The following is a 56,121-nucleotide window of genomic DNA, read 5'->3' as shown; positions in this document are numbered from 1 at the left end:
TTGTGCGGGGCCGGCGGGTTGACGTCGGAGACCTCGGCCAGCTCCTGCGCGTTCTTCTGCCGGTTCTCCACGAAGGCGCGGTCGACCAGGATGCCGTCCACGACGCCGAGTTGGGAGGGCGCGGGCGTGCCGAGGGTGAAGCCGACGGCGCGGCAGCCCTCCTCGACGTCGGCCTCGCGCACCAGCTCCTCGGTGCGCTTGTCGGCCGCGTTGTAGACGCAGGCGACCCGATTGCCTTCGTAGATGCGGCCCTTGTCGCGCGCGTACGCCTCCATGGAGCCGTGCCAGTCGAGGTGGTCCGGGGCGAGGTTGAGGACCGCCGCGGAGTGGGCGCGCAGCGAGGGCGCCCAGTGCAGCTGGTAGCTGGACAGCTCCACGGCGAGGACGTCGTACTCCTCCTCGCCGAGGACCGCGTCCAGCAGGGAGACGCCGATGTTGCCTACGGCGGCCGTGCGCAGCCCGGCGGCCCTCAGGATCGACGCGAGCATCTGGACGGTGGTGGTCTTGCCGTTGGTGCCCGTGACCGCGAGCCAGGGCGCCGCGCCGGGGCCGCGCAGCCGCCAGGCCAGCTCCACGTCGCCCCAGACGGGCACACCGGCCTTCCCGGCCGCCTGGAACAGCGGCTTGTCGGGCTTCCAGCCGGGCGCGGTGACGATCAGCTCGGTGCCCTCCGGCAGGGTTGCGCCGTCGCCCAGGCGTACGGCGATGCCGAGCGCCTTCAGCTCCGCGGCCTGTTCACGCGCGCGTGCGTCGTCGCCGTCGTTGACGACCGTGACGATCGCCCCGCGCGCGTGCAGCGCCTTCGCCGCCGGGACGCCGGAGACGCCGAGCCCGGCGACGGTGACGTGCTTGCCCTGGAAGTCGGAGAGCTCCGAGGTGGGGGTCACTTGTCCGCTGCCCATCCTGCGTAGAAGAGGCCCAGTCCGACGATGACACAGATGCCCTGGATGATCCAGAAGCGGACCACCACCAGGACTTCGGACCAGCCCTTGAGTTCGAAGTGGTGCTGGAGCGGCGCCATCCGGAAGACGCGCTTGCCGGTGAGCCGGAAGGAGCCGACCTGGATGACGACCGACATGGTGATGAGGACGAACAGGCCGCCCATGATGGCCAGCAGCAGCTCCGTGCGGGAGAGGATGGCCAGACCGGTGAGGACGCCGCCGAGGGCGAGCGAACCGGTGTCGCCCATGAAGATCTTCGCCGGCGAGGTGTTCCACCACAGGAAGCCCAGGCAGGCGCCCATCAGCGCGGAGGCGATCACCGCGAGGTCGAGCGGGTCGCGCACCTCGTAGCAGGCGGCCGGGTTGGTCAGGGTCTGCGCGTTGGCGCAGGACTCCTGGAACTGCCAGACGCCGATGAACGTGTAGGCGCCGAAGACGAGCACGGAGGCGCCGGTGGCCAGGCCGTCCAGGCCGTCGGTGAGGTTCACGCCGTTCGACATCGCGAGGATCATGAACAGCGCCCAGATCACGAACAGCACCGGGCCGATCGACCAGCCGAAGTCGGTGATGAAGGACAGCTTGGTGGAGGCCGGGGTGTTGCCGCGCGCGTCGGAGAACATCAGCGACAGCACCGCGAAGGCGATGCCGACGATCAGCTGGCCGGCCATCTTCGCCTTGGCCCGCAGGCCCAGCGAACGCCGCTTGACGATCTTGATGTAGTCGTCGAGGAAGCCGACCAGGCCCATGCCGAACATCAGGCCGAGGACCAGCAGCCCGGAGTAGGTGGGCGGGTAACCGGTGATGAGCTTGCTCAGGAAGTACGCCGCGATGGTCGCCAGGATGAAGGCGATACCGCCCATGGTCGGCGTACCGCGCTTGCTGGCGTGCTCGCGCGGTCCGTCGTCACGGATGTACTGGCCGTAGCCCTTGCGGGCCAGGAGCTTGATCAGCAGCGGGGTGCCGATCAGCGTCAGGAAGAGGCCAATGACTCCTGAGAACAGGATCTGCTTCATCATCGGGCGGCAACCTCGCCCTCGGCACCGGTCTCGGCGAGCGCCTGGGCAACGCTCTCCAGACCCACCGAACGGGACGCCTTCACGAGCACGACGTCCCCCGGGCGCAACTCGCTGCGCAACAGGTCGATCGCCGCCTGTGCGTCGGACACGTGCACCGACTCCTCACCCCACGAACCCTCGTTATATGCGCCCAGTTGCAGCCAGGAGGCCTCAATCCCCCCGACGGCGACGAGCTTGCTGACGTTGAGCCGGACGGCGAGCCGTCCGACGGCGTCGTGCTCGGCGAGCGCCTCGTCCCCCAGCTCGGCCATCTTGCCGAGCACCGCCCACGTGCGGCGCCCCTTGCCCATGGCCGCGAGCGCCCGGAGGGCGGCCCGCATGGACTCGGGGTTGGCGTTGTAGGCGTCGTTGACGATGGTCACGCCGTCCGGGCGCTCGGTGACCTCCATGCGCCAGCGGGAGAGGGAGCCCGCCTCGGAGAGCGCGGTGGCGATCTCTTCCCCGGACATGCCCAGCTCATGGGCGACGGCGGCCGCGGCGAGCGCGTTCGACACGTGGTGCTCACCGTACAGGCGCATGGTCACATCGCTTGCACCGGAGGGTGTGTGAAGCCTGAAGGACGGCTGTCCGCTGTCCGTGAGTCGCACGTTCTCGGCGCGTACGTCCGCTTCGGCCGACTCTCCGAAAAGGACCACCTTCGCCTTGGTACGGGAGGCCATCGCCCGCACCAGCGGGTCGTCGGCGTTGAGGACCGCGACCCCGCCCTCGTCGGCCGCGGGCAGCGCCTCCACCAACTCGCCCTTGGCCTGGGCGATCTGCTCCCGGCCGCCGAACTCGCCGATGTGGGCGCTGCCGACGTTCAGGACCAGGCCGACCCTCGGCGGGGTCAGCTCGGTGAGGTAGCGGATGTGGCCGATCCCGCGGGCGCCCATCTCCAGCACCAGGAAGCGGGTCTCCTCGGTGGCGGACAGGGCGGTCAGCGGCAGCCCGATCTCGTTGTTGAGCGAGCCGGGCGTGAACACCGTCGGCGCCTTGCGCCGCAGGACCTGGGCGATCAGGTCCTTGGTGCTGGTCTTGCCCGCCGAGCCGGTCAGGGCGACGAGGGTCGCGCCGAGCCGGCGTACGACGTGCCGGGCGAGGGCGCCGAGCGCGGTCTGCACGTCCTCGACCACGATCGCGGGCACGCCGACCGGGCGGGACGCCAGTACGGCGGCCGCACCGGCCTCGATCACCTGCGCGGCGAAGTCGTGGCCGTCCACGCGTTCGCCGACGAAGGCGACGAACAGGCTGCCGGGCGTCACTTCACGGGAGTCCCGGACGACCGGTCCCGTGACCTGGACGGACGGGTCCGGTATGTCGTGCGTCTGCCCGCCGACGACTGCTGCGATCTCGGCGAGGGAGAGGGCGATCACAAGTTCATCCCCTGGATCTTCGGGATTTTCATCCCTGGGTCTTCTGGATGGCTTCGCGGAGCACCTGGCGGTCGTCGAAGGGACGGACCACGCCGGCGATGTCCTGGCCCTGCTCGTGGCCCTTGCCCGCGACCAGCACGGTGTCGCCGGCCCGGGCGCGCCCCACGGCGGCGGCGATCGCGGCGGCCCGGTCCTCGAACAGGAGCACCTCGCCGCGCTCGTGCGCGGGCACCGAGGCGGCGCCCTGGAGCATGGTCGCGAGGATCGCGAGCGGGTCCTCGGAGCGGGGGTTGTCGGAGGTCAGTACGGCCGTGTCGGCGAGCCGGGCCACGGCGGCGCCCATCGGGGCCCGCTTGGTCCGGTCGCGGTCGCCGCCGCAGCCGAGGACGACGTGCAGCCGGCCCTTGGTGACCTTGCGCAGCGCCTTGAGCACGGACTCGACGGCGTCGGTCTTGTGGGCGTAGTCCACGACCGCGAGGTAGGGCTGCCCGGCGTCGACGCGTTCCAGCCGGCCGGGGACGCCCGGGACGGCGGCGACGCCGTCGGCGGCGGTCTGCGGGTCGAGGCCGGCGGCGGCGAGGGCGACGATGGCGGCGAGGGTGTTCGCCACGTTGAAGGGGCCCGGCAGCGGCGACTTGGCCTGGATCCGCTCGCCGTTCGGGCCGAGCACGGTGAACGTCGAGTCCATGGGGCCGACCTGGACGTGCTCGGCGCGCCAGTCGGCGTCGGGGTGGCCCTCGGCGGAGTAGGTGACGACCGGCACGGTGGCTTCCCGGACCAGCCGGCGGCCGTACTCGTCGTCGGCGTTGACCACACCGAGTCTGCTGCGCTCCGGCGTGAACAGCTGCGCCTTGGCCCGGAAGTAGTCCTCCATGTCGGAGTGGAACTCCATGTGCTCCGGGCTGAGGTTGGTGAACACGGCGACGTCGAAGACGCAGCCGTCGACCCGGCCGAGGACCAGGGCGTGGCTGGAGACCTCCATGGCGACCGCCTCGACGCCGCGCTCGCGCATGACGGCGAACAGGGCCTGCAGGTCGGTGGCCTCGGGGGTGGTGCGCTCGGACTTGATGCGCTCCTCGCCGATGCGCATCTCGACCGTGCCGACGAGACCGGTGGACTTCGCGGTCCTGAGCCCGCCCTCGACGAGGTAGGCGGTGGTGGTCTTGCCGGAGGTGCCGGTGATGCCGATCTGCAGCAGGTCGCGGCCCGGGTGGCCGTAGATCGTCGCCGCCAGCTCGCCCATCCGCCCGCGCGGGTCGTCGACGACCAGGACCGGCAGTCCGGTCGCGGCGGCGCGCTCGACGCCCGCCGGGTCGGTGAGCACGGCGGCCGCGCCGAGGCCGGCGGCCTGGGTGGCGAAGTCGGCGCCGTGCAGGCGGGCGCCCGGGAGGGCGGCGTACAGGTCGCCGGGGCGGACGGCGCGCGAGTCGTGGGTGATCCCCGTGATCCCGGCGTCGGTCTCCGGAGCGGCGGCACCCAGCTGATCGGCCAGTTCCGCGAGGGGTGTGGCGGAGACCTCGACCGGTCGGGGCGGTCCCGGGTATGTCACGGAAGCGCCTTTCTGGGTGGTTTGGGACTGATCAGCGTGTGGCACGGCGGTGAGCGTACCGGGAGTACCCCGTCCGGAGCGAAGCGAGGGGCTGCGGGCGCCTTGGTTCCCGGGGTCCGGGGTGATCGTCGTCACGGGTTCGTTCCTGGTGTTCCGGTGCTGATCAGGGCTTGTAGTCGACGGGCAGGTTCGCGGCCGGCGCGCCGGTCGGCGGCACCTGGAGGGTCTTCAGGGCGAACTCCATCACCTGCTTGTAGATGGGGCCGCAGATCTGGCCGCCGAAGTAGCTGCCCGAGGTGGCGTTCTGGATGGCGCAGTAGACGGTGATCCGGGGGTTGTCGGCGGGTGCGAAACCGGCGAACGACGACGTGTAGCCGTGGTACCGGCCGGTGGCCGGATCCACGCGGTTGGCCGTGCCGGTCTTGCCGGCGACGTTGTAGCCGGGGATGCGCGCCTTGGCGCCGGTGCCCTGTTCGTCGCCCACCACGGACTCCAGCATCCGCGCCAGGGTCCTGGCGGTCTTCTCGCTGACCACGCGGGTCTGCTTGGGCCGGGGCGCGGGGGTGAAGCGCCCGTCGGGGCCCTTGGTGCCGCGCACCAGGGTCGGCTGGATCCGCACCCCGCCGTTGGCGATGGTCGAGTACACGGAGGCGGCCTGCATCGCGTTGAGGGAGAAGCCCTGGCCGAAAGGAATCGTGTACTGCTGCGAGGTGGACCACTTCTGGTACGGCGCGAGGATGCCGGGCGTCTCGCCGGGGAAGCCGAGCCCGGTGTAGCTGCCGATGCCGAACCTGCGCAGGTACGAGTAGAGGACCTTGTTGGCCTCGGGCTGCGTCCTGCCCAGCTGGCCGGTGGCCAGAATGGTGCCGATGTTGCTGGACTTGGCGAGGACGCCGTTCAGCGTGAGGTACCAGGTGCCGTGGTCGACGTCGTCGGAGAAGAGCCGGTCGCCGCGGTGCAGCCGGTTGGGTACGACGACGTGGGTGAGCGGGGTCGCCGCGTTCTCCTCCAGCACGGCCGCCATCGACATCACCTTGGCGGTGGAGCCGGGCTCGTAGGCGTCCTGCAGGGCGGCGTTGCCCAGGGCGGCGCCGTCCGCCTTCGACAGGTCGTTGGGGTCGAAGCCGGGCGCGTTGGCCATGGCCAGGATCTGGCCGGTGCGGGTGTCCTGGACGATGACGTAGCCGCGGTCGGCCCTGGACTTCTTCACCTGCTCGGTGATGGCGTTCTGCGCGGCCCACTGGATGTCGCGGTCGATGGTCAGCTCGACGTCGGAACCGGGCACGGCGGGCGTCTCGTTGGAGCCCGCGGTCGGCACCTCGCGGCCGCCCGACTGGGCGTAGCGGATCTTGCCGTCCTTCCCCGAGAGCTGCTTGTTCAGCTCCTGCTCGATGCCGCCGCCGCCCTTGCCGTCGGCGTTGACCCAGCCCAGTATCCCGGCGGCGAGGTCGCCGTTGGGGTACACGCGCTGGCTGCTGGGGTCGGCGAAGACGCCGGCGAGCACGTTGACGGTGTTCCTGTCGGTCTCGGCCTTGTCGGCGAGCGCGGTCTTCAGGTCCTTGATCTGCTTCCAGACCTGCGGGGTCTGCCGGGTGGCGAGCCGGGCGTAGCGGGAGTCGGGGTTCTTCGGCCGCAGCTTCCTCACGAGGTCGGCCTGGCTCTTCCCGAGGATCGGCGAGAGCAGCGCGGCGGCCTGCTCCGGGCCGTCGCCGATCTTCAGCTGCTTCCTGCTGAACATCGTCGGGTCGGCCGTGATGTCGTAGGCGTCCTGGCTGATGGCGAGGGCCACGCCGTTGCGGTCGGTGATCCCGCCGCGCTCGGCGGCCAGCGTGTGCACGACATACCGGTTCTGCTCGGCCCGCGCGGCGTACGCGCTCGCGTCGACGCCCTGCACCTGCAGCAGCCGTACGACGAAGGCGATCAGGACCAGGGTGAGCGTGAGGCTGACCATGCGCAGCCGGGGCCGGGGGCTGCCGAGCCGGAGCGGGGGCGCGGTCATCGGCCGGGCCCCGCTCGGGCGCCGGGCCGGACGGGCGCCGGGCACGGGCTGCCGCCGCGCGGCGGCGCTCCTCGGCCGCGGCGGCCTGGCGGGCCCGGGCACACGTCGGCGCGGCGGTTCCCTGTCGGACACTTCCGTCACCTGCCGGGGGTCGGGGTGGGGGTGGGGGTGGGGGTGGGCTGGGAGCTGGCGGGGGGCGGGGGGGCGGCCGCCGCGGAGACCGAGGGGGCGGGCTGGGACAGGCCCTGGGGCGGTGTGGCGGCGCCGGCCGTGGCCGCGGCGGGGGCGCCGGGTGTCGCCGGGGCCGGGACGCCGGACAGGGCCGGGCCGGGGGCGCCGGGCGTGGCCGCGGACGGGCCGGGGGCCGGGGTCAGGACCTCGGGCGGGACCGGGTCGGTGAAGGCGGCGGACTCGGGGGCGGGGCTCGGGACGCCCTTGACCCTGCCGTCGGGGCCGAGGAAGACCGGGTCGCCGCCGGGGACCATGCCGAGCTGGCGGGCGCGGCGCTGGAGGGCGTCGGGGGACGAGTAGGCGTCGATGTCGCGCTGCAGCGCCTGTTCCTCGTCGGTGAGGTTCTTCGTCTGCTTCTGCAGGTCGGCGAGCTTGAACGACCCTTCGCTGAGCGCGGAGTTGAGCATCAGCAGCCCGATCAGGCCGCCGCCGAGGAGCAGGACGACGAGCAGCACGAACGGGGTGCGGGCGGCCCGGGCCCGGCCGGCCGGGAGGAGCCGCGCGAGCCGGGCGGCGCGCCCCCTCAGCTGGGGTTTCCTACGCACGGCTCCCCCGGCGGATCCGGAAGCCCGCACGGCCTCCCCGTCGTGCCCGGCAGTCCTGCCGACGCCCCCGGCCCGGCCGGGACCCCGCGCAGGCGCCCCGGGCGGGCGGGAGGTCCGCGCGGCTCCCCCCGTCGGTCCGGGAATCCAACCGGCCCGTCTCGGTCACTCGGCGTCCTCCCTGATGCGTTCCGCGCCGCGCAGCCTGGCCGGGGCGGCCCGGCGGTTCTCGGCGACCTCTTCCTCGGTGGGAAGTTCGGCACCCCGGGTGAGCAGCTTGAGCCGCGGCTGGTAGCGCTCCGGCACGACCGGGAGGCCGGGGGGTGCGGTGGAGGCCGCGCCGGCCGCGAAGACGTGCTTGACCAGACGGTCCTCCAGCGAGTGGTACGACAGGACGGCGATGCGGCCGCCGACGTCCAGGGCCTTCACCGCGGCCGGGATCGCCCGCTCCAGGACGGACAGTTCGCCGTTGACCTCGATGCGCAGCGCCTGGAAGGTGCGCTTGGCCGGGTTTCCGCCGGTGCGCTTGGCGGCCTGCGGCAGCGCGTCCCGGATCAGCTCCACCAGCCGCGCGCTGTTGCTGAACGGCTCCTTCTCGCGCTCGCGCACGATCGCGGACACGATCCGCTTGGCCTGCTTCTCCTCGCCGTACGCGCGCAGGATCCGCACGAGTTCGCCCGCCGGGTAGGTGTTGAGGACCTCGGCGGCGCTGATGCCGGTCGTCTGGTCCATCCGCATGTCCAGGGGCGCGTCCTGGGCGTAGGCGAAGCCGCGCTCGGCCTCGTCCAGCTGCATGGAGGAGACCCCGAGGTCGAACAGGACGCCCTGCACGCGCGCGATGCGGAGCCGGCGCAGCACCTCGGGCAGTTCGTCGTAGACGGCGTGCACGAGGGTGGCGCGCTCGCCGTAGGGCGCCAGCCGCTCGCCGGACAGCCGCAGCGCCTCCTTGTCCCGGTCGAGGCCGATCAGCCGGGCCTCGGGGAACCGGGCCAGCAGCCCTTCGCTGTGTCCGCCGAGGCCGAGGGTGCAGTCGACGACCACCGCTCCCGGGCGCTCCAGGGCGGGCGCCAGCAGGTCCAGGCACCGCTGGAGCATCACCGGGACGTGCCGGTCCTGTCCCTCCTGTCGCCCACCACCGCTGTCACGCGGAAGCGCTTCGCGCTCGTTCATCGTCTGGGGGCCTCTCGTCGTCCGGCGCGGGCCGCACGCACCGCCGGGTCCCCGCCAGCTCGTCGAGGAAAGGCCTGCCGGCGCCGGAAGCGTCAGCCGGACCGGGAGCGGGAGGAGGCCGAGCCGTACGTACGCGCCGCGCACGTGGGGAGACGGTCCGGGGGCGAGCCGGGGTCTCCGGGGGTTTCACCAGCAGGGAGAGCCGCGCCTCCCGCTTCGCGCCACTTTAGTCCACCGTGTCTCGCGGTCAATCAACCGGCCTGCGCGTCGCCTGGCGCATCGGGGCGGGAGCCGGGATTCGGCGGTGTTCACCCGCTCGGAGCAGGTTTGCCCTGCCTGTGGATTGGCTCACAACACGCCGCGATGACGTTTTTTGTCCCGCTCTCACCGGGCGACGGTACGGGCGGTGACCAGTAACGTCAGGGGTATGACGACTTCCGCAGCAGCTCCCACTGGATCCGAAGGCGCCATAACCGAGGGCGGCACCGTGACGGACCGCCTGGTCGCGGCGAACCAGGCGTACGCCGCCGAGTTCACCGACCCGGGCATGGACGCCCGCCCCGTACTCAAGGTCGCGGTCGTGGCCTGCATGGACGCCCGCCTCGACCTGCACAAGGCGCTCGGCCTGCAGCTCGGCGACTGTCACACCATCCGCAACGCGGGCGGTGTGGTCACCGACGACGTGATCCGCTCCCTGACCATCAGCCAGCGCGCGCTCGGCACCCGCAGCGTGGTCCTCATCCACCACACCGGCTGCGGCATGGAGTCCATCACCGAGGACTTCCGGCACGACCTGGAGATGGAGGTCGGCCAGCGGCCGGCCTGGGCGGTGGAGGCCTTCCGGGACGTCGACCAGGACGTCCGCCAGTCCATGCAGCGGGTGCGCACCTCGCCGTTCCTGCTGCACACCGACGACGTGCGCGGTTTCGTGTTCGACGTGCGCACGGGTCTGCTGCGCGAGGTCGACCCGGCCTGACCGGCGCACCGGCCGGCCGCCCCGGAGACATCCCGCCGACCCTGCGTCTGAAACCGGGATCGAGAAGGACGTGACACCGACATCCTGGGGGCAGTTGTCCACAGGCGAGTGACACGAATCGGTAACGGCAGCAAGAATGCGGGGTGTGGCGTCGCGCGGAACTTTTCCCGCGCGGTGCCCGTGTTTCGGGGTGGGCCGGTTTCGCAGACAGCGTCGGCCCGGAAAGTACGGGGCCGAGGAGGGCCGGGTGTCGACCTATGACGATCCAGCGAGCCATGGGGGCGCCCCCGCCCGAGCGTATTCGAGGGTGGGGGATGACCTGACCGCCACGGTCGAGCGGGTGCGCGCGTCCGTCGAGGGCGTGATCGAGGGCAAGCCCGAGGTCGTACGGCTCGCGCTGACCGTGCTGCTCGCCGAGGGGCACCTGCTGATCGAGGACGTCCCCGGCGTGGGCAAGACGATGCTGGCCAAGGCCCTGGCGCGGTCCATCGACTGCTCGGTGCGGCGCATCCAGTTCACGCCCGACCTGCTGCCGTCGGACATCACCGGGGTGTCCATCTGGGACCAGCAGCGCCGGGACTTCGAGTTCAAGCCGGGCGCCGTCTTCGCGCAGATCGTGATCGGCGACGAGATCAACCGCGCCTCGCCCAAGACCCAGTCGGCGCTGCTGGAGTCCATGGAGGAGCGCCAGGTCACCATCGACGGGCAGACCTACGAACTGCCCAGCCCCTTCATGGTGGTGGCCACGCAGAACCCGGTCGAGATGGAGGGCACCTACCCGCTGCCCGAGGCCCAGCGCGACCGCTTCATGGCCCGCGTCTCCGTCGGCTACCCCAGCGTGGAGGCCGAGTTGCAGATGCTCGACATCCACGGCGGAGTCAGCCCGCTCCAGGACCTGCAGCCGGTGGCGCACGCCCACGAGATCGTGAAGCTGATCGACGCGGTGCGCGGGGTGCACGTCGCCGAGCCCGTCCGGCGGTACGCGGTGGAGCTGGTCGCCGCGACCCGCACGCACCCCGACCTCAGACTCGGCGCCTCCCCGCGCGCGACGCTGCACCTGCTGCGCGCGGCGAAGGCCTCCGCGGCCCTGGACGGCCGGGAGTACGCACTGCCGGACGACGTCCAGGCGCTCGCCGTCGCCGTCCTCGCGCACCGCCTGCTGCCCACCGCCCAGGCCCAGCTGAACCGCCGTACGGCCGAGCAGGTCGTACAGGAGATCCTCCAGCAGACGCCGGTGCCCGCCGCGCCGGGCCGGCCGAGCGGCTTCGGCGGTCTCGGGCGGGGCGCTCCGGCGTATCCCCAGCAGCCCCCGCGGAGTCTGTGATGGGCCCCGGGGGGACCGGGCGGACGGAGGCCGGCCGCGAGGACGCGGGCGGTGTGCGCACGGCCCTCGCGGGCCTGACCACCCGCGGCCGCTCCTTCCTGGCGGCCGGGATCGCCGCCGCGATCTGCGCGTACGTCCTCGGCCAGCGGGATCTGCTGCGGGTCGGCCTGCTGCTGGCCGCGCTGCCCCTGATCTGCGCGACCGTGGTCTACCGCACGCGCTACCGGGTGGCCGGCACCCGCCGGCTCTCCCCCGCGCGCGTGCCCGCCGGCAGCGAGGCCCGGGTGCACCTGCGGATGGACAACGTCTCCCGGCTGCCCACCGGCCTGCTGATGCTCCAGGACCGGGTGCCGTACGTCCTCGGGCCGCGCCCCCGGTTCGTGCTGGACCGGGTGGAGCCGGGCGGCCGCCGCGAGGTGTCCTACCGGGTCCGCTCCGACCTGCGCGGCCGCTATCCGCTGGGCCCGCTGCAACTGCGGCTGACGGACCCGTTCGGGATGTGCGAACTGACCCGTTCCTTCTCCACGTTCGACACCCTCACGGTCATCCCGCGCGTGGAGCCGCTGCTCCCGGTCCGCTTCAGCGGAGAGGCCGAGGGGTACGGCGACGGCCGGCAGCGCTCGCTGGCCCTGGCCGGCGAGGACGACGTGATCCCGCGCGGCTACCGCTACGGCGACGATCTGCGCCGGGTGCACTGGCGGTCCACCGCGCGCTACGGCGAGCTGATGGTGCGGCGCGAGGAGCAGCCCCGGCGCTCGAGGTGCACGGTCCTGCTGGACACCCGGGGCGGCGCCTACGAGGGCGCGGGCCCCGACTCGGCCTTCGAGTGGGCCGTCTCCGGCGCCGCCTCGGTGCTGGTGCACATGCTCGAACGCGGCTTCTCGGTGCGGCTGTTGACGGACAGCGGCAGCATGGTGCCCGGCGCGGGCGCCGACGGGTTCGCGGGCGCCGGCCAGGACACCGCGGAGGCGGCCGGGCTGATGATGGACACCCTCGCGGTGATCGACCACTCCGACGGCACGGGCCTGTCCCGGGCGTACGACATGCTGCGCGGCGGCAACGAGGGCCTGCTGATCGCCTTCCTGGGCGACCTGGACGAGGAGCAGGCGGCGACGGTCGCCAGGATGAGCCGGCGCAGCGGCGGCGCCGTCGCCTTCCTGCTGGACCCGGACACCTGGACCCGGGAGGCGAGCGACGTGCCGCGGCCGGGCGATCCGCACGCCGAGCGGCTGCGCATGCTGCGCGAGGCCGGCTGGACCGCGCTGAGCGTGCCGCGCGGCGGCGCGCTCGGCACGCTGTGGCAGCAGGCAGACCGGGAGCGTTCGGGCCTGGCCGCGATGAGCGGGGAGGCGGCGCGATGAACGGGCGGGCACGACTGGCGCTGTGCGCGGCGGCGGCCACGCTGATGGCGTCCTGCGCGCTGCTGCCCCTGGTGGCCGTGCCGACCTGGCTGCTGCAGCTGGTCCCGCTGCTGGCGGTGCAGAGCGGGGTGGGCGCGGCGGCCCGCCGGGTGCCGCTGGGCCGGACCATGACGGTGCTGGCCCAGGCGCTGGTCACGCTGGTGCTGCTGACCCTGGTCTTCGCCCGGGAGCACGCGGTCGTCGGACTGCTGCCGGGCCCGGACGCCTTCCGGCACTTCGGCGACCTGCTCCAGCAGGGATCGAACGACGTCAGCGAGTACGCGATACCGGCGCCGCTGACCGACGGCATCAAGCTGATGCTGATCGGCGGGGTGCTGCTGATCGGTCTGCTGGTGGACACGCTCGCGGTGACCTTCCGCAGCGCCGCCCCGGCCGGGCTGCCGCTGCTCGCGCTGTACTCGGTGGCCGCCGGGCTGTCCGGTGGCGGGGCGGACTGGCTGTGGTTCCTGGTGGCGGCGGCCGGTTATCTGATGCTGCTGCTCGCGGAGGGCCGGGACCGGCTGGCGCAGTGGGGCCGGGTCTTCGGCGGCGCGCCCCGCTCCGCGGGTACCGCGGAGAGCGGCGCGGTGGCCCCGGTGCGCACCGGACGCCGGATCGGCGCGCTCGCGCTCGGCGCGGCCCTGGTGGTGCCGCTCGCCCTGCCCGCGATGCAGGGAGGCCTGCTGGACGCCGCCGGCACGGGCGTGGGAGCGGGCGACGGCAACGGCGGCACGATCTCCGCGGTCAACCCCCTGGTGTCCCTGCGCGACAGTCTGAACACGAACACCGACCGCCAGGTGCTGTCCCTGAGGACCAGTGCGACCGACATCTCGGACCTGTATCTGCGCATAGTGTCCCTGGACGACTTCGACGGCACCACGTGGAAGCCGGCCCAGCGGCACATCGTCGGCGTGCCGGACCGGTTCCCCACCCCCCTCGGTCTCGGCGGGGACGTCAAGCGGGCCACGGTGACGACGACGGTCTCGGCGGCGGACTGGTACGCCCAGGACTGGCTGCCGATGCCGTACCCGCCGAGCGGGGTGAGGATCGGCGGCCGCTGGCGCTACGAGCCGGTCGGCATGACGCTCGTCGGCGACCACGGCCAGACCACCCGCGGCGAGACCTACCAGGTGACCAGCCTGGACGTGCAGCCGACCGCGGCACAGCTGGCCACGGCGCCCGAGCCGCCCTCCGCCCTGGAGCGCGAGTACACGAAGGTGCCGTCCTCGGTGCCGAAGGTGGTGGCCAGGACCGCCCGGCAGATCACGGCGGGCGCCCGGAGCCACTACGAGCAGGCGGTCAAGCTCCAGGACTACTTCGCGGTCTCGGGCGGCTTCCAGTACGACACCCAGGTGGAGGTCGGCCGCGGTCCGAACGCCATCGCGACCTTCCTGAAGAAGAAGGAGGGCTTCTGCGTCCACTTCTCCTTCGCCATGGCGGCGATGGCCCGCACCCTCGGCATCCCGGCCCGGGTCGCGGTGGGCTTCGCGCCCGGCACCCCGCAGGCCGACGGCACGGTCACGGTGAGCCAGAAGGACGCGCACGCCTGGCCGGAGCTGTACTTCGAGGGCGTGGGCTGGACCCGCTTCGAGCCGACCCCGACCCGCGGCACCATGCCGTCGTACACCCAGTCGGACACGCCCGGGACCTCGCTGCCCAACCCGGACCTGCCGTCGCACGAGGCGTCCGCGGCGCCCTCGGCGACGGCCTCGCAGGGCCAGAGCTGCGCGCCCGACCTGGCCAGGGAGCAGGGCTGTGACACCGCGTCCGCGGCGGCGGCCCCGCACAGCGGCGGCGGTGGCGCGGGCCCGTGGTGGTCTCTGCTGATCGGTCTGGCCGCGCTGGTGGTCCTGGCGGTTCCGCTGGCGCCGATGCTGTGGCGGCTGCGGGTGCGTGCGGTGCGGCTCGGCGGACACGCCCGGACGGAACAGGGCGCGGTCGCGCACACCCTGGCGGCCTGGCAGGAGTTGACGGACAGCGCCTGGGACCACGGCATCGCGCCCGACGAGTCGCTGACCCCGCGTCGGGCGGCGGCCCGGATCGCCGGGCTGGGCCGGCTGGATCCGGCGGCCGGTGCCGCGGTGCACCGGCTCGCGGACGCGGTGGAGCAGGCCCTGTACGCGCCCCGGCCGCGTCCGGCGGCGGGCGCCGCCGAGGACGTGCGCCGAGTGGTCGCGGGCCTGCGCGGCAGCGTGAGCGCGGGCGCGCGGCTGCGGGCGCTGCTCCTGCCGCGCTCGTCGGTGCGGGTGCTGTGGGCGGTGTCGGCCCGCTGGTCGGCGCTCAGGGCCCGGCTCGCGGGGGCCCGGCCCGCACCGCGCCGGCCGTCGCAGCAGCAGGGCTGAGTCGACGGGTGAGGGGCGGCCACCAGCGGTGGCCGCCCCTCACCCGTTGTCTGTGTCCGTCGACGTCGTCGTCCGGTCGTTTGCTCGAAGCCGCCGGACGGCCGCTGCTACTGTCCCTGTCCGTCCCGGCGGCGCTGCCAGCGCTCTTCGATTCGGTCCATCATGGAGCGCTTCGGCCGCACCTGGCGGCGGACGGCGCCCGCCGGCTGCTCACCCGGCTTGGGCGCCTTGCGCCAGCCGGTGACCGCGAGTACGGCGCAGCCCAGCATGACGAGGAAACCCACCACGCTGACCCAGATCAGCTGCGCGACCATTCCGGCCATGAGGAGCGCGATACCCACGAGGAAGCCCGCGACCGCCTGGTAGACCCGCCGCCGGGTGTACGTCCGCAGCCCGTTTCCCTCAAGCGCCGACGCGAACTTGGGATCTTCGGCGTACAGCGCTCGCTCCATTTGCTCGAGCATGCGCTGCTCGTGCTCCGAGAGCGGCACGGAGTCCTCCTCATCGTGCAGTCGCCGGGGCGACCCGGGGGGTCCCTTCAGGATAGGCAGGGAATCGCCCCCGTGAAACCCGCCCCTCTACGCCAATTGGCCAACCGGAGTCCGTCATGGCTGTCCCGGCTCGCTGAGGCTTCCATTCCCCGGCGGCCGACCCGTCATGCCGGGCGGCTTACCTCGATCATACGGCGCAAACCCCACGATCGGGGGGCTTGTGGCGTACTCCATCCGCCGACGAGCCCCTGATCAGCGGCGGGTCACGGCGGTGCGCTCAGCCCTCGGCGGCACCCGGCGTCTCGCCGAGCACGTGCAGCTGGGTGGCGACGGAGTGGAAGGCGGGCAGCTCGGCCGCCGCGGACTCCAGCTTGAGGAGCGCGTCGAGGGCGCCGGGCTCGGTGTCCACGAGAACTCCGGGCACCAGGTCGGCGAAGACCCGCACGCCGTGCACGGCGCCGACCCTGAGGCCCGCGCCCTCGACGAGCGCGGTGAGCTGCTCGGCGGTGAACCGGCGCGGCATCGGGTCCCCGGAGCCCCAGCGGCCCTCGGGGTCCTGCAGCGCCTGCCGGGCCTCCGTGAAGTGACCGGCGAGGGCGCGGGCCAGCACGGCGCCGCCGAGGCCGGCGGCGAGCAGGCTGAGGACGCCCTCGGAGCGCAGTGCGGCGACGGCGTTGCGGACGCCCTCGGCCGGGTCGTCCACGTACTCCAGGACGCCGTGGCACAGCACGGCGTCGTAGCCCCCGCGCTCGACCACGTCGAACAGGCCGTGCGCGTCGCCCTGGACGCCCTTGACCCGGTCGGCGACGCCGGCCTCGGCGGCCCGGCGCTCCAGCGCGAACAGCGCGTTGGGGCTGGGGTCGACGACGGTGACGCGGTGGCCGAGCCGGGCGAGGGGCACGGCGAAGTTGCCGCTGCCGCCTCCGGTGTCGAGGACGTCCAGCGCCTCGCGTCCCGTGGCCTTGACCCGGCGGTCGAGGGCGTCCTGGAGGACCTCCCAGACGACGGCGGTGCGCAGGGAGGCGCGGGAGCGGGGGGTGTCGGAGCGCGGCGACGCCGGGTGCGGGTGCTGGTGGGAGGCGGGCGGGCGCATCGGGTCCGACACGGCGGTTGACTCCTCGGCAGGGCTGGCTGGAAGGCTTCAGGCGACTCCACCCTATGCCTCCGCCGCTTCGCCGGTCACCGCAGGCGGGCCGGACTCGGCGCGTCTCGCACGCCGGGTCCCGGGACGTCCCGAAGGCCGGGACCCACGGCGTCCCGAGGGCCGGGCTCCACGGCGTCTCACACGCCGGCTGCGGTGGTCAGCCCGCGTCCGGAAGGCCGCCGCGCGCCCTCGGGCCGTCCGGTTCTCCGGGGTCCTGGCGGGGCTGGGGCAGGACCGGCTGGACGACGAGCATCCGCTCGACGATGCGCAGGAACATCGCCACGTCCCGTATCAGGTCGTCGGCGTCCCGGCGGCTGGCCGCGCCCTGGATGCCGGCCTCGGCGCGAGCGCGGCGGGCGGCGCCGGAGGCGAACAGCGCGCTCCACTCGGTCAGTTCGGGGGCGATCTCGGGCAGCACCTCCCAGGCGCTGCGGATCCGGGCGCGGCGCCGAGGCGAGGTCTCGGGGCGGCCGCGGGCGGCGAGCACGGCGGCGGCGGTGCGCAGGGCGGCGAGGTGGGCCGTCGCATAGCGCTCGTTCGGCGTTTCCAGGACGGCGGCCTCGTCCAGTCCGGCGCGGGCCTGGGCGAGCAGGTCGAGAGCGGCGGGCGGGGCCGTGGCCCGGCGGAGCACGGGGTGCACGTCGCTCGCCGGGCCGGTCAGTGAGGGGGCAGGGCCGGTGGCGCGGCGCCGGCGGGCGGCGGCTGCGGACGGGTTGGCCATGACGAACCTCCTGTCGTCTGGGTGACGGCACGGGTGCCGTATGTGCCCATCGTGAGGTATGGCACTGACAATCCGTTCTGACCTGGGGTTTTGCATCGATCGCAGGTTCGGGGCTATTTTTGCACTGACCAGTCAGTTCAAAATGGCTTCACCGGCACGAAGGGACAGGGGGACCTGTGGACGGCGCGGACGGCGTGGACGTCAGGGCAGCGGGCCTGGGGCTCAAGGGGCCGCGGGGGTGGGCCTTCCGGGGCGTCGCCGTCGACGCGGAACCCGGCTCGCTCATCGCGATCGAGGGGCCGTCCGGCTCCGGCCGGACCTGTCTGCTGCTCACGCTCACCGGACGGATGAAGCCCACCGAGGGAGTGGCCACCGTCGGGGGCTTCAAACTTCCCCGGCACATGGCCCGGCTGCGCCGCGTCAGCGCGGTGGCCAACGTGGCGGGGGTGACCGATCTGGAGCCCGCGCTGACCGTCGGCGAGCACCTGCGGGAGCGGGCCCTGCTGCAGAGCCGCTTCGGCGACTCCGTCCGCGAGCTGCTGCGCCCCCGCGCCCAGCGCGTGCACGAGGCCCGGCTGCGCGTCGACGCTGCCCTCGCCGCCGCCGGGCTGGACCTCGAAACGCTGCCCAAGGGCTCCCGGACGGCCGTGCGCGACCTCGAGCGGCCCCAGGAGCTGCGCCTGTCCATCGCCCTGGCGCTGCTCGGCCGGCCCGGACTGCTCGGCGTCGACGACATCGACACCAAGCTCTCCGACGCCGAGCGCGCCGAACTGTGGACGCTGCTGCGCTCGCTCACGCGCGCGGGCACCACGGTGGCGGCCGTCTGCCGCACCGCACCCGACGACTGCGTGGTCGTACGGACCGGGGCGAAGGACACCGCGGCGGTGCGCGGCAGGGGCGGCACCGGCGGCTCGGGGGACGCCGGAACGGCGGCCGGGGCGAGAGACGCGGACAGCGGCGAGCAGAGCCCCGCGAACGGCAGCACCCAGGTCCGCGACAGTGATCCGAAGGAGGACGTCGATGCGCACGCCTAGGCTGGCCGCACTCGAGTTGAGGCGGTTCGGGCGCGGACGGCTGCCGCGCGCGGCGCTGGTCGCGCTGCTCGTGCTGCCGCTGCTCTACGGCGCCCTGTACCTGTGGTCGTTCTGGGACCCGTACGGCCGCCTGGACCGCATCCCGGTGGCCCTGGTGAACGACGACAAGGGCGCCACGGCCGGCGGGAAGCGGATCACCGCCGGTGACGACATCGTGGCCGGGCTGCGCGACAGCCGCACCTTCGCATGGCACGAGGTCAGCGACGAGGAGGCCCGCGAGGGCGTCGAGGACGGCACGTACTACCTGTCGCTGACCATGCCCGCCGACCTCAGCCGCCGCATCGCCTCCAGTTCCGGCGACTCCCCGGAGACCGGCGCGCTCCAGGTGCGCACCAACGACGCGAACAACTACATCGTCGGCCAGATCTCCCGGACCGTCTTCAACGAGGTCCGCTCGGCCGCCTCCGCCAAGGTCTCCCGCGCCTTCCTGGACAGGATCTTCGTCTCGTTCTCCGACATCCACGACCGGACGGTCACCGCCGCGAAGGGCGCCGACCGGCTGAACACCGGCATCGGGAAGGCGGAGAAGGGATCGAAGGACCTCGCCGACGGGCTGAGGGACGCCAAGAGCGGCAGCGACAGGCTGGCCAAGGGCCTGAAGAAGCTGAACACCGGCGCCGGCGACCTCCAGGACGGGTCGCGGCAGGTCGCCGACGGCACCCAGGCGCTCGCCGACAAGGTCGACGGCATCTACGGCAAGGCCGGCCCCTACCTGAAGGACAACGAGAAGACGATCGGGGACACCGCCCGGCTCGTCGCCGACTCGGCCAAGACCGTCAAGGACAACCTGGACGTCATGGTGAAGCTCGCCCCGGCCGCCGCGAAGACCGCCCACGCGTCCTCGGACGTGCTGGACGAGGTCTACCGGACGCGCTGCGAGAAGGCCGCGATCCCCGACCCGGCCTGCCCCGACCTGAAGCGGGCCAGGACGGCCGCCGCCGACGTGGCGGCCGTGGCCGACGACCTCAACACGCTGATCGCCGACCAGGACGGCGACCTGAAGACGATGCGGGACAACCTCGCCACCCTCCAGCAGCAGGCCAAGGCGCTCCAAGCGCGCGCACCGCACCTGTACGAGGACGTCAGCGACGCGGTCGCGAAGATCGACCAGCTGAACACCGGAGCGCACAAGGTCGCCGCCGGCGCCAAGAAGCTCCACACCGGGCTCGGCACCGCCCAGACCGGCGCGGCCACGCTGGACAAGGGCATCGGCACGGCGGCGTCGGGCGCCCGGACCCTGAACGGCGGCCTCTACAAGCTGTCCGACGGCTCCGGCAAGCTCGCCGGCGGGCTCCACGACGGCGCAGGGAAGATCCCGGACTACGACAAGAAGGACCGCGACCGGCGCACCGGCGTGATGTCCGACCCGGTCCAGCTGGCCTCCCACGACCTGCACAAGGCACCGAACTACGGCACCGGTTTCGCCCCGTACTTCATCCCACTGTCGCTGTGGGTGGGCGCGATGGTCGCCTACATGCTGATCCCGCCGCTCAACCGGCGTGCTCTGGCGGCCGGTTCGCCGGCCTGGCGGATCGCGCTCGCGGGCTGGCTTCCGGTGGCCGCGGTCGGCGTGCTCCAGGTGTCCGCGCTGATGGCGGTGCTGCACTGGGCGATCGGCCTGCAGATGCTGCGCGCGGCCGGCACGATCGGCTTCCTGCTCCTGGTCGCGGCGTGCTTCGCGGCCATCGTGCAGTGGCTGAACGCCCGCTTCGGGGCGGCGGGCCGGATCCTGGTGCTGGCGCTGCTGATGCTCCAGCTGACCTCCGCGGGCGGCACCTATCCCGTGCAGACCAGTCCGCGCTTCTTCAACGCGATCCACCCGTTCCTGCCGATGAGTTACGTCGTGGCCGCACTGCGCCGGCTGATCACGGGCGGCGGGCTCGGCCCGGTCTGGCAGGCGTGCGCCGTGCTGGCCGCGTTCACCGCGGGCGCGCTCGCGCTGACCGCCGTCGCGGCCCGGCGCCGCCAGGTGTGGACGCCGGACCGGCTGCACCCGGAGCTGAGTCTGTGACATCGGTGCTCCCCGCGCGGTCACCGCACGCGCGCGTACCTGTGAGAATCGGGGCCATGGAACGCAGCAGCACCAGGTCCGGCGGCAGCACCCGCCGCGAGGCCACCCGGCAGAAGCTCTACGAGGCGGCCGTCACGCTCATCGCCGAGCAGGGCTTCTCCGCGACCACCGTGGACGAGATCGCCGAGCGGGCCGGGGTCGCGAAGGGCACGGTCTACTACAACTTCGCGAGCAAGTCGGTCCTCTTCGAGGAACTGCTGCGGCACGGCGTCGGCCTGCTCACGGCCTCTTTGCGGGAGGCGGCGGAGCGGACCGCGCGGGCGGGCGGCAGCCGGGTGGACGCGCTGGACGCGATGGTCCGCGCGGGCCTGGTCTTCATCGACCGCTATCCGGCCTTCACGCAGCTGTACGTGGCCGAGCTGTGGCGCACCAACCGGGCCTGGCAGTCCACCCTGATGGTGGTCCGGCAGGAGGCCGTCGCGGTGGTCGAGGGGGTGCTGCGCGAGGGCGTGGCGGCCGGCGAGTTCAGCGAGGAGATCGACATCCAGCTGACGGCGGCCGCGCTGGTCGGCATGGTGCTGGTGGCCGCACTGGACTGGAAGTCCTTCCAGCCGGAGCGCTCCCTGGACGACGTCCACGCGGCCCTGTCCAGGCTGCTGCAGGGACGCGTGAGCGGGAAGGGCTGAGCCGAGCCCCCGCACTCGGAGACTGCGGGGGCTCGGGGACTGCGGAGGACATGAGGAAGGCGCCGGTCCGCGTGCGGACCGGCGCCTTCCCGACTCCCCCGTACTCCCCCGTTCTCCCCCTACGGTCTTCCCCCCGGTCTCCCGTGGGCGGTCGTCCCCCGGGTCCCCCGGTCTCGCTTCCGCCGACGGATCGGCGGAAGGAGCGGCCGGGTGGCGGGCGCCGTTCCGCCGCCCCGTGTCGGCGGTGCCGGGCCACGCCCCCTTGCCGTGTCTCCACTGTCCCGTTCACACAGGTCGCGGCCCATCCGCGCAGCTACTCATCTCGCGGCCTAGGTACGGATACTCAGCCGTACGCGCGCGTGCCCACGTACGCTGCGCACGGCCCGGTGCGGGGCGCGTCCGCGGCCGGCTCCCGCGGGCCGGATTGTCGGCGGCGGTCGGTAAAGTCGCAGGCATGGCACGGATTGCGGTGATCGGCGCCGGGATGGGCGCGATGGCGGCGGCCGCCCGGCTGGCCGTCGCGGGCCACCGGGTGGCGGTGTACGAGCGCACGGACACGTACGGCGGTGCGGTGCGCCGCTTCGAGCGGGACGGGTTCGGCTTCGACACCGGCCCGGGACTGCTGACGCTGCCCGCCGTGTACCGCGATCTGTTCGTCAAGACCGGCAAGGAGCCGCTGGAGGACTGCGTCGAGCTGGTCCAGGTCGATCCGTCCGCCCGGCACGTGTTCGCGGACGGCACCGAGGTGTCGCTGCCGAACGCCTCGCGCGCGGGTGTGGTCGCGGCCCTGGACGAGGCGCTGGGCGCGGGCGCGGGCGAGCGCTGGGGCGACTTCCTGGTGCGGGCCCGGGAGGCCTGGGACCGCACCCGCAGACCGCTGCTGGAGGAGCCGCTGTGGCCCGACTGGCAGGTGCTGGCGGAGAAGGAGCCGTATCCGGCCGTCCCGCACAGGCGGCTGCTGCGCACCCGGCGGGCGGGCACGCTGTCCGAGATCGGCGCCTGGGAGCTGCGCGACGAGCGCCTGGCCGCGCTGCTGGACAGCACCGCGCTCGGCTACGGCCTGGATCCGCGGACCACCCCGGCGAGCGCGGCCGTGCTGCCCTACATGGAGCACGCCTTCGGCACCTGGTATGTGCGCGGCGGCGTCCGGGAGTTGGCGCGCGCGGTGTACGAGCGGTGCGTGCGGCGGCGGGTGGAGTTCGTCTTCGGCGCGGAGGTCGCCCGGATCCTGGAGAAGGACGGCCGGGCGGCAGGCGTGGAGTTGACGGACGGCACGGTGGCCGAGGCGGACTTCGTGGTGGCCGGTGTGGCCCCGGACGCCCTCGGCCGGTTCCTGCAGGGCACGGCCCTGCGCGGCGCGGGCGAGGTCCCGCCGCAGCCCGGGAGGACGAGCCGGCTCACGGTGCTGCTGGCGCTGCGCGGCGGCCGGCCGGACGGCACGGCCCACCGGACCGTGGTGCACGCGCAGGATCGGCAGGCCGAGCGGGAGCTGGTGTTCGGCGGCTCGGTCGGGGCGGTGGCGGCCCCCACGGTCACCGTGCTGCGCCCGGACGACCCGGCGCTGGTGCCGGACGCCGCCCATGAGGCGGTGGTCCTGTCCTCGGTGGTCCCCGCCGGCCCGTGGCAGCAGGACCGGGAGGCGCTCGACCGCCACGCGCAGCACATGATCGAGACGGCCGGGCGGGCCGTGCCCGGGCTGCGGGACCGCATCCTGTGGACGGAGGTGCTCGCCCCCGCCGCCGTCGAGGAGGCCACGGGCGCGGCGGGCGGCGCGATACCGGCTCCGGCACTCGCGGCGGGCGCCGGACGCCTGCTGCATCCGGGCAACGCCACCACTCTGGCCGGTCTCCTCACCGTCGGCGGCTGGTCGCACCCCGGCGGCGGCCTGCCGCACGCGGGCATGTCGGGCGCACTGGTGGCGGGGCTGATCGTGGAGGGCCCGGAGTTCCGCGGCTCGCAGTGAGCACGGGCCCGGCCCCGGACGGGCGCTGCCCGCCTCAGAAGCGGTACTGCTCGTCGTAGCCGGCGCCGGGCTGCGGCTGCTCGGCGTGGCCCTGGCCCTGGTAGGGGTACGGCTGCTCCTGCGGGAGTGCGCCGCCGTACGTCTCGTCGGTGCGCTGCTGCGGCACCCATACCCCGCCGGCCGGCGTCTCGCCGTAGCCGCCGCCGTACGGCTCCTGGGCGTAGCCCTGCTGGGTGTACTGCTGCGCGTAGCCGGTGTCGTACGCGGCGCCGCCGTAGGACTGGCTGCCGATGTACGGGTCGGAGTAGTTGGCGTACGCCTGCTGTCCCCCGGCGTCGTAGCCGTAGCCCTGCTGGGCGTAGCCCGAGTAGTCGTAGGCGTAACTCTGCTGCTCGGTGCCCTGGGACGGGGTGGCGGCCGCGTAGGCGGTGTCGCCGTAGACGCCATAGGAGCCGGTGTCGTCGGGCAGGGGCTGCGGTTCGTACACGGCGGTGGTCTCGGCGGCGGTGGGCTCGGCGCCGCGGGACGCCGGGGTGAAGACGTCGTCGCGGTCGTAGTCCTCGTCGTAGGCGCCGTCCTGGTGGTAGCGGCCGTCGGCGTCCCGGTCGTCCGCCGGGCCCTCGGGCTCGGCGCCGTCGAGGTCCGGGGCGTGCCGGTCGGCCTTGCCGCGGCGGCGCTTGCTGCCGCCCTCGCCGTCCGTGTCGGGGCGCTTGACCGCCCAGCCGGCGGCGAAGCCGCGGCGGAACGACAGCGTGACATAGGTCTGGCCGACCGCGAAGGCGATCGCGCCGAGCCCGATGACGACGACGGACGGCATCAGCACACCCAGCACGACGCCGAGGAAGCCGGCGAAGGCGAGCAGCCGCCAGCGCAGCCGCGCCTTGTACTGCAGCAGCACCTCGCCCAGCAACCACAGTGCGACGATGCCGAACGCGATGTAGAGGACCGTCCAGCCCATGTACGCCCCTCTCCCAGTGACCGCTACGCAGTGTGTCGTATCGCGGTGCGGCCGGTCTAGGCCTGCGGGGGGTGGTGCAGGCCCAGGTTCTCGTAGATTTCCAGGGTCGCCGTGGAGTTGTTGAGCGTGATGAAGTGCAGTCCGGGCACTCCCTCGGCGAGCAGCCGTGCGCAGAACTCCGTGGCGAAGTCGATACCGATGGAGCGTACCGCCGCCGGATCGTCCTTGGCTGTGAGGATCCGCTCTTTCAGGGCGTCCGGGAAGCGGGCGTTGCTGAGCCTCGGCAACCGTTCCAGCATCTTCACGCTGGTGACGGGCAGGACCTCGGGGATCACCGGGGTGTCACAGCCCGCGGCCGCCACGCGGTCGCGCAGCCGGAGATACGACTCCGGCTGGAAGAACATCTGTGTGATGGCGTAGTCGGCGCCCGCTCGGCACTTGTCCACGAAGTGGGCGACGTCGGTGTCCCAGTCCGTGGAGCGGGGGTGCATCTCCGGGAAGGCGGCGACTCCGACGCAGAAGTCGCCCGACTCCTTGATGAGCCGGACGAGTTCGGCCGCGTACGTCAGGCCCTGCGGGTGCGGGACCCATTCGCCCATGGGGTCGCCGGGCGGGTCGCCGCGCACGGCGAGCATGTTGCGGATCCCGGCGTCCGCATACTGGCCGATGATGTTCCGCAGTTCGGCGATGGAGTGGTCGACCGCGGTGAGGTGGGCCACCGGGGTGAGCGTGGTGTCGGCGACGATCTGCTCGGTCTCCTTGACGGTGCCGGCGCGGGTGGAGCCGCCGGCGCCGTAGGTCACGGAGACGAAGTCGGGCGCGACCGCCTCGACCCGCCGGAGCGCGCTCCACAGGTTCCGCTCGCCCTTGGGGGTCTTCGGCGCCGAGAACTCGAACGAGTACGTCGTCTTGCCGCTGGCGAGGATGTCGCGCACGGTGCGTGCGCGATCAGTCCTGGTGGAGGGGGTTCCGAGGGCCATACGGGCAGGTTAGCCAGGGGTGGGCGGTCCCCCAACCGGAGGACGGTAATTTGCCCGAATTGCCGGGTTGCTGTCCACTCCTTGGACAAAACCCCGGACAACGGCGCCGCGGGACCCGCCGGAGCCGCTTCCGGAACCGCCGGAGCCGCCTCTAGAACTGCCGGAGCCGCTTCGCGAAGTCCGCCGCTGCCGCTCCCGGGTCGTCGGCCTCGGTGATCGCGCGGACCACGACCACCCGGCGGGCGCCCGCGTCCAGCACCTCGTCCAGGTTGGTGAGGTCGATCCCGCCGATCGCGAACCAGGGGCGGTCGGTGGCCAGGCCGGCCGTGTACCGGACCAGGCCGAGGCCGGGCGCGGGCCGGCCGGGCTTGGTGGGGGTGGGCCAGCAGGGGCCGGTGCAGAAGTAGTCCACGCCCTCCTGCGCGGCGGCCGCCGCCGCCTCGGACTCGGCGTGCGTGGAGCGGCCGATCAGCACCTCGTCGCCGAGGATGGCGCGCGCGGCCGGGACCGGCAGGTCGCCCTGGCCGAGGTGCAGGACGTCGGCGCGGGCCGCGTGGGCGACGTCCGCGCGGTCGTTCACCGCGAGCAGCTTGCCGTGCCGGGCGCAGGCGTCCGCGAAGACCTCCAGGTGCGCCAGCTCCTCGGCGGCCTCCATGCCCTTGTCGCGCAGCTGCACGATGTCGACGCCGCCGGCCAGGACCGCGTCCAGGAACTCGGGGAGGTCGCCCTGGCGGGTGCGCGCGTCCGTGCACAGGTACAGACGGGCGTCGGCGAGCGCGGCACGCGCGGTGTCGGACATACGTGGGTCCCCCTGATCGGTGTCCCTGGCTGCTGGCACGGGTGGCGTACGGGTGCGGCGGCCCGCACGCCACCCCTTGTGGTGCGGGTCGGCTCAGACGGCGAGCGCCTGGGCGCGGCGCTTCACCTCCGTGCCGCGATTCTCGCGCAGGGCCTGCGCGGGGGTGCCGGGCAGGGTGTCGTCGGGGGTGAAGAGCCACTCGATCATCTCTTCGACCGTGAAGCCGTCGTCCCGCAGGAGCGTCAGGGTGCCGGACAGGCCCTTGACGACCTTGTCCCCGTCGATGAAGGCGGCGGGGACGTGCAGCGCCCGGTTCTCACCTCGGCGGACGGCGATGAGCTGGCCCTCCTTGACCAGCTGCCGCACGCGCGTCACCTCCACGCCGAGCCTTTCGGCGATGTCGGGGAGGGTGAGCCAGGCGGGGACGAGAGCATCGATCTTTGCGTCAATCTCGGTCACGGCACCAGGGTAGGCGCTCGGCCGGTCCGGTCGCGATGCGTCGTGCCGGGCTGTGTCGCCGGGCGGGGCGTGGCGGTGACCGGTCGCTCCCGCGCGGCGGCACGCCGGAACGAGCCCGCGCCCCTTCCGGGGCGGCAGTCACCCGGCCTTCGCGTCCTTCAGGGGCTTTCCGGGATCGGCCAGGGCCGCCGCGTCCATCCGGGTGCCCGCCTCGATCAGTCTCCGTCCCTGGGCGAGATCACGCGGTCGGCCCACGGCCAGCAGCGCCACCAGGCGGTCCTCGCACAGCCAGCACACCGACCAGGCCGGGCCCGCCGGGTCGCCGCGCCAGATCAGCCGGTCGGCGGCCGGGTGGTGGCCGGCGTACTGCACGAAGCGGCCGAACTGCTCGGACCAGAAGTACGGCACCGGGTCGTAGACCGCCGGGGTCTCGCCGAGGATGTTCGCGGCGACCGTGCGCGGGCCCTGCAGGGCGTTGTCCCAGTGGTGGACGAGCAGCCGTTCGCCGTAGCGGGCGGAGGGGAAGGAGGCGCAGTCGCCGACGGCGTACACGTCGGGCACGGACGTGCGCAGCCGGGCGTCGGCGAGGACGTCCCCGTGCGGGCCCAGTTCGACCCCGGAGCCGGCCAGCCAGGCCGTGGCGGGGCGGGCGCCGATGCCGACGACGACGGCGCCCGCGGGCAGCCGGGTGCCGTCGGCCAGGAGCACCGCGCCGGGCTCGACGCGCTCCACGCGCGCGTGCGTGCGCAGTTCGGCGCCCGCGTCGGCGTACCAGGCGGCCATGGGGGCGGCGACCTCGGCAGGCAGGGCGCCGGCGAGCGGCCGGTCGGCGGCCTCCACGACGGTCACCGCGCACCCGGCCTGACGGGCGGCCGTGGCGAACTCGGCGCCGATCCAGCCGGCCCCGACCACCACGATCTCGTGCTGCCGGGCCAGTACCGGCCGCAGCCGTTCGGCGTCGTCCAGGGTGCGCAGCAGATGCACGCCGGGCACGCCCTCGGTGCCCGGCAGGGTGACCGGCTCGGCGCCGGTGGCGAGGACGAGGACGTCGTACGGCACCGGGCCCTGCTCGGTGTCCAGCTCCCGCTCGGCGGGGCGCAGGCCCAGCACTTCGCAGCCGAGCCGCAGCTCGACCTCGAGGGAGTCGAAGTCCACGTCGAAGGCGGAGTCCTCGGCCTTGCCGAGCAGCACGGCCTTCGACAGCGGCGGCCGGTCGTACGGCTGGTGCGGTTCGGCGCCGATCACGGTGACGGCGCCCGTGAAGCCCTGCTCCCGCAGCGCGACCGCGGTCTGCACGCCGGCCATGCCCGCGCCGGCGACGACCACGTGCCGCCCCTGTGACGTGCCCTCTTGTGCTGTCTGTTCGCCCACCCGATCACCATAGACACGTGACGGAGCGTCAGTCAGCGGCCATGCCCGGTGACCTGCTCCACACCGCCCGCAGCAGTGCCCGATCGCCCGGCGGCTCACCCTCCCGGGTGCCGACCGGACGGCCGTGGACGGCCGGGGGCGCTCTTACGGGCGGTGCGGGCGGCGGGCTAGGGTGGCCCCCGTACACGCACTCGCGGGAGCCCGGACGCACCGGGCTGAGAGGGAGGCTGGCGGCCTCCGACCGTACGAACCTGATCCGGGTCATGCCGGCGAAGGGAGGGGCTGGACGCCCATGTCGTCACGTACGTCCGACGTCCTCGTCATCGGGGGCGGGATCATCGGCCTGGTCACGGCCTGGCGCGCGGCGCAGCGCGGGCTGGCCACGGCCGTGGTGGACCCCGAGCCCGGCGGCGGGGCCGCCCGGGTCGCGGCCGGAATGCTGGCCGCCGTCACGGAACTGCACTACGGCGAGGAGACGCTGCTCGCCCTGAACCTGGAGTCGGCCCGCCGCTACCCGCGCTTCGCGGCCGAGCTGACCGAGCTGACCGGCCACGACCTCGGCTACCGCCGCTGCGGCACCCTCGCGGTCGCGCTGGACGCCGACGACCGCGCCCACCTGCGGGAGCTGCACGCGTTGCAGCAGCGCTCGGGCCTGGACTCGCAGTGGCTGTCCGGGCGGGAGTGCCGGCGCCTGGAGCCGATGCTGGCGCCCGGGGTGCGCGGCGGGCTGCGGGTCGACGGCGACCACCAGATCGACCCGCGGCGCCTCGCGGCGGCCCTGGTGACCGCCTGCGAGCGGACGGGCGTCGCCTTCCACCGCGCGTGGGCCGAGCGGCTCGACGTCACGGGCGGCCGGGCGGCCGGGGTGACCACCGCCGACGGCACCGTGCTGCGCGCCGGGCAGGTGGTGCTCGCCGCCGGGAGCATGAGCGGACGGCTCGCGGGGGTGCCCGAGGCGCTGCTGCCTCCGGTGCGCCCGGTGAAGGGGCAGGTGCTGCGGCTCACCGTGCCGCGCCGGTACGCGCCCTTCCTCAGCCGTACCGTCCGCGCCGTGGTCCGCGGCAGCCAGGTGTACCTGGTGCCCCGGGAGAACGGCGAGCTGGTCGTCGGCGCGACCAGCGAGGAGCTGGGCTGGGACACGGCCGTCACCGCGGGCGGGGTCTACGAGCTGCTGCGCGACGCCCACGAGCTGGTGCCGGGCATCACCGAGCTGCCGCTCACCGAGACCCGGGCCGGGCTGCGCCCCGGTTCCCCCGACAACGCGCCGCTGCTCGGCCCGTCCGGGCTGGACGGGCTGCTGCTGGCCACCGGGCACTACCGCAACGGGGTGCTGCTGACGCCGGTCACCGGGGATGTGATGGCACGGCTGCTGGCCGACGGCGAACTGCCGGAGGAAGCCCGCCCGTTCACGCCGCGGCGCTTCGGCGCCCCCGCCCTCGTGGAGCAGCCCGCATGAGCATCTCGATCTCTGTCAACGGAGACCGCCGGGAGATCGCTCCGGGCACCGCTCTCGAGGCCGTCGTACGGTCGCTGACCCCGTCGGTGTCCGGGGTGGCCGCCGCCGTCAACGAGACCGTCGTCCCGCGCGCGCGGTGGGCCGCCACGGCGCTCGCCGACGGCGACCGGGTCGAAGTCCTCACCGCGGTCCAGGGAGGCTGAGCCATGGCCGACGATCCCTTGGTCCTCGGGGGTACGACGCTGTCGTCGCGGCTGATCATGGGCACGGGCGGGGCGCCCAGCCTGGACGTGCTGGAGCGGGCGCTGGCCGCCTCCGGCACGGAGCTGACGACGGTCGCGATGCGGCGGGTGGACCCCTCCGTGCACGGCTCGGTGCTGTCGGTGCTCGAGAAGCTGGGCATCGGGGTGCTGCCGAACACGGCGGGCTGTTTCACCGCGGGCGAGGCGGTGCTGACCGCGCGGCTGGCGCGCGAGGCGCTGGGCACGGACCTGATCAAGCTGGAGGTCATCGCCGACGAGCGGACGCTGCTGCCGGATCCGGTGGAGCTGCTGGAGGCGGCGGAGACGCTGGTCGACGACGGGTTCACGGTGCTGCCGTACACGAATGACGATCCCGTGCTGGCGCGCAGGCTCGAGGACGTGGGGTGCGCCGCCGTGATGCCGCTGGGGTCGCCGATCGGGTCCGGGCTGGGCATCCGCAACCCGCACAACTTCCAGCTGATCGTCGAGCACGCGCGTGTGCCGGTGATCCTGGACGCGGGGGCCGGCACGGCGTCCGATGTGGCGTTCGCCATGGAGCTGGGGTGCGCCGGGGTGATGCTCGCCTCCGCGGTGACCCGGGCGCAGGAGCCGGAGACGATGGCCGCCGCGATGCGGCATGCCGTGGAAGGGGGCCGGCTGGCCCGGCTGGCCGGGCGGATTCCGCGCAGGCACTTCGCCGAGGCCTCCTCGCCCGTCGAGGGACGCGCCCGCCTGGATCCCGAGCGCCCGGCCTTCTGATCCCGGGGCCGTCACAGCTGTGCTGCATTCCGTCACCGGCGTCGGCGCACCGTACGGCGCTGTCGGTCGCTCCTCGTAGACTCCCCTCTCGTGGATACGACCCTTCAGGACCCCCTCGTCGGGCAGGTGCTCGACGGCCGTTATCGCGTCGACGCGCGGATCGCGGTCGGCGGGATGGCCACGGTCTACCGGGCCCTGGACACCCGTCTGGACCGTGTGCTCGCGCTGAAGGTGATGCATCCGGCGCTCGCCGCGGACGGATCGTTCGTGGAGCGGTTCATCCGGGAGGCGAAGTCGGTGGCCCGGCTGGCCCACCCGAACGTGGTGCAGGTCTTCGACCAGGGCACCGACGGGTCGTACGTGTACCTGGCGATGGAGTACGTCGCCGGCTGCACCCTGCGGGACGTGCTGCGCGAGCGGGGGGCGCTGCAGCCGCGCGCGGCGCTCGACATCCTCGAGTCCGTCCTCGCCGCGCTCGGGGCGGCGCACCGGGCCGGGTTCGTGCACCGGGACATGAAGCCGGAGAACGTGCTGATCGGCGACGACGGCCGGGTCAAGGTCGCCGACTTCGGACTCGTGCGGTCCGTGGACACGCAGACCGGCACGACCGGCGCCGTCCTCGGCACCGTGTCGTATCTCGCCCCCGAGCAGATCGAGCAGGGCGGCGCCGACGCCCGCGTCGACGTGTACGCGTGCGGTGTCGTGCTGTACGAGATGCTGACCGGCGCCAAGCCGCACGCGGGGGACTCACCCGCGCAGGTGCTCTACAAGCACCTCCACGAGGACGTGCCGCCGCCGTCGGCGCTGGTGCCGGGGCTGCCGTACGGCCTGGACGAGCTGGTCGCGTCGGCGACCGCGCGCAACCCGGAGATCCGGCCGCAGGACGCCGTGGCACTGCTCGCCCTGGTGCGCGAGGCGCGCCGGGGCCTGAGCGACGAGCAGCTGGACGCGATGCCGCCGCAGGCGGTGACCGCGGAGCACGACAACGCGGGCGACCGTACGAGCGTGATACCGCGCTCGCTGACGGTGCCCAGGCCCCTGCCGGTCGGCGACGAGGAGCCGTCCGGGGACGGCGTGCAGCGCACCAGCCTGCTGCAGGCGCCCCCGGTGCCGCCGCGCAGGTCCGGGCGGCTGGTGCTGACGGTCGTCGCCGCCCTGCTGGTGGTGCTCGGCGTCGGCGCCGGGGTCTGGTACATCAACTCGGGCCAGTTCACGAAGGTCCCGCCGCTGCTGGCCAAGACCGAGGCGCAGGCCCGCGCCCGGCTGGAGTCGTCCGGCCTCGAGGTCGGGCAGGTCAAGCGGGAGTACAACGACACCGTGGCCCGGGGCACGGTCATCGGCACCGACCCGGCGCCCGGCGCCCGCATCCGTGACCACGACGCGGTGACGCTGAGGATCTCGCTGGGCCCGGAGACGGTGAACGTACCGGACGTCGAGGGGCGCACGCTGGCCGAGGCGCGGGCGCGGCTGAAGGCTGACGGCCTGGCGCCGGGCATGGTCACCCGGGAGTTCAGCGAGGACGTGCCCCGGGGCTCGGTGATCGCCACGACCCCGCAGGCCGGGACCAGGCGGCACGCCGGCTCGGCGATCGCGCTGACCGTCAGCAAGGGCAGCCCGGTCGACGTGCCGGACGTCACCGGCGACGACCTGGCCGACGCCCGGCAGCAGCTGACGGACGCCGGGCTGAAGGTGCGGATCGCGCCCGGGCAGGTCAACTCGCAGTACGACCAGGGCAAGGTGGCCCGGCAGAGCCCGGGCGACGGCAGCCAGGCCGCCCAGGGCGACACGGTGACGCTGACGCTGTCCAAGGGCCCGGTGATGGTCGAGGTGCCGGACGTGACCGGCGACAGCGTCGACGACGCCCACAAGGCGCTGGAGGGCGCCGGCTTCAAGGTGGAGGAGGACCGCGGGCTGCTCGGCCTGTTCGGCGACACCGTGAAGAAGCAGTCGGTGCGGGGCGGCGACAAGGCCCCCAAGGGCTCCACCATCACGATCACCATCCGCTGACCAGGGCGCCCGCGGACCGCTCGGCGGCAGGGCCAACTGCCCGCCACCGACGGCCCGTTGCCCCCTGCTTCCCCCCTGCCAGGCCGCTGCTATGGCGGCTCCGCAGACGCGTGTCCGGTGGCGGGGCAGACGGGGGGAGAGGTCTCTTGGGGGTGGAACCGGTCGCGGAGCTGACCGCAACCGACGTCTGGCAGGTGAGCATCCTCGGGCCCACGGGCGCCCCCGTGCCTGTGCCCCTTCCGTCTCCGGGACATCCGGCATACGGCCCGCACCGCGGCGTCCGCGCCACTCGGGCATGGTAGGCGTCCTCCCCCGGCTGCGGGGATCCGGACACCCGGGCGCGGCCGCGCCGGGCCCCGCTAGTTCTCCCACACGGCCCGGACGACCGGGTATGCCTCACCGGTCGCCTTGGCCAGGACCGCTCCGGTCTCCCCGCTGAGCTTCACTCCGAACCCGCACGGGGGCGCTGGTGCAGTCGTACCCTGATCGGGGCCGTCCCCACACGTCCTGGCATGCTGGGTGGGTCATGACCTCACCATCCTCCCCCTCCCTCCCGGCTCCCGCCGTCCGCAACCCCGTCGGCGCCCATGTGCCCGTCGCCGGCGGTCTGCACTCGGTGGGACTCCCCTACGCCCGCGCGCTGAAGGCGGAGGCCGTACAGGTCTTCGTGGCCAACCCGCGCGGCTGGGCCACCCCCGCGGGCAGCCCCCGCCAGGACGAGGCGTTCCGGGCGGCCTGCGCCGAGCAGTCGGTCCCGGCGTACGTCCACGCCCCGTACCTGATCAACTTCGGCTCGCACACCGAGGCGACCGTGGAGCGGTCGGTGGAGTCGCTGCGGCACTCGCTGCGGCGCGGGCGCGAGATCGGCGCGCTCGGCGTGGTCGTGCACACCGGGAGCGCGACCGGCGGGCGGAGCAGGGAGGTGGCCCTGAAGCAGGTGCGGGCGCGTCTGCTGCCGCTGCTGGACGAGCTGACCCACGACGACGACCCCTGCCTGCTGCTGGAGTCGACGGCCGGGCAGGGCGCCTCGCTGTGCTCGCGCACCTGGGACTTCGGCCCGTACTTCGAGGCGCTGGACGCGCACCCCAGGCTCGGGGTGTGCCTGGACACCTGCCACGTCTTCGCCGCCGGCCACGACCTGACCGAGCCGGGCGGCATGCACCGGACCCTCGACCTGCTGGTGGACACGGTCGGCGAGGGCCGGCTGAAGCTGATCCACGCCAACGACTCCAAGGACGTGGCAGGCGCGCACAAGGACCGGCACGAGAACATCGGCGACGGCCGCATCGGCGAGGACCCGTTCCGGGCGCTGATGACCCACCGGGCGACGCAGGGCGTCCCCCTGATCATCGAGACGCCCGGCGGCAAGGAGGGGCACGCGGCGGACGTGGAGCGGCTGAAGAAGCTCAGGGACGGCTGACGGCCCGGTCCGTCCGGCTCACAGCTCCGGGCCCTCCCCCGGTTCCTCCTGGTACGAGTACCGCTGTTCCTTCCACGGGTCGCCGATGTTGTGGTAGCCGCGTTCCTCCCAGAAGCCGCGGCGGTCGGCGGTCATGTACTCCACCCCGCGGACCCACTTGGGGCCCTTCCAGGCGTACAGGTGCGGCACGATCAGGCGGACCGGGAAGCCGTGCTCGGCGGTGAGGAGCTCGCCGTCCTTGTGGGTGGCGAAGAGGGTGCGGTCGGAGGCGAAGTCCGACAGGCGGAGGTTGGAGCTGAAGCCGTACTCCGCCCAGACCATCACATGGGTGACGTCCGGCGCCGGCGGGGCCAGGTCAAGGATCACCGCGGCCGGGATGCCGCCCCACTCCGCTCCGACCATGCTGAACTTCGTCACGCAGTGCAGATCGGCCACCACGGTGGTGTACGGCAGGGCCGTGAACTCCTCGTGGTTCCAGACGTGCTTGTCACCGTCGGCGGTGGCGCCGAAGACCCGGAACTCCCAGCGCTCGGGGCGGAACTTCGGCACGGGCCCGTAGTGCGTGACCGGCCAGCCGCGCTGGAGCCGCTGACCCGGCGGAAGCCCGGACCCTGCCGTCGCTTCCGACGCTCGCTCCACCGGATGACCCATGTATCCATCCTGACAGACCCCGGGCAGTGCCCTTGACCACCCGCCTGAAACCGGACAAGAGCCAGCAACTCATAACGTACTTACTAAGTGCGCACTTACTGGACGATCTTCATCGCCGGTGCCATCATGCGGCGCTATCGGCCGGGTCCGGCTCATCTGGAAGGAGTCCATTGCGATGCAGGGCGACCCCGAGATCATCGAACTGCTCAACGAGCAGCTGACCGCCGAGCTGACCGCGATCAACCAGTACTTCCTGCACGCCAAGCTCCAGGACCACAAGGGATGGTCGAAGCTCGCCAGGTACACCCGGGCCGAGTCCTTCGACGAGATGCGGCACGCGGAGATCCTCACCGACCGCATCCTGCTGCTCGACGGCCTGCCGAACTACCAGCGGCTCTTCCATGTCCGGGTCGGGCAGACGGTGACCGAGATGTTCCAGGCCGACCGGCAGATCGAGGCCGAGGCCATCGACCGGCTGCGCCGCGGCATCCGGCTGATGCGCGAGAAGGACGACATCACCTCGGCGAACGTCTTCGAGGCGATCCTGGCCGACGAGGAGCACCACATCGACTACCTGGACACCCAGCTGGAACTCGTGGACAAGCTGGGCGAGGCGCTCTACCTCTCGACCGTGATCGAGCAGAGCCAGCCCGACCCCTCGGGCCCCGGCACCAGCGGCTTCTCCACAGACTGAGGGGCCGCGCAACACAGTGAGCGGCCGCACCATGCAGGAGTGCGGCCGGGCACGCGGCTGCTAGGCGGCGTCGTCCAGCCGCTCCAGCGCCGGGGCGCGCCGCTCGATCAGCTCCCGGCGGGGGCAGGCGCCCCGGCCGAGGAGGGCCTGGATGCGCCGGACGCAGCCGCCGCAGTCCGTGCCCGCCTTGCAGGCGGAGGCTATCTGGCGGGGAGTGCAGGCACCGTTCTCCGCGTGCTGCCGGACCTGGGCCTCGGTGATGCCGAAGCAGCTGCAGACGTACACGCGGCGCACCTCCCGACGGGATCGTTGTATGACCGCCATCCCGTATCTCGGTGAGGCAAACCTAACCTTACCTATCCGGCGCGGACGCGCAAAAGAGGAAGGGGCGCGGATCCTGTGTGATCCGCGCCCCTTCGCCCGCTCACTGGTCCCGGTACATCTCCGCGACGAGGAACGCCAGGTCCAGCGACTGGCTGCGGTTCAGCCGCGGGTCGCAGGCGGTCTCGTAGCGCTGGTGCAGATCGTCGACGAAGATCTCGTCGCCGCCGCCGACGCACTCGGTGACGTCGTCGCCGGTCAGCTCCACATGGATGCCGCCGGGGTGGGTGCCGAGCGCCTTGTGGACCTCGAAGAAGCCCTTGACCTCGTCGAGCACGTCGTCGAAGCGGCGGGTCTTGTGCCCGGAGGCCGCCTCGAAGGTGTTGCCGTGCATCGGGTCGGTCACCCAGGCCACCGTCGCGCCGGACGCCGTGACCTTCTCCACCAGCTCGGGGAGCCGGTCGCGGATCTTGTCGGCGCCCATCCGCACGATGAAGGTCAGCCGGCCCGGCTCCCGCTCGGGGTCGAGGCGGTCGATGTACTGCAGCGCCTCCTCGGCCGTCGTCGTCGGGCCGAGCTTGATGCCGAGCGGGTTGCGGATCTGCGAGGCGAACTCGATGTGCGCGCCGTCCAGCTGGCGGGTGCGCTCACCGATCCACACCATGTGCGCGGAGACGTCGTACAGCTTGCCGGTGCGCGAGTCGACCCGGGTCAGGGCGGACTCGTAGTCCAGCAGCAGCGCCTCGTGCGAGGAGAAGAACTCGACGGTCTTGAACTCCTCCGGCTCGGCGCCGCAGGCCCGCATGAAGTTCAGCGCGTTGTCGATCTCGCGGGCGAGCTGCTCGTAGCGCTGGCCGGACGGCGAGGTCTTCACGAAGTCCTGGTTCCAGGCGTGCACCTGGCGCAGGTCGGCGTAACCGCCGGTGGTGAAGGCGCGCACCAGGTTCAGCGTGGACGCCGAGGCGTTGTACATGCGCTTCAGCCGCTCCGGGTCCGGGATGCGGGACTCGGGCGTGAACTCGAAGCCGTTGACGGAGTCGCCCCGGTACACCGGGAGCGTCACGCCGTCGCGGGTCTCGGTCGGCTTGGAGCGGGGCTTGGAGTACTGCCCGGCGATCCGGCCGACCTTCACCACGGGCACGGAGGCCGCGTAGGTGAGGACGGCGCCCATCTGGAGCAGTGTCTTCAGCTTGTTGCGGATGTGGTCGGCGGACACCGCGTCGAAGGCCTCGGCGCAGTCGCCGCCCTGGAGGAGGAACGCCTCTCCCTTGGCGACGGCCGCCATCCGGGCGCGCAGCTGGTCGCACTCGCCCGCGAAGACGAGCGGCGGATACGACTCGAGGTCCGCGATCACTGCGCGCAGAGCCTCGGGGTCGGGGTACTCGGGCTGCTGCGCCGCGGGCAGGTTTCGCCAGGTGTTGCCAGCGCCGGGGCTGGTCTTAGCGTTCACGGTCACCTCGTAAACATTACGGGGTCGTGTCGCGTGCCCCATCTTCTGGCTCGAAGGGTGAGACGCGAGGGTTGTCCTGTGGACTCGGAGGCCGGTGCGGTAGGGTTCGTGCCATGTTCGCGCTGTCGATCCAGAACTGGTGGTGGACCGCTCATCCGGCGGCCCACTGATCGCGCGTACGCAAGACTTCGCGAAGGCCGCCCGAGGGGCGGCCTTCGGCGTGTCCGGGGCCGTTCCTCCCCATCGACGGAAGAGGAACCATGGACCTGGCACAGCTGCTGCACGACGACCGCCCCTTCGCCCTGCTCCGCCGCCGCACCCCGGGCCGCGACCCGCACACGGTGGAGGTGCTGACCGGCCCGGTGAGCCGCCACGACCGGCTCGCCGGCCTGCCCGACGAGTGCCTCGCGCTGGTGCCGTTCCGGCAGATCCGCGAGCGCGGCTTCGACGTCCGCGACGACGGCACCCCGCTGCTGGCGCTGGTCCCCGAGGAGTCGTACGAGATCCCGCTGGACGAGGCCCTGCGCCGGCTGCCCGGCCATGACGTGCGGGTCGAGGGCGGCGGCTTCGACGTCGGCGACGAGGCGTACGGCGAGATCGTCGGCCGGGTGCTCCGCGAGGAGATCGGCCGGGGCGAGGGCGCGAACTTCGTGATCCGGCGGACGTACGAGGGCGAGATCCCGGGGTTCGGCCGGGCCGACGCGCTCGCCCTGTTCCGCCGGCTGCTGGAGGGCGAGCGGGGCGCGTACTGGACGTTCGTCGTGCACACCGGGGACCGGACGCTGGTCGGGGCCAGTCCCGAGGTGCACGTGCGGATGTCCGGCGGGACGGTCGTCATGAACCCGATCAGCGGGACCTACCGCTATCCCGCCGAGGGCCCGACCCCCGAGCACCTCCTGGCCTTCCTCGCCGACGGCAAGGAGATCGAGGAGCTGTCGATGGTCGTGGACGAGGAACTGAAGATGATGTGCACCGTCGGCGACATGGGCGGGGTGGTCGTCGGGCCGCGCCTGAAGGAGATGGCGCACCTCGCGCACACCGAGTACGAGCTGCGCGGGAAGTCCTCCCTCGACGTGAGGGACGTGCTGCGCGAGACGATGTTCGCGGCCACCGTCACCGGCTCGCCCGTGCAGAACGCCTGCCGGGTCATCGAGCGCCACGAGGCCGGCGGCCGCGGGTACTACGCGGGCGCCCTCGCCCTGCTCGGCCGGGACTCCGGCGGGGCGCAGACCCTGGACTCCCCCATCCTGATCCGCACCGCCGACATCTCGGCGCGGGGCCGGCTGCGCGTCCCGGTCGGCGCCACGCTGGTGCGCGGCTCGGACCCGGCGGGCGAGGTCGCGGAGACCCACGCGAAGGCGGCGGGCGTGCTGGCGGCACTCGGGGTACGGCCGTCCCGGCCGCGCGCGGAGCGGGAGCGGCCCCGGCTGGCCGACGACCCGCGGGTGCGGGCCGCGCTGGACGGGCGCCGCTCGGCGCTGGCGCCGTTCTGGCTGCGGATGCAGGAGCGCGCCGCTGCCGTGGAGGGGCACGCCCTGGTGGTCGACGGCGAGGACACCTTCACCGCGATGCTCGCCCACGTGCTGCGCTCGGGCGGCCTGGAGGTGACGGTACGGCGGTACGACGAGCCGGGACTGCGGGCGGCGGTGCTCGCCCACGAGGGGCCGGTGGTGCTCGGCCCCGGACCGGGTGACCCGGCCGACCTCGCCGACCCGAAGATGCGTCTGCTGCGGGAGCTGACCGCCACGGTGATCCGGGAGCACCGGCACGGGGTGCTCGGCGTCTGCCTGGGCCACGAGCTGATCGCGGCGGAGCTGGGCCTGGAGACCGTCCGCAAGGAGGTTCCGTACCAGGGGGCGCAGACCACGGTCGACCTGTTCGGGCGGCCGGAGACCGTCGGCTTCTACAACAGCTTCGTCGCCCGCTGCGACGAGGAGACGGCCCGGGAGCTGGCCGCGCACGGCATCGAGGTGAGCCGGGCGGCGAACGGCGAGGTGCACGCGCTGCGCGGGCCCGGCTTCGCGGGCGTGCAGTTCCACCCGGAGTCGGTCCTCAGCCTGAACGGGGCGGCCGTGGTACGGGAGCTGATCGGCCGGCTGCGCCGGGCGAGCACGGCGAGCTGAGCGGCCGGGCCCGGGGACCGCGGGGTCCCCGGGCCCGGGACGGGCGGTCAGCCGAAGAACACCCCGACCTCCGCGTACAGCTTCGGGTCCACCGTCTTCAGCCTGGCCGTGGCCTCGGCGAGGGGGACGCGGACGATGTCGGTGCCGCGCAGGGCGACCATCGTGCCGAAGTCGCCGTCGTGGACGCAGTCGACGGCGTGCAGCCCGAACCGGGTGGCGAGCCAGCGGTCGAAGGCGCTGGGCGTGCCGCCGCGCTGGACGTGGCCGAGGACCGTGGTGCGGGCCTCCTTGCCGGTGCGGCTCTCGATCTCCTTGGCCAGCCACTCGCCGACCCCGGAGAGCCGGACGTGCCCGAAGGAGTCGAGCGACCCGTCCTTGAGCACCATGTCGCCGTCCTTCGGCATGGCGCCCTCGGCGACGACCACGATCGGCGCGTACGACGCCCGGAAGCGGGAGGTGACCCAGGCGCAGACCTGCTCCACGTCGAAGCGCTGCTCGGGGATGAGGATGACGTTGGCGCCGCCGGCCAGGCCCGAGTGCAGGGCGATCCAGCCCGCGTGACGGCCCATCACCTCCACCACCAGCACCCGCATGTGGGACTCGGCGGTGGTGTGCAGGCGGTCGATGGCCTCGGTGGCGATGTTGACGGCGGTGTCGAAGCCGAAGGTGTAGTCGGTGGCGGACAGGTCGTTGTCGATCGTCTTGGGGACGCCGACGCAGGGCACCCCGTACTCGTCGGACAGCCGGGCGGCGACGCCGAGGGTGTCCTCGCCCCCGATGGCGACGAGCGCCTCGACGTCCAGCTTGGCCAGGTTGTCCTTGATCCGGCGGATGCCGTTCTCCTCCTTGAGGGGGTTGGTGCGCGAGGAGCCCAGGATGGTGCCGCCGCGGGGCAGGATGCCGCGCACCGCGGGGATGCCGAGAGGGACGGTGGCGCCTTCGAGAGGACCCCGCCAGCCGTCCCGGAAGCCGACGAAGTCGTAGCCGTACTCCTGCACGCCCTTGCGGACGATGCCCCGGATGACGGCGTTGAGCCCGGGGCAGTCGCCGCCTCCGGTCAGTACTCCCACCCGCATGGAAATGTCCCTTCACCGCGGTTCCCTGACAGAGAGTCACGGTATGGTGATTCAGGTCACACCGGGAGGGGCGGGACGGGTGATTTCGGGGCATTGCCTCCCGGCGGACCGGGCCGGGCCGGAGCGGGCCGGGGGCTACTCCTCGTCGAGGCCGCGCTCGATGGCGTACCGCACCAGCTCGACCCGGTTGTGCAGCTGGAGCTTGCCGAGGGTGTTCTGCACGTGGTTCTGGACCGTGCGGTGCGAGATGACCAGGCGTTCGGCGATCTGCTTGTAGCTCAGGCCCTTGGCGACCAGCCGCAGCACCTCCGTCTCCCGGTCGGTCAGCCGGGGCGCGCCGGGTGCGTCCGTGCCGGGCGCGGGCGCCGGCTCGGCGGCGAGCCTGCGGTACTCGCCGAGGACGAGTCCGGCGAGGCCCGGCGTGAACACCGGGTCGCCGGCGGCGGTCCGGCGCACGGCGTCCAGCAGTTCCTCGGTGGAGGCCGACTTCAGCAGATAGCCGGTCGCGCCGGACTTCACCGCCTCCAGCACGTCGGCGTGCTCCCCGCTCGCGGACAGCACGAGGACCCGCAACGCCGGGTTGTGGCCGACCAGTTCCTTGCACACCTGGACCCCGGGCTTGGCCGGGAGGTTGAGGTCCAGCACGAGGACGTCGGGGGCGGTGGCCTTGGCGCGGCGGACCGCCTGCTCGCCGTCGCCGGCCGTCGCGACCACGTGGAAGCCGGACTCGGTCAGGTCCCGGGCGACCGCGTCGCGCCACATGGGGTGGTCGTCCACCACCATGACCTTGATCGGGTCCCGCTGCTCGCTCATCGACGCCCCGCCTTCACGTTCTTCGGTACTTTCAGTTCCACCTCCGTGCCCTGTCCGGGCACGGAGACGAGTGCGGCGCTGCCGCCGAGGTCGCGCAGCCGCCCCCGGATCGACTGGGCCACGCCCAGCCGACCCTCCCCCTCGGCCTGGGCGAGCCGGCCCTCGGGGATGCCCGGGCCGTCGTCCCGGACGGTCACCACGATCTCGTCCGGCTCGTCCTCGACCAGGATCCAGGCTCGGGCCCCGTCCCCGGCGTGCCTGCGCACGTTGTCCAGGGCGGCGCCGACCGCGGCGGCCAGTTCCCGCGCGGCCGGCCCGGGCAGCTCGACCGGCGCCCCGGGCTCGGCCAGGCTCACCCGGGCGCACGCATGGGGAGCCAGCAGCGAACGCAGGTCGACCGGTCCCTCGTCGCCGGATTCCCCGACGGCGTGCACGACGGCCCCGGCGGCGTCCTGCGTCACCCGGGAGGCCGGCGCCAGGCCGCCGGAGACCAGGGTGCGCAGCGCCACCTCCTGCTCCCCCGCGAGCCGGCCCAGCTCCGCCGCCTCGCCGCCGATGACCGCGCCGCGCCGCTGCACCATCGCCAGCACCTGGAGCACCCCGTCGTGGATGTCCCGGGCCAGCCGCTCCCGCTCCCGGGTGGCGGCCTCGATCTCCAGGGCGCGGGCGAGGGTGCGCTCGGAGGCGCGGGCGACCTCCACGACGTAGCCGATGGCGATCGAGGCCACCCAGACGAGGATCACGTTGTGCACGGTGTCCCGGGCGGGCTGCCCGCGCTCGACGAGGTTGGCGGCGGCCACGCCGGTGGAGGCGACGGCCGCCCAGCGCCAGCCGCCCTTGAGGGCGAAGGCCAGCACCGAGCCGGCGGTCCATATCGACGGCAGGGTGGGGCCGCCGCCGGCGATCCGCTGGTGGCTGTCGGCGAGCGGGGTGAGCAGGATGCCGAGGAGCGCGACGGCCAGGTCGGCGGCCAGGAAGCCCTTGGTGCAGCTCGCCGCGTTCCGCACCCGGGGCAGGGTGGCGAGGGTCCACACCGCCAGGACGGCGTAGTAGGCGACGGCGATCCAGGGCCGTGCGAAGTGGGAGTACGCGCCGGCGCACAGGCCGATGGCGTACACCATCGTCAGGACGCGGTAGCCGGTGAGCGCGCGCCACAGCGGCAGCTCGACCGACATCCGCGGCGCGGGAGCCGGCCGGCCGGCTCCCGCGCCGCGGTCCGCGGAGCGGCCGGCCTTTCCCGGCCCCTCGCGCCCGCGCAGGCGCGTCCTGGCGCCGTCGACGCGCCCCGCGGCCGCGTCGTGCTCGCGCTCGGCCATGTCCCCCGTCCCCCCGGCCCCTGCTGCGGGCCCTCGCTAGTCCTCAGCCTTCTTCTTCTCGGCGTCCTTCTTCTCGGCCTCCTTGGCCGCCTTCGCCGCCTCCGCGATCTGCCGCTTGGCGGCGGTCGCGTACATGTCGACGTACTCCTGACCGGAGAGCTTCATGATCTCGTACATGACCTCGTCGGTCAGGGCGCGCAGGACGAAGCGGTCGTGCTCCATGCCGTGGTAGCGGCTGAAGTCCAGCGGTTTGCCGATGCGGATGCCGGGCCGCATCAGCTTCGGCACCACCTTGCCGGGCGGCTGGATCTTCTCGGTGTCGATCATCGCCACCGGGATGACCGGAGCGCCGGTGGCGAGGGCCACGCGCGCGAGGCCGCCGGGCTTGCCCCGGTAGAGGCGGCCGTCGGGCGAGCGGGTGCCCTCGGGGTAGATGCCGAACAGCTCGCCGCGTTCCAGCACCTCTATGCCGCTCCTGACCGCGGCCTCACCGGCGCCGCGCGCCCCGGAGCGGTCCACCGGGAGCTGTCCGACGCCCTTGAAGAACGCGGCGGTCAGCCGGCCCTTCACCCCGGGCGTCGTGAAGTACTCCGCCTTGGCGATGAAGGTGACCTTGCGGTCCAGCACCGCGGGCAGGAAGAAGGAGTCCGAGAAGGACAGGTGATTGCTCGCCAGTATGGCGGGCCCCTCGGCCGGGATGTTCTCCAGGCCTTCCACCCAGGGTCTGAAGGCGACCTTCAGCGGCCCCCCGATGGCGACCTTCATCGTGCCGTACAACACCCGCGTGCCTCCTGTTTCCGTCGAACAGACCTTAACCCGCGGGACCGTCAAAGCACCCGACGACCCTGGTCGGTGTCAGTGCGGTCGCGTACGGTGAAGCACATCCGCACGTTTCCCTCACGCCCGCGCCGGCCACCGGCGGGGGCATCTTCAGGAACAGGAGCGTCGAAGGTGCCGGTCCTCCCCGGAGCCGAGCCGTACCGCCACGAGGGCGGGGAGGTGGGGGTCCTCCTCTGCCACGGCTTCACCGGCTCGCCCCAGTCGCTGCGCCCCTGGGCGGAGCACCACGCGGCGCACGGCCTGACCGTGTCGCTGCCCCTGCTGCCCGGACACGGCACCCGCTGGGAGGACATGCAGGTCACCAGCTGGCAGGACTGGTACGCGGAGGTGGACCGCGAGCTGCGGATGCTCTCCGAGCGCTGCTCCAGGGTGTTCGTGGCGGGCCTGTCGATGGGTGGCGCGCTGGCGCTCCGGCTGGCCGCCCGGCACGGCGAGCGCGTGCAGGGCGTCGTGCTCGTCAACCCGGCGAACAAGGTGCACGGCCTGTCGGCGTACGCCCTTCCGGTGGCCCGGCACCTCGTGCGCACGACGAAGGGCATCGCCAGCGACATAGCGAAGGAGGGCGCGGCCGAGCTGGGCTACGACCGGGTGCCGCTGCACGCCGCGCACTCGCTGCGCGTGTTCCTGCGCCGGCTGGACGTCGAGCTGCCCCAGGTCACCCAGCCGCTGCTGCTGCTGCGCAGTGCCCGGGACCACGTGGTCCCGGCGGCCGACTCGGCCCGGGTGCTGAGCCGGGTCTCGTCCACGGACGTGACGGAGATCGTGCTGGAACACAGCTACCACGTGGCGACGTTGGACGTGGATGCGGACCGGATCTTCGAGGAGAGCCTCGGCTTCATGGGCCGGCTCGCACCCGTTCTCGGCAAGGAAGGGACGGCCGCAGGTGGCTGAGCACGAGTCCGACCGCGAAGGCCGCGAGGGCCGCGAGCCGGACGAGCAGAACCCGCCCTTCGACGAGGACGCCGCCTGGCGGGCCATCGTCGCGGGGTACGGCGAGGAACCGCCGGACCCGCCGGGGGCCGCGCCCTTCAGGCCGGTGGAGGACCTGGCGCTGCCGGAGCCGGAGCAGGACGCCGAGAGCGACGCCGCCGACAAGGCGCCGGTGCGGCCGCCGCTGGGCAGCTCGGTCTCCTTCGCGCCCGGGGTCGGCCCGCGCGACCACACCCCGCCCGAGCCCTCCGAGGACGACTTCGACGAGGACGACGAGGGTCACTTCGTGCCGCCGGAGCCGCCGCCGCTGCCGGACGCCGACACCACCGCGAAGTTCGCCTGGCTGGGCGTCGTGGGCGGACCGGTGCTGGTCCTGCTGGCGATGCTGCTCGGCTGGGACATGACCTGGTGGCTGACCACCCTGAGCGTCGGCGGCTTCCTCGGCGGCTTCGCCACGCTGGTGATGCGGATGCGCACGGACGACGACGAGGACGACGACCCGGGCCGGGGCGCCGTGGTGTGACCGCCGGCGCCGCCACCGTGGTCTGAACTTTGTACAGGTCCCGGCCGGCTCACCTATCGTGAGCGCATGCCGCGCGACACCCTCACCCAGGAGCAGATCGTCCGGACCGCCGTGCGCCTCCTGGACGAGGAGGGCCTCGAAGGGCTGAACATGCGCAGCCTGGGCAAACGGCTGGGGGCCGCGGCGACCGCCGTCTACTGGCACGTGAAGAACAAGGACGACCTCGTACTGCTCGCCGCGGACCGGGTGTGGCAGGAGGTCGAGCTTCCGCCGCTCGACCCCGAGGACTGGCGGAGCACGGCCACGGCGATGGCCGGCCGGCTGCGCGAGATGCTGCTCCGGCACCCGTGGCTCGTGCAGGCGATCAGCTCGCATCTGCTGTGGGGCGCCGGCAAGGCCCGCTACGACGACCATCTCCTCGGAGTCTTCGAGACGGCCGGGTTCACGGCACAGGAGGCGGACCGGGCGGCCGGTGCGGTGGTGACCTACGTCCTCGGCAACGCGCTCGGCGCGTCCGCCGCCGCCTGCCTGACCCGGAGGTTCCGGCGGGCCGGTGAGGACCCCGAGGAACGCTTCAGGGAGACGCTCGCCGAGGCGTCCGGGGCGGCGGAGGCGTTCCCGCGCCTGCGGGCGCGCCTGGGCACGGGGGCGGCCACGGAGTACGCCGGGGCGCCGGACGGGAGCTACGCGGAGGGGCTGCGGGCACTGCTGGCGGGGCTGCGGCCGGCCGGGGGCGGCACCGCGTCCGGCACCAGCCGACCGGCTCCGGGCGCCGTTCGCTGAGAGGCGCCTCGCGGCGGCAGGCCGCCCGGGGGCTGCGCGGACACGGCGGATCAGGCCCGTGGGAAGAGGCGTCCCGCCAGGTCGACGCCCGTCACCGTGCCGTCGGCCGCGCGGGAGAAGAAACCCCGCTGGCCCTTCAGGCCGCCCTCGGTCACGACGTACTCGTCACCGTCCCCCGGCAGGAAGCCGATTTCCGCCGCCGGATGGTCCGGCGGCATCTGCGCATCCGAGGCCGCCCGGATCCCCGGTCTGATGCCGACCGCCAGCGTGAGCCGGCCGGCGTCCGCCGCGATGTCGAGGTTCATGGCGTCGATCCGGTACCGCCCGACGACCTCCCGCGCCCGCTCCTCGTCGTACGGCAGCGGCTCCGGCTCCCGCTCGGCCACTCCGACGAACAGCTCCAGCGCCCGCTTCAGCACCGCCTGGTTGAACTGGTAGCCGTCCGGGCCGGAGTTGGCCAGCGAGACGACGGCGACGTCCCGCCCGGGGACGAGGAGCAGCTCGGCGAACTGGCCGTTGCCCGAGCCGCCGTGGCCGGCCGTGCGCACGCCCTGCACGTCCCGCAGGAACCAGCAGATGCCGAAGGCGTCGCCGAGCGTGCTGCCCCGCAGTGCGACGGTGGGCTCCCGCATGCGGCGCAGGGTGCCGGCGGGCAGCAGGCCCTCCCCGTCGCCCAGCTGGAACCGCGCCCAGCGCAGCAGGTCGCTCGCCGAGGAGACGATCCCGCCGCCCGGGTTGTTGCCGCGCAGACCGGCCCGCCAGGACTTCCAGGGCCGGGCGGGTGTCAGCGTGCCGTCGGCGGCGCGGTTGTGCCCCACGGCGAACCGGCGGACCACGACGTCGTCCAGGTCGAAGACGGTGTCGGCGAGGCCCAGCGGCCGCAGCAGCAGGCCGGCGACCGCCTTCTCGAACGGCAGGCCGGTGACGTGCTCCACCACCCGGCCGAGCAGGTTGTAACCGGCCTGGCTGTACGACGCGCGGGCCCCCGGCGGCGCGATCAGCGGCAGCCGGTCCAGCCGGGCGACGAACGCGGCGAGCGAGCCGTCGCCCTCGTCCGCGTCGACCAGGTTCCAGTCCAGGCCCGCCGTGTGGTTGAGCAGGTTCAGCACGGTGATCCGGGCGGCGGCCCCCTCGTCGGCGAGGCGCAGTTCCGGGACGTACCGGCGCACCGGCGCGTCGAGGTCCAGCCTGCCCTGCTCGGCCAGGCGCATCAGCGCGGTCGCCGTGAAGGTCTTGCTCACCGAGGCGACCGGGAAGAGGGTGCGCTCGTCGACCGGCAGGGGGTGCTCGACGTTCGTCACGCCCCACGCGGCATACGTCTCCTCGCCGTCGGCCAGCACGGCGACGGCGGCTCCCGCCACCCCGTGCTCCTCGGCCGCCGTCTCCACGAACGCGGCCAGCTGCTCCTGCTTCCCGGACATCGGGCTCCCCCTCGAGGCACATGCGCCTGATGACTTGAACTAAGTACAAGGCAGACTGTAGGCGGGGCTGCCGAGGACGCACAAGGGATTTCCTGTACTTAGTTCAAGCGGGTTTCACGCCGCGGGTACGCGCACCGCGGCGAGGACCGGGAGATGGTCCGTGGCCGCCGTCAGGTCGGCGCGGGTGACGCCCGGCTGGTCCAGGGGCACCCCGCAGCCGAGCACCTCGACGCCCTTGGTCGCGAACACGGCGTCGATGCGCCGCGGCGGGTCGCTGTGCGGCCAGGTCGCGTCGCCGCCCCAGGGGGCGACGGCCCGGCAGTCCTGGAGGCTCGCGGAGAGCCGGCGGAAGGTCCGGCCGCCGGGGCCCTCGTTCAGGTCGCCGCCCGCGAGGGCGTGCTCCGCCCCGAGTCCGGCCAGCCGGTCGAGGAGCATGCCGCCCTGCTCGTACCGCTCGTTCGCCTCGAGGCTCAGATGGCAGCTGATCACGCCCAGGCGGGCGCCGCCGAAGCGGACCACCGCCGTGGCGAGGCCGCGCCGGTGCAGTCCGGGGGTGAGGGGCAGCAGCACGTCCTCGGTCCGCTCCACGGTGGCCCGGAGCGAGCACAGGATCGCGGGGCCCGCCGCGGTGGCGCCGCCGGTGAGGACGACCTGGCCGGAGGCCGCCGCCAGCCGGGCCAGCTTCTTGCGCCAGCGGAAGAAACGGGGGGCCTCCTGGATCAGGACCAGGTCGGGGGCGCACGCGGTGATCACCCTGGCCAGGGCCCGGGTGTCGTCGCGCATCGAGCGGATGTTGTAGCTCAGGACGCGGATGACGGCGGCACCGTCCGGCTCGGTACGGGAGTTGGGGAGCAGCGGGGTTGCCATGCCGTCAATGTACGACGTCCCCGGGGCGGGGCATCCGACAGCTCGGGGCGCGAGGATCGTCCCCGCGCCCCTGCGCGCCTGCTGTGGTGAGCGTCCCTCACATGATCGGGTCGGGTTCCCGCGCCAGGTCCGCCGCGCCCACCAGGCCCGCCTTGTTGCCGAGCTGGGCGGCGATCACATCGGCCACGGGACGCCAGTTGCCGCCGACCAGCCAGCGCTTGTAGGACTTGCGGATCGGGTCGAGGACCAGCTCCCCCTCGTCGGAGAGGCCGCCGCCGACGATGAACGCCGAGGGGTCGAAGAGGGAGGCCAGGTCGGCCAGGCCGGCGCCGACCCAGCGGGCCAGCTCGCGGTAGGAGTCCACGGCCACCGGGCAGCCCTGGCGGGCGGCCACGGAGATGTGCTTGCCCTCGATGCCGTCGGGCGTGCCGTCGCCCAGCGCCAGCAGCACCTCGGCGCGCTCGGGGGTGGCGTTGGCGCGCTGCTTGGCGTAGCGCACCAGGGCGCGGCCGGAGGCGTACTGCTCCCAGCAGCCCTGCGAGCCGCAGCCGCACAGCAGGCCGTCCGGGACCATCCGGATGTGCCCGAACTCCGCGGCGACGCCGAAGTGGCCGCGGCGCAGCTTGTTGCCGATGATGATGCCGCCGCCGAGGCCGGTGCCGAGCGTGATGCAGATGACGTTGCGGTGGCCCTTGCCGGCGCCGAACCTGTACTCGCCCCAGGCGGCGGCGTTCGCGTCGTTCTCGACCACGACCGGGAGGCCCACGCGGGCCTCGACCTTGTCCTTCAGCGGCTCGTTGCGCCAGTCGATGTTGGGCGCGAAGTACACCGTGGAGCGCTGGCGGTTGACGTAACCGGCCGCGCCGATGCCCACGCCGACGATCTCGTGCCCGGCGCGCGCACCCTCCACCGCCGAGGCGATGGCGTCCACGATGGCCTCGGGCGTGGTGGGGGTCGGCACCTTGAAGGTCGAGAGGATGTTGCCTTCCTCGTCGACCACGCCGGCCGCGATCTTGGTGCCGCCGATGTCGACGCCGATGGTGAGTCCCATGAATCCCTCAGTTTCGGTCGAGCCCCGCTACGGCCAACCGTACCCGAGGCCCCGCCGTGGGAGGGCTTCAGTCCAGGTCGATGCGCTCCCCCGGGCCGGTGCCCTCGCCTCCGTCGCGCCGGCCGCCGGGATCCTCGCGGGTGAGGTCGTCGGCCGTGCGGGCGGTCCAGCGGCGCTCCTGGGCCTGGACCGCGGAGCGGTAGGCGGCGAGCAGTTCGCTGCCGGCCGCGGCGAGATGGTCGAAGACCTCGGGGTTGCGGTCGATGACGGGCTCGACGGCGGCCTTGGCCTGCTGGACGACCTGCCGTACCACCTGCTGGGCGGCGGGTCCGGCGAGGCCGCCGAGGACCGGTGACTGCAGACCGGACAGCTTCTCGGCCACCGTGTCCACGAGCCTCTTCAGCTCCTCGGCGGCCGAGCCCGGCTGCGGGCCGTGCTCGGCGCGGCGGCGGGCCTTCTCGGCGGCGAGGTCCTCGGCGCAGGCCGTGGCCCAGGCGTCGGCGTCGGTCGCCCGCCCCTGTTCCGCGTGTTCCTCGGGCGAGTCGGATGCGGGACGCTCTTCGCTCATGGCGGACTCCTGACTACGGTTCGCCTTTACGACGTTACCCGAACGGCCGCACCCGGATCATCACCGTCCGGTCGCGGGCCACAGGTCGGGGTCCGGGGCGAACCGGATGCGCAGCTCGCCCTCGCGCAGGCCGGCGCCGGCGACGCCGCAGCGGCGCAGGGCGGAGGGCAGCGGGACGATCCGGCGGAACGGGCCGGCGCTGATCACGAGTTCGTCGCCGCGCCGGATCAGGTCCAGCTCGTCCCGTATGGCGCCGGGCAGCGGGATGTGCCAGACCAGCACGCCGTCCTCGCTCCTGCGGTCCTCGACGGGCCACTCGACCGGGGCGGGCGCTGGTTTGACGCCGGGTACGGCGAGGGCGGCGAGGTCGTCGGCGCCGCGCGGGTCGCGCCCGAGGTGCGGCACGGGATGGACGTCGTACGGCTGCTCCTGCCAGTCGGCGAGCGTCTTGCGCTGCTGGGCGAGCAGGGAGGACAGCCAGCTGTCCGGGGTGCTCTCGGGCAGGGTGCGGTTGGCGATCAGGGCCTCGGTGCGCAGGCCGCGCAGGGCGAGGCCGAGCCCCGCGGTCCGCACGGCGTCGGCGCCGGCCGGGCCGGGCTCGGCGACCAGGCGTACGACGGTGTCCCGGTCGGTGAGGACGGCCTCGACGGCGGCCAGTTCGACGTCCCAGCGGGCCGCCGTCTCGTACAGCCAGTCGGACGGCATCGGCACGCCGGCCAGCCGCCCGAGGACCGGGCGCAGGGCGCGGGCCGCCTGCCGCTCGGGCGGGAGCAGACGGCGCAGATAGCGGCGCAGCTCCTCGGGCAGGCCGAGCAGCGCGAGGGCCTGCGGCTGCGGCGGGAGGTCCACGACGAGGAGGTCGAACCGCTCGGACAGGGCCGCGTCCCGGAGGGCGCGCAGGAAGGACAGTTCCTCGGCGCCGGGCAGCGGGGTGACCTCCTCGGCGTCCAGCCGGGCGGCGCCGAGCAGGTCGAGGACGTTCGCGGCGCGGTCCTGGAAGGCGGTGAGGTCCTCGCGGAAGCGTTCGGCGGCGTCGGGCCGCCAGACGGTGAGGTGCGGCGCGGCCTCGTGCGGCGCCGGTCCTGTCGCGGAGCCCAGCGCGGCGCCGAGGGTGTCGGTGCGGTCGGCGCCGAGCAGGAGGGTGCGGGCGCCCTCGCGGGCGGCGGCGAGCGCGGTGGCGGCGGCGATCGTGGTACGACCGCCGCCGCCCGGGCCCGTGATCAGGATGGTGCGCATGGGGGTGAACGGTACCGCCGTGCGCGGGGTTCAAACGGGAGCGACTACTTCTGCCCCGACTCCACGCGCTTCTTCAGGCCCGCCAGCGCGCGGTCGATGATGACCTTCTCCGCCTTGCGCTTGATCATGCCGAGCATGGGGATCTTGACGTCCACGGTGAGGAGGTAGGTGACCTCGGTGGTGGACGGGCCGGTGGGCTTGAGGATGTAGGAGCCGTCGAGGGAGCGCAGCATCTGGGACTTGACCAGGGTCCAGGAGACCTCGTTGTCGCCGGTCCAGGTGTAGGCCAGCGTCTGGTCGTCCTTGATGGCGCCGGCATCCATGACGAGGCGGACCTGCTCGGCACGGCCCTGGTCATCGGTCTTGAGGACCTCCGCCTCCTTCACCTCACCGGTCCAGTCGGGATAGCGGGCGAAGTCGGCGATCACCCCCATGACGTCGGCCGGTGCCGCCTCGATGGTGATGCTCGAGCTGGTGTGTTCCGCCATCGCCGTGGCTCCTCCAGATGCGGGCCGGTACAGAGGTCGTCGTGCGCACGTGTGTGCAGCGTGAAGGCTACCGCGCCGCCGACCTGCCGCCTTCACCCGATGTCCCGGTTCTCACCATTCCAGCGCCCAGGGCCGGCCCGTCCCGGCGAAGTGGCCGACGTTCACGCACTCCGTCGCGCCGATGCGCATACGGCGCACGAGCGGCTGGTGGACATGGCCGAAGAGCGCGTAGCGGGGCCGGGTGCGGCGGATGGCGTCCAGCAGGGCGCGGCTGCCGCGTTCGAAGCGGCGGGCGACCGTGTCGTACACCAGCTCCGGCACCTCCGGCGGGATGTGCGTGCACAGCACGTCGACCTCGCCGACCGCCTCGATCTTCGCCGCGTACTCCTCGTCGCCGATCTCGTACGGCGTGCGCATCGGGGTGCGCAGCCCGCCGCCGACGAAGCCGAAGGTCCAGCCGCCGATCTCGACCCGCTCGCCGTCGAGGACGGTGGTGCCGGGGCCGGCGTACTCCCGCCACAGGGGCGGCATGTCGACGTTGCCGTAGGTGGCGTACGTCGGGGTGGGGAACGCGGCGAACAGCTCGGCGTACTGCTTGCGCACCGCCTTCTCGATGGCCGACGCCCGGTCCGCGCCGATGCCCGCCCACAGCCGGGCGCCGAACTCCCGCGCCTCCTCGAACCGCCGGGCGGTGCGCAGCTCGACGATCCGGTCGGCGTTCTCCTTGCCGAACAGGTCCGGGAAGATGCCGCGCGAGTGGTCGGCGTAGTCGAGGAAGAGCACCAGGTCGCCCAGGCAGATCAGGGCGTCGGCCCCCTCGCCGGCCCGCGCCAGGTCGCGGACGTTGCCGTGCACGTCGCTGACCACGTGGACGCGCGTCCTTCGGTTTCCGGGGCGTGTGGATGCCATGGCGATCAAGCGTAGGCCTGTGGGATCTGCGTGAACAGTGTCGGTCCGGCCTGCGGTTACTCGCCGGTCGGTTCGGCCGTGGACTACTGTGCGCGAAGGAACGCCCACGCGTGTGACGCAGCGAACATCTCGGCGGAACCCCCTGTCGTAGACGCCATACCGGCGGGTAACGTCCGGGCAGTCCAGTCGTGCTCTGGATTTCAACAGCTGAATTCCCGAGCACCTGCCCGAGCCGTGGACCGCACCGTCGCATCACACAGTGTCGTGGCGCCGGCGCCCTATGAGGAGCAGCAGTCTTGCGCGAGTTCAGCCTTCCGGCTTTGTACGAGGTCCCTGCGGACGGCAATCTGACCGACATCGTCCGCAGAAACGCCGCGCAGCATCCCGACGTCGCCGTCATCGCCCGCAAGGTGGCCGGTGTCTGGCAGGACGTGACGGCCCGGGCGTTCCTGGCCGAGGTGCACGCCGCCGCCAAGGGCCTCGTCGCGGCCGGGGTGCAGCCGGGCGACCGGGTGGGCCTGATGTCCCGCACCCGCTACGAGTGGACGCTGCTGGACTTCGCCATCTGGAGCGCGGGCGCGGTCACCGTGCCGGTGTACGAGACCAGCTCGCCCGAGCAGGTGCAGTGGATCCTGTCCGACTCGGGCGCCACCGCCTGCATCGTGGAGCTGGCGGGCCACGCGGCGGCCGTGGAGTCGGTGCGCGAGTCGCTGCCCGCCCTCAAGCACGTCTGGCAGATCGAGGCCGGCGGCGTGGAGGAGCTGGTGCGGCTCGGGCAGGACGTGTCGGACGAGACGGTCGAGGAGCGCAGCTCGCTGGCCAAGGCCGACGACCCGGCCACCATCGTGTACACGAGCGGCACCACCGGCCGCCCCAAGGGCTGTGTGCTCACCCACCGCAGCTTCTTCGCCGAGTGCGGCAACATCGTGGAGCGGCTGCGCCCGCTGTTCCGTACCGGCGAGTGCTCGGTGCTGCTCTTCCTGCCGCTCGCCCATGTCTTCGGCCGGCTGGTGCAGATCGCGCCGATGATGGCGCCGATCAAGCTGGGCTGCGTCCCGGACATCAAGAACCTCACCGACGAACTGGCCGCGTTCCGGCCGACGCTGGTCCTCGGCGTCCCGCGGGTCTTCGAGAAGGTGTACAACTCGGCGCGCGCCAAGGCGCAGGCGGACGGCAAGGGCGCGGTCTTCGACAAGGCGGCGGACACCGCGATCGCCTACAGCAAGGCGCTGGACAGCCCGTCGGGCCCGTCGTTCGGCCTGAAGCTCAAGCACAAGGTGTTCGACCGGCTGGTCTACAGCAAGCTGCGCGCGGTGCTCGGCGGCCGGGGCGAGTACGCCATCTCCGGCGGCGCCCCGCTGGGCGAGCGGCTCGGCCACTTCTTCCGTGGCATCGGCTTCACGGTGCTGGAGGGCTACGGCCTGACCGAGTCCTGTGCGGCGACGGCGTTCAACCCGTGGGACCGGCAGAAGATCGGCACGGTCGGGCAGCCGCTGCCGGGTTCGGTGGTGCGGATAGCGGACGACGGTGAGGTGCTGCTGCACGGCGAGCACCTGTTCAAGGAGTACTGGAACAACCCGGGCGCGACCGCGGAGGCGCTGGCCGACGGCTGGTTCCACACCGGGGACATCGGCACCCTGGACGAGGACGGCTATCTGCGGATCACCGGCCGGAAGAAGGAGATCATCGTCACGGCGGGCGGCAAGAACGTCGCCCCCGCGGTGATCGAGGACCGGATCCGGGCGCACGCGCTGGTCGCGGAGTGCATGGTGGTGGGCGACGGGCGGCCGTTCGTGGGCGCGCTGGTCACCATCGACGAGGAGTTCCTGGGCCGTTGGGCCACCGAGCACGGCAAGCCGGCCGGCTCCACCGCGGCGTCGCTGAAGGACGACCCGGATCTGATCGCGGCGATCCAGGCGGCGGTCGACGACGGCAACGCCGCGGTGTCGAAGGCGGAGTCGGTGCGGAAGTTCCGCATTCTGCCGTCGCAGTTCACGGAGGAGTCGGGCCACCTGACCCCGTCGCTGAAGCTGAAGCGGAACGTGGTGGCCAAGGACTACGCGGACGAGATCGAGGCGCTCTACGCCAAGTAGGGCAGAGCGGCGCCCTACCGGGCAAAGCCCGGCGCCCCGCCCGGCGGAACCCCGCGCCCTTGCGGGCGAAGCCCGGCGCCCTGCCGGGCGGAGCCCAATGCCCTGCCGGGCGGAGCCCAATGCCCTGCCCGGCGAAAACCCGCGCCCTGCCGGGCGGAGCCCAATGCCCTGGCCGGAGAAGCCCCGCGTCCTGCCCAGCGAGCCTCGCGCCCCAGCGGGCGAAGCTCGGCGGAACCCCGCGCCCCGCCGGGCGAAACCCAACGCCCTACCGGGCGGAGCCCAATGCCCTGCCCGGGAAGCCCCGCACCCTGCCCAGCGGAGGCCGACGCCCTGCCCAGCGAGCCTCGCACCCCAGCAGGCGGAGCTCGGCGGAACCCCGCGCCCTTGCGGGCGAAGCCCGGCGCCCCGCCCGGAACCCCGCGCCCTTGCGGGCGAAGCCCGGCGCCCCGCCCGGCGGAACTCCGCGCCCTGCCCGGCGAAAACCCGCGCTCTGCCGGGCGAAACCCAACGCCCTGCCCGGCGGAGCCCAATCCCTGCCCGGCGTAGCCCTACAGCACGTTCCTCAGCCGCTCGGCGAGCAGGTCCCAGCGCCAGCGCTCCTCCACCCACTGCCGGCCCCGCTGTCCCATCCTGCGGCGCAGCTCGGGGTCCTGGAGCAGGGGGATGATGCGGTCGGCCGCCGCCGCCGGGTCGCCGCCCCGGACCACCCAGCCCGTCTCGCCGTCCAGGACGGCGTCCGGTGCGCCGCCCGAGTCGCCCGCCACCACCGGCAGTCCCGTCGCCGACGCCTCCAGGTAGACGATGCCCAGGCCCTCCACGTCCAGGCCGCCGCGCCGGGTCCGGCAGGGCATGGCGAAGACGTCGCCGGCGCCGTAGTGGGCGGGGAGTTCGGACCAGGGGACGGCGCCGGTGAAGCGGACGGAACCGGCGACGCCGGTCTCGGCGGCCATCCGGCGCAGGTCCCGCTCGTAGGGGCCGCCGCCGACGATGAGCAGGACGGTGCCGGGCTCGGCGGCGAGGATGCGGGGCATCGCCTGGATCAGGGTGTCCTGGCCCTTGCGGGGGACCAGCCGGGAGACGCAGACCACCACCGGGCGGTCGGTCAGGCCGAGGCGGGCGCGGATCTCCTCGCCGCCGGAGCCGGGGTGGAAGGTCTTCTCGTCCACCCCCGGCGGCAGCTGCACCATGCGGCTCGCCGCCTCGGGGGTGAGCGCGGCGGCGATGCGGGACCGGGTGTACTCACCCAGATAGGTGATGGTGTCCGTGGACTCGCCGATCCGGCGCAGCAGCTGCCGGGCGGCGGGCAGCTGGGCCCAGCCGGCCTCGTGGCCGTGGGTGGTGGCCACCAGCCGCTCGGCGCCCGCCTTGCGCAGCGCCGGGGCCATGAGGCCGAGCGGCGCCGCGGCGCCGAACCAGACCGAGGTGCACCCGTGCTCGCGCAGCAGCCCCACCGCCCGCCGGGTCGCCTGCGGGGTCGGCAGCAGCATGGTCGTACGGTCGCGTACGACGGTGAAGGGCTGCTCGGCGTCGAAGGCGGCGGTGGCCTCGGCGCCCTCCCGGCCGCGCTTCCAGGTGGAGGCGTACACGACCAGCCGGCCGGGGTCCAGGCGGAGGGCCATGTTGTGCAGGAAGGCCTGGATGCCGCCCGGCCGGGGCGGGAAGTCGTTGGTGACGATCAGGGTCTTGTGCATCGCCGCCGACCCTACCGAACGGGCCCTGCCCGGCCGGGATCGAACGGGCGGTACGGGGTCCGCCGCGGCCGAGTCTGTGGCATGCCCACAGCCGGGCACGCCATCATGGTGCCGCGAGGCGGCGCCGAAGCGATCGGCACGGGAATCGGACGGCAAGGGGATCACGTGGAGACCAAAGGCGCCGGGCGGTCCCTGACCTGGCTGCTCGCGACCTGGGCCGCGACCCGGACGCTGCTGCTGCTGTTCGTCTTCCGGGTGTACGCCTTCTCGGACCTGGACGTCACCTCCGACGTGTCGGTGACCTACCGGGGCTGGTACGAGGTGCTGCGGCAGGGCACGTTCCCGCTGGACGACGTGACCTGGCAGTACCCGCCGGCCGCCGCCCTCCCGGTCCTGTCGCCCGCCGTGCTGCCCTTCCTGTCGTACGAGCACGCCTTCTTCCTGCTGGCGTTCTTCGCCGACGCGGTCGTCCTGGTGCTGCTGCTGTCCGCGCACCGGCGCCCCGGCCGCTCCTCGCGCGGTGTGTGGGTGTGGGTGACGGGCGTGCCGCTGCTCGGCCCGACGGTGTACGCCCGTTACGACGTGATGGTGACCGCGGTGGCCGTGGCGGCGCTGCTCGCCGGGGCCCGGCATCCGAGGGCGATGGGCGCGCTGACGGCGTTCGGCGCGCTGCTGAAGGTGTGGCCGGCGCTGCTGCTGGCCGGCGCCGTGCGGCGGCGGGCGTGGTGGTCGGCGGCGGTGACCGCGTCGGCCCTCGCCGCGCTGTTCTCGGTGACCATGCCGGGCGCCTTCGCCTTCCTGACCTTCCAGCGGG

51 protein-coding genes and 1 riboswitch (2 of these 52 only partly in view) are annotated in these 56,121 nt (G+C 73.4%); of the genes, 21 read left to right on the top strand and 30 right to left on the bottom strand.

What is annotated here, in order from left to right:
- From murD to rsmH, 7 genes are all read right to left on the bottom strand, one after another.
- A protein-coding gene (gene murD / locus OG956_RS27015) for a UDP-N-acetylmuramoyl-L-alanine--D-glutamate ligase (protein ID WP_330340594.1) crosses the window boundary here: on the bottom strand, nucleotides 1–902 show its 5' portion. The gene continues 541 nt to the left of window position 1, outside the view; the window shows 902 of its 1,443 coding nt (coding positions 1–902); the start codon lies at nucleotides 900–902; its stop codon lies off the left edge, out of view.
- Complete coding sequence (mraY, locus tag OG956_RS27010) at nucleotides 884–1,957, bottom strand: phospho-N-acetylmuramoyl-pentapeptide-transferase (protein ID WP_330340593.1); 1,074 nt, start codon at nucleotides 1,955–1,957, stop codon at nucleotides 884–886. The genes murD and mraY overlap by 19 nt, the downstream gene beginning before the upstream one ends.
- Nucleotides 1,954–3,369: a UDP-N-acetylmuramoyl-tripeptide--D-alanyl-D-alanine ligase gene (locus tag OG956_RS27005; RefSeq protein WP_330340592.1), complete on the bottom strand. Its 1,416-nt coding sequence runs from the start codon at nucleotides 3,367–3,369 to the stop codon at nucleotides 1,954–1,956. Before OG956_RS27005 ends, mraY begins: the two co-directional genes overlap by 4 nt.
- A 28-nt stretch (nucleotides 3,370–3,397) precedes the next feature.
- Nucleotides 3,398–4,918 (bottom strand): UDP-N-acetylmuramoyl-L-alanyl-D-glutamate--2,6-diaminopimelate ligase, encoded by a 1,521-nt coding sequence (locus tag OG956_RS27000; RefSeq protein WP_330340591.1) that lies wholly within the window; start codon nucleotides 4,916–4,918, stop codon nucleotides 3,398–3,400.
- Between the two features lie 163 nt (nucleotides 4,919–5,081).
- On the bottom strand, nucleotides 5,082–7,049 hold the full coding sequence (locus OG956_RS26995; RefSeq protein WP_330340590.1) for a peptidoglycan D,D-transpeptidase FtsI family protein: 1,968 nt from the start codon (nucleotides 7,047–7,049) through the stop codon (nucleotides 5,082–5,084).
- A gap of 5 nt (nucleotides 7,050–7,054) precedes the next feature.
- Nucleotides 7,055–7,693: a septum formation initiator family protein gene (locus OG956_RS26990; protein ID WP_330340589.1), complete on the bottom strand. Its 639-nt coding sequence runs from the start codon at nucleotides 7,691–7,693 to the stop codon at nucleotides 7,055–7,057.
- A 162-nt stretch (nucleotides 7,694–7,855) separates the two neighbouring features.
- The gene (gene rsmH, locus OG956_RS26985) at nucleotides 7,856–8,860 is read right to left on the bottom strand and encodes a 16S rRNA (cytosine(1402)-N(4))-methyltransferase RsmH (protein WP_330340588.1); all 1,005 of its coding nucleotides are present in this window, start codon (nucleotides 8,858–8,860) and stop codon (nucleotides 7,856–7,858) included.
- Nucleotides 8,861–9,287: 427 nt separating this feature from the next.
- Between rsmH and OG956_RS26980 the strand changes: the two genes are divergently transcribed.
- The 4 genes from OG956_RS26980 to OG956_RS26965 all read left to right on the top strand — a co-directional run bounded on the left by OG956_RS26980 (nucleotide 9,288) and on the right by OG956_RS26965 (nucleotide 14,902).
- A complete protein-coding gene (locus tag OG956_RS26980) occupies nucleotides 9,288–9,836 on the top strand; it encodes a beta-class carbonic anhydrase (protein WP_330340587.1) in 549 nt (182 codons plus the stop codon).
- 247 nt (nucleotides 9,837–10,083) lie between these two features.
- Nucleotides 10,084–11,160 carry an AAA family ATPase gene (locus OG956_RS26975; RefSeq protein WP_443065614.1) on the top strand — a complete coding sequence of 359 codons (1,077 nt, stop codon included), beginning with the start codon at nucleotides 10,084–10,086 and terminating at the stop codon, nucleotides 11,158–11,160.
- A complete protein-coding gene (locus tag OG956_RS26970) occupies nucleotides 11,160–12,521 on the top strand; it encodes a DUF58 domain-containing protein (protein ID WP_330340585.1) in 1,362 nt (453 codons plus the stop codon). The genes OG956_RS26975 and OG956_RS26970 overlap by 1 nt, the downstream gene beginning before the upstream one ends.
- Nucleotides 12,518–14,902 (top strand): transglutaminase TgpA family protein, encoded by a 2,385-nt coding sequence (locus OG956_RS26965; protein WP_330340584.1) that lies wholly within the window; start codon nucleotides 12,518–12,520, stop codon nucleotides 14,900–14,902. Before OG956_RS26970 ends, OG956_RS26965 begins: the two co-directional genes overlap by 4 nt.
- Nucleotides 14,903–15,009: 107 nt before the next feature.
- On the opposite strand, the gene OG956_RS26960 is transcribed toward OG956_RS26965, so the two are convergent.
- From OG956_RS26960 to OG956_RS26950, 3 genes are all read right to left on the bottom strand, one after another.
- The gene (locus OG956_RS26960) at nucleotides 15,010–15,393 is read right to left on the bottom strand and encodes a DUF3040 domain-containing protein (protein WP_330340583.1); all 384 of its coding nucleotides are present in this window, start codon (nucleotides 15,391–15,393) and stop codon (nucleotides 15,010–15,012) included.
- A 277-nt stretch (nucleotides 15,394–15,670) separates the two neighbouring features.
- A complete protein-coding gene (locus OG956_RS26955; protein ID WP_330340582.1) occupies nucleotides 15,671–16,498 on the bottom strand; it encodes a class I SAM-dependent methyltransferase in 828 nt (275 codons plus the stop codon).
- 196 nt (nucleotides 16,499–16,694) lie between these two features.
- Nucleotides 16,695–17,258, bottom strand: coding sequence for an SAV_6107 family HEPN domain-containing protein (locus OG956_RS26950; RefSeq protein ID WP_330340581.1), 564 nt, complete (start codon nucleotides 17,256–17,258; stop codon nucleotides 16,695–16,697).
- A gap of 176 nt (nucleotides 17,259–17,434) precedes the next feature.
- Between OG956_RS26950 and OG956_RS26945 the strand changes: the two genes are divergently transcribed.
- The 4 genes from OG956_RS26945 to OG956_RS26930 all read left to right on the top strand — a co-directional run bounded on the left by OG956_RS26945 (nucleotide 17,435) and on the right by OG956_RS26930 (nucleotide 23,012).
- Nucleotides 17,435–18,292: an ATP-binding cassette domain-containing protein gene (locus tag OG956_RS26945; RefSeq protein WP_330340580.1), complete on the top strand. Its 858-nt coding sequence runs from the start codon at nucleotides 17,435–17,437 to the stop codon at nucleotides 18,290–18,292.
- Nucleotides 18,279–20,363 (top strand): YhgE/Pip domain-containing protein, encoded by a 2,085-nt coding sequence (locus OG956_RS26940; RefSeq protein WP_330340579.1) that lies wholly within the window; start codon nucleotides 18,279–18,281, stop codon nucleotides 20,361–20,363. Before OG956_RS26945 ends, OG956_RS26940 begins: the two co-directional genes overlap by 14 nt.
- Nucleotides 20,364–20,419: 56 nt before the next feature.
- Nucleotides 20,420–21,049, top strand: a complete 630-nt coding sequence (locus tag OG956_RS26935; RefSeq protein WP_330340578.1) for a TetR/AcrR family transcriptional regulator — start codon at nucleotides 20,420–20,422, stop codon at nucleotides 21,047–21,049.
- A gap of 454 nt (nucleotides 21,050–21,503) precedes the next feature.
- Nucleotides 21,504–23,012: a phytoene desaturase family protein gene (locus tag OG956_RS26930; RefSeq protein WP_330340577.1), complete on the top strand. Its 1,509-nt coding sequence runs from the start codon at nucleotides 21,504–21,506 to the stop codon at nucleotides 23,010–23,012.
- Nucleotides 23,013–23,046: 34 nt separating this feature from the next.
- On the opposite strand, the gene OG956_RS26925 is transcribed toward OG956_RS26930, so the two are convergent.
- From OG956_RS26925 to OG956_RS26905, 5 genes are all read right to left on the bottom strand, one after another.
- Nucleotides 23,047–23,970, bottom strand: a complete 924-nt coding sequence (locus tag OG956_RS26925) for an SCO2102 family sporulation regulator (RefSeq protein WP_330340576.1) — start codon at nucleotides 23,968–23,970, stop codon at nucleotides 23,047–23,049.
- A 56-nt stretch (nucleotides 23,971–24,026) separates the two neighbouring features.
- Entirely contained in the window at nucleotides 24,027–24,950 is a 924-nt protein-coding gene (gene metF, locus OG956_RS26920; protein WP_330340575.1) for a methylenetetrahydrofolate reductase [NAD(P)H], read from the bottom strand.
- 151 nt (nucleotides 24,951–25,101) lie between these two features.
- The gene (gene thiE / locus OG956_RS26915; protein WP_330340574.1) at nucleotides 25,102–25,749 is read right to left on the bottom strand and encodes a thiamine phosphate synthase; all 648 of its coding nucleotides are present in this window, start codon (nucleotides 25,747–25,749) and stop codon (nucleotides 25,102–25,104) included.
- A 93-nt stretch (nucleotides 25,750–25,842) separates the two neighbouring features.
- A complete protein-coding gene (locus tag OG956_RS26910) occupies nucleotides 25,843–26,208 on the bottom strand; it encodes an Rv2175c family DNA-binding protein (protein ID WP_330340573.1) in 366 nt (121 codons plus the stop codon).
- 138 nt (nucleotides 26,209–26,346) lie between these two features.
- A complete protein-coding gene (locus OG956_RS26905; RefSeq protein ID WP_330340572.1) occupies nucleotides 26,347–27,579 on the bottom strand; it encodes an NAD(P)/FAD-dependent oxidoreductase in 1,233 nt (410 codons plus the stop codon).
- Between the two features lie 183 nt (nucleotides 27,580–27,762).
- Nucleotides 27,763–27,874: riboswitch (TPP riboswitch) on the top strand.
- On the opposite strand from OG956_RS26905, the gene thiO reads away from it, so the two are divergent.
- The 5 genes from thiO (at nucleotide 27,872) to OG956_RS26880 (ending at nucleotide 33,463) form a co-directional block, all read left to right on the top strand.
- Nucleotides 27,872–29,035: a glycine oxidase ThiO gene (gene thiO / locus OG956_RS26900; RefSeq protein ID WP_330340571.1), complete on the top strand. Its 1,164-nt coding sequence runs from the start codon at nucleotides 27,872–27,874 to the stop codon at nucleotides 29,033–29,035. Its footprint overlaps the riboswitch before it by 3 nt.
- Before the next feature lie 2 nt (nucleotides 29,036–29,037).
- Nucleotides 29,038–29,238 carry a sulfur carrier protein ThiS gene (thiS, locus tag OG956_RS26895; RefSeq protein WP_330342959.1) on the top strand — a complete coding sequence of 67 codons (201 nt, stop codon included), beginning with the start codon at nucleotides 29,038–29,040 and terminating at the stop codon, nucleotides 29,236–29,238.
- Nucleotides 29,239–29,241: 3 nt separating this feature from the next.
- Nucleotides 29,242–30,036, top strand: a complete 795-nt coding sequence (locus OG956_RS26890; RefSeq protein WP_330340570.1) for a thiazole synthase — start codon at nucleotides 29,242–29,244, stop codon at nucleotides 30,034–30,036.
- A gap of 90 nt (nucleotides 30,037–30,126) precedes the next feature.
- Complete coding sequence (pknB, locus tag OG956_RS26885) at nucleotides 30,127–32,043, top strand: Stk1 family PASTA domain-containing Ser/Thr kinase (RefSeq protein WP_330340569.1); 1,917 nt, start codon at nucleotides 30,127–30,129, stop codon at nucleotides 32,041–32,043.
- Between the two features lie 526 nt (nucleotides 32,044–32,569).
- Complete coding sequence (locus tag OG956_RS26880; RefSeq protein ID WP_330340568.1) at nucleotides 32,570–33,463, top strand: deoxyribonuclease IV; 894 nt, start codon at nucleotides 32,570–32,572, stop codon at nucleotides 33,461–33,463.
- An 18-nt stretch (nucleotides 33,464–33,481) separates the two neighbouring features.
- Here the strand turns inward: OG956_RS26880 and OG956_RS26875 are convergent, their stop codons facing one another.
- On the bottom strand, nucleotides 33,482–34,114 hold the full coding sequence (locus OG956_RS26875; protein ID WP_330340567.1) for a sulfite oxidase-like oxidoreductase: 633 nt from the start codon (nucleotides 34,112–34,114) through the stop codon (nucleotides 33,482–33,484).
- 175 nt (nucleotides 34,115–34,289) lie between these two features.
- Here OG956_RS26875 and bfr point away from each other — a divergent pair, with 175 nt between their 5' ends.
- A complete protein-coding gene (gene bfr, locus OG956_RS26870; protein WP_330340566.1) occupies nucleotides 34,290–34,808 on the top strand; it encodes a bacterioferritin in 519 nt (172 codons plus the stop codon).
- Nucleotides 34,809–34,868: 60 nt separating this feature from the next.
- Here the strand turns inward: bfr and OG956_RS26865 are convergent, their stop codons facing one another.
- Complete coding sequence (locus OG956_RS26865) at nucleotides 34,869–35,093, bottom strand: (2Fe-2S)-binding protein (protein WP_330340565.1); 225 nt, start codon at nucleotides 35,091–35,093, stop codon at nucleotides 34,869–34,871.
- 139 nt (nucleotides 35,094–35,232) lie between these two features.
- Nucleotides 35,233–36,585, bottom strand: a complete 1,353-nt coding sequence (locus OG956_RS26860; RefSeq protein ID WP_330340564.1) for a class II 3-deoxy-7-phosphoheptulonate synthase — start codon at nucleotides 36,583–36,585, stop codon at nucleotides 35,233–35,235.
- 107 nt (nucleotides 36,586–36,692) lie between these two features.
- Here OG956_RS26860 and OG956_RS40265 point away from each other — a divergent pair, with 107 nt between their 5' ends.
- Together OG956_RS40265 and OG956_RS26855 are read left to right on the top strand one after the other, a co-directional pair.
- Nucleotides 36,693–36,749, top strand: a complete 57-nt coding sequence (locus OG956_RS40265) for a trp operon leader peptide (protein ID WP_115913573.1) — start codon at nucleotides 36,693–36,695, stop codon at nucleotides 36,747–36,749.
- 90 nt (nucleotides 36,750–36,839) lie between these two features.
- Nucleotides 36,840–38,702, top strand: coding sequence for an anthranilate synthase family protein (locus tag OG956_RS26855; protein ID WP_330340563.1), 1,863 nt, complete (start codon nucleotides 36,840–36,842; stop codon nucleotides 38,700–38,702).
- Between the two features lie 47 nt (nucleotides 38,703–38,749).
- On the opposite strand, the gene OG956_RS26850 is transcribed toward OG956_RS26855, so the two are convergent.
- The 4 genes from OG956_RS26850 to OG956_RS26835 all read right to left on the bottom strand — a co-directional run bounded on the left by OG956_RS26850 (nucleotide 38,750) and on the right by OG956_RS26835 (nucleotide 42,672).
- The gene (locus OG956_RS26850) at nucleotides 38,750–39,778 is read right to left on the bottom strand and encodes a 6-phosphofructokinase (protein ID WP_330340562.1); all 1,029 of its coding nucleotides are present in this window, start codon (nucleotides 39,776–39,778) and stop codon (nucleotides 38,750–38,752) included.
- A 135-nt stretch (nucleotides 39,779–39,913) separates the two neighbouring features.
- The gene (locus tag OG956_RS26845) at nucleotides 39,914–40,591 is read right to left on the bottom strand and encodes a response regulator transcription factor (protein WP_330340561.1); all 678 of its coding nucleotides are present in this window, start codon (nucleotides 40,589–40,591) and stop codon (nucleotides 39,914–39,916) included.
- Nucleotides 40,588–41,766 (bottom strand): MacS family sensor histidine kinase, encoded by a 1,179-nt coding sequence (macS, locus tag OG956_RS26840; RefSeq protein ID WP_330342958.1) that lies wholly within the window; start codon nucleotides 41,764–41,766, stop codon nucleotides 40,588–40,590. Before macS ends, OG956_RS26845 begins: the two co-directional genes overlap by 4 nt.
- Before the next feature lie 177 nt (nucleotides 41,767–41,943).
- A complete protein-coding gene (locus tag OG956_RS26835; RefSeq protein WP_330342957.1) occupies nucleotides 41,944–42,672 on the bottom strand; it encodes a lysophospholipid acyltransferase family protein in 729 nt (242 codons plus the stop codon).
- A gap of 186 nt (nucleotides 42,673–42,858) precedes the next feature.
- On the opposite strand from OG956_RS26835, the gene OG956_RS26830 reads away from it, so the two are divergent.
- The 3 genes from OG956_RS26830 to OG956_RS26820 all read left to right on the top strand — a co-directional run bounded on the left by OG956_RS26830 (nucleotide 42,859) and on the right by OG956_RS26820 (nucleotide 44,983).
- Nucleotides 42,859–43,638, top strand: coding sequence for an alpha/beta hydrolase (locus OG956_RS26830; RefSeq protein ID WP_330340560.1), 780 nt, complete (start codon nucleotides 42,859–42,861; stop codon nucleotides 43,636–43,638).
- Nucleotides 43,631–44,200 carry a hypothetical protein gene (locus OG956_RS26825; RefSeq protein WP_330340559.1) on the top strand — a complete coding sequence of 190 codons (570 nt, stop codon included), beginning with the start codon at nucleotides 43,631–43,633 and terminating at the stop codon, nucleotides 44,198–44,200. The genes OG956_RS26830 and OG956_RS26825 overlap by 8 nt, the downstream gene beginning before the upstream one ends.
- Before the next feature lie 66 nt (nucleotides 44,201–44,266).
- The gene (locus tag OG956_RS26820; protein WP_330340558.1) at nucleotides 44,267–44,983 is read left to right on the top strand and encodes a TetR/AcrR family transcriptional regulator; all 717 of its coding nucleotides are present in this window, start codon (nucleotides 44,267–44,269) and stop codon (nucleotides 44,981–44,983) included.
- Between the two features lie 50 nt (nucleotides 44,984–45,033).
- Here the strand turns inward: OG956_RS26820 and OG956_RS26815 are convergent, their stop codons facing one another.
- The 7 genes from OG956_RS26815 to OG956_RS26785 all read right to left on the bottom strand — a co-directional run bounded on the left by OG956_RS26815 (nucleotide 45,034) and on the right by OG956_RS26785 (nucleotide 51,523).
- Nucleotides 45,034–46,404, bottom strand: a complete 1,371-nt coding sequence (locus OG956_RS26815; protein WP_330340557.1) for a serine hydrolase domain-containing protein — start codon at nucleotides 46,402–46,404, stop codon at nucleotides 45,034–45,036.
- Between the two features lie 114 nt (nucleotides 46,405–46,518).
- Nucleotides 46,519–47,271, bottom strand: coding sequence for an endonuclease/exonuclease/phosphatase family protein (locus tag OG956_RS26810; protein ID WP_330340556.1), 753 nt, complete (start codon nucleotides 47,269–47,271; stop codon nucleotides 46,519–46,521).
- Nucleotides 47,272–47,368: 97 nt separating this feature from the next.
- Nucleotides 47,369–48,322 (bottom strand): ROK family glucokinase, encoded by a 954-nt coding sequence (locus OG956_RS26805; RefSeq protein WP_330340555.1) that lies wholly within the window; start codon nucleotides 48,320–48,322, stop codon nucleotides 47,369–47,371.
- A 67-nt stretch (nucleotides 48,323–48,389) separates the two neighbouring features.
- Nucleotides 48,390–48,890, bottom strand: a complete 501-nt coding sequence (locus tag OG956_RS26800; protein ID WP_330340554.1) for a DUF5304 domain-containing protein — start codon at nucleotides 48,888–48,890, stop codon at nucleotides 48,390–48,392.
- A 60-nt stretch (nucleotides 48,891–48,950) separates the two neighbouring features.
- On the bottom strand, nucleotides 48,951–50,126 hold the full coding sequence (locus OG956_RS26795; RefSeq protein WP_330340553.1) for an ArsA family ATPase: 1,176 nt from the start codon (nucleotides 50,124–50,126) through the stop codon (nucleotides 48,951–48,953).
- Nucleotides 50,127–50,170: 44 nt separating this feature from the next.
- Nucleotides 50,171–50,614 (bottom strand): SRPBCC family protein, encoded by a 444-nt coding sequence (locus OG956_RS26790; RefSeq protein ID WP_330340552.1) that lies wholly within the window; start codon nucleotides 50,612–50,614, stop codon nucleotides 50,171–50,173.
- Between the two features lie 111 nt (nucleotides 50,615–50,725).
- Nucleotides 50,726–51,523 carry a metallophosphoesterase family protein gene (locus OG956_RS26785; RefSeq protein WP_330340551.1) on the bottom strand — a complete coding sequence of 266 codons (798 nt, stop codon included), beginning with the start codon at nucleotides 51,521–51,523 and terminating at the stop codon, nucleotides 50,726–50,728.
- Between the two features lie 296 nt (nucleotides 51,524–51,819).
- Here OG956_RS26785 and OG956_RS26780 point away from each other — a divergent pair, with 296 nt between their 5' ends.
- Entirely contained in the window at nucleotides 51,820–53,616 is a 1,797-nt protein-coding gene (locus OG956_RS26780) for an AMP-dependent synthetase/ligase (RefSeq protein WP_330340550.1), read from the top strand.
- A 548-nt stretch (nucleotides 53,617–54,164) separates the two neighbouring features.
- Here the strand turns inward: OG956_RS26780 and OG956_RS26775 are convergent.
- Nucleotides 54,165–55,307, bottom strand: a complete 1,143-nt coding sequence (locus OG956_RS26775; protein WP_330340549.1) for a glycosyltransferase family 4 protein — start codon at nucleotides 55,305–55,307, stop codon at nucleotides 54,165–54,167.
- 165 nt (nucleotides 55,308–55,472) lie between these two features.
- Here OG956_RS26775 and OG956_RS26770 point away from each other — a divergent pair, with 165 nt between their 5' ends.
- Nucleotides 55,473–56,121: the 5' portion of a glycosyltransferase family 87 protein gene (locus OG956_RS26770; protein WP_330340548.1), read on the top strand. The gene runs 587 nt beyond the window's last position; only the first 649 of its 1,236 coding nucleotides appear in the window; the start codon lies at nucleotides 55,473–55,475; the stop codon falls past the right edge of the window.

The organism is Streptomyces sp. NBC_00557 (genome assembly GCF_036345995.1).
GTDB lineage: Bacteria > Actinomycetota > Actinomycetes > Streptomycetales > Streptomycetaceae > Streptomyces.
The sequence above is the reverse complement of the archived record's forward strand: the minus strand, read 5'-3'. Positions and strand labels throughout refer to the sequence as shown.

What these genes read in the sequence shown, in the direction of transcription:
- OG956_RS26875 (WP_330340567.1), bottom strand. Translation starts at nt 34,114, where the DNA reads ATGGGTCATCCGGTGGAGCGAGCGTCGGAAGCGACGGCAGGGTCCGGG.
- OG956_RS26880 (WP_330340568.1), top strand. Translation starts at nt 32,570, where the DNA reads ATGACCTCACCATCCTCCCCCTCCCTCCCGGCTCCCGCCGTCCGCAAC.
- OG956_RS26815 (WP_330340557.1), bottom strand. Translation starts at nt 46,404, where the DNA reads ATGTCCGGGAAGCAGGAGCAGCTGGCCGCGTTCGTGGAGACGGCGGCC.
- OG956_RS26970 (WP_330340585.1), top strand. Translation starts at nt 11,160, where the DNA reads ATGGGCCCCGGGGGGACCGGGCGGACGGAGGCCGGCCGCGAGGACGCG.
- rsmH (WP_330340588.1), bottom strand. Translation starts at nt 8,860, where the DNA reads ATGAACGAGCGCGAAGCGCTTCCGCGTGACAGCGGTGGTGGGCGACAG.
- OG956_RS26850 (WP_330340562.1), bottom strand. Translation starts at nt 39,778, where the DNA reads ATGCGGGTGGGAGTACTGACCGGAGGCGGCGACTGCCCCGGGCTCAAC.
- OG956_RS26835 (WP_330342957.1), bottom strand. Translation starts at nt 42,672, where the DNA reads ATGAAGGTCGCCATCGGGGGGCCGCTGAAGGTCGCCTTCAGACCCTGG.
- OG956_RS26940 (WP_330340579.1), top strand. Translation starts at nt 18,279, where the DNA reads ATGCGCACGCCTAGGCTGGCCGCACTCGAGTTGAGGCGGTTCGGGCGC.
- OG956_RS26935 (WP_330340578.1), top strand. Translation starts at nt 20,420, where the DNA reads ATGGAACGCAGCAGCACCAGGTCCGGCGGCAGCACCCGCCGCGAGGCC.
- OG956_RS26845 (WP_330340561.1), bottom strand. Translation starts at nt 40,591, where the DNA reads ATGAGCGAGCAGCGGGACCCGATCAAGGTCATGGTGGTGGACGACCAC.
- OG956_RS26785 (WP_330340551.1), bottom strand. Translation starts at nt 51,523, where the DNA reads ATGGCATCCACACGCCCCGGAAACCGAAGGACGCGCGTCCACGTGGTC.
- OG956_RS26930 (WP_330340577.1), top strand. Translation starts at nt 21,504, where the DNA reads ATGGCACGGATTGCGGTGATCGGCGCCGGGATGGGCGCGATGGCGGCG.
- OG956_RS26820 (WP_330340558.1), top strand. Translation starts at nt 44,267, where the DNA reads ATGCCGCGCGACACCCTCACCCAGGAGCAGATCGTCCGGACCGCCGTG.
- OG956_RS26965 (WP_330340584.1), top strand. Translation starts at nt 12,518, where the DNA reads ATGAACGGGCGGGCACGACTGGCGCTGTGCGCGGCGGCGGCCACGCTG.
- OG956_RS26800 (WP_330340554.1), bottom strand. Translation starts at nt 48,890, where the DNA reads ATGAGCGAAGAGCGTCCCGCATCCGACTCGCCCGAGGAACACGCGGAA.
- OG956_RS26950 (WP_330340581.1), bottom strand. Translation starts at nt 17,258, where the DNA reads ATGGCCAACCCGTCCGCAGCCGCCGCCCGCCGGCGCCGCGCCACCGGC.
- OG956_RS26805 (WP_330340555.1), bottom strand. Translation starts at nt 48,322, where the DNA reads ATGGGACTCACCATCGGCGTCGACATCGGCGGCACCAAGATCGCGGCC.
- OG956_RS26855 (WP_330340563.1), top strand. Translation starts at nt 36,840, where the DNA reads ATGGACCTGGCACAGCTGCTGCACGACGACCGCCCCTTCGCCCTGCTC.
- mraY (WP_330340593.1), bottom strand. Translation starts at nt 1,957, where the DNA reads ATGATGAAGCAGATCCTGTTCTCAGGAGTCATTGGCCTCTTCCTGACG.
- OG956_RS26775 (WP_330340549.1), bottom strand. Translation starts at nt 55,307, where the DNA reads ATGCACAAGACCCTGATCGTCACCAACGACTTCCCGCCCCGGCCGGGC.
- OG956_RS26810 (WP_330340556.1), bottom strand. Translation starts at nt 47,271, where the DNA reads ATGGCAACCCCGCTGCTCCCCAACTCCCGTACCGAGCCGGACGGTGCC.
- OG956_RS26795 (WP_330340553.1), bottom strand. Translation starts at nt 50,126, where the DNA reads ATGCGCACCATCCTGATCACGGGCCCGGGCGGCGGCGGTCGTACCACG.
- metF (WP_330340575.1), bottom strand. Translation starts at nt 24,950, where the DNA reads ATGGCCCTCGGAACCCCCTCCACCAGGACTGATCGCGCACGCACCGTG.
- bfr (WP_330340566.1), top strand. Translation starts at nt 34,290, where the DNA reads ATGCAGGGCGACCCCGAGATCATCGAACTGCTCAACGAGCAGCTGACC.
- OG956_RS26890 (WP_330340570.1), top strand. Translation starts at nt 29,242, where the DNA reads ATGGCCGACGATCCCTTGGTCCTCGGGGGTACGACGCTGTCGTCGCGG.
- macS (WP_330342958.1), bottom strand. Translation starts at nt 41,766, where the DNA reads ATGTCGGTCGAGCTGCCGCTGTGGCGCGCGCTCACCGGCTACCGCGTC.
- thiE (WP_330340574.1), bottom strand. Translation starts at nt 25,749, where the DNA reads ATGTCCGACACCGCGCGTGCCGCGCTCGCCGACGCCCGTCTGTACCTG.
- OG956_RS26790 (WP_330340552.1), bottom strand. Translation starts at nt 50,614, where the DNA reads ATGGCGGAACACACCAGCTCGAGCATCACCATCGAGGCGGCACCGGCC.
- OG956_RS26925 (WP_330340576.1), bottom strand. Translation starts at nt 23,970, where the DNA reads ATGGGCTGGACGGTCCTCTACATCGCGTTCGGCATCGTCGCACTGTGG.
- thiO (WP_330340571.1), top strand. Translation starts at nt 27,872, where the DNA reads ATGTCGTCACGTACGTCCGACGTCCTCGTCATCGGGGGCGGGATCATC.
- OG956_RS26980 (WP_330340587.1), top strand. Translation starts at nt 9,288, where the DNA reads ATGACGACTTCCGCAGCAGCTCCCACTGGATCCGAAGGCGCCATAACC.